This is a genomic window from Mesorhizobium sp. P2_F8 (genome assembly GCF_056403655.1).
Genome location: NZ_JBFUFB010000004.1, coordinates 506,155 through 553,204, shown reverse-complemented (window position 1 = coordinate 553,204; position 47,050 = coordinate 506,155). Strand labels below are relative to the sequence as shown.

At 62.4% G+C, this 47,050-nt stretch carries 52 protein-coding genes and 1 pseudogene (1 of these 53 cut by a window edge); 25 read left to right on the top strand and 28 right to left on the bottom strand.

What is annotated here, in order from left to right:
- On the top strand, positions 1-189 hold a 189-nt coding region (locus tag AC1DZP_RS13490), incomplete at its 5' end, for an ATP-binding protein (protein ID WP_477302916.1).
- Positions 190-333: 144 nt separating this feature from the next.
- Positions 334-477, top strand: coding sequence for a hypothetical protein (locus AC1DZP_RS13485; RefSeq protein WP_477302914.1), 144 nt, complete (start codon positions 334-336; stop codon positions 475-477).
- 41 nt (positions 478-518) lie between these two features.
- Here the strand turns inward: AC1DZP_RS13485 and AC1DZP_RS13480 are convergent, their stop codons facing one another.
- Positions 519-863, bottom strand: coding sequence for a DUF2493 domain-containing protein (locus AC1DZP_RS13480; RefSeq protein ID WP_477302912.1), 345 nt, complete (start codon positions 861-863; stop codon positions 519-521).
- 293 nt (positions 864-1,156) lie between these two features.
- Complete coding sequence (locus tag AC1DZP_RS13475) at positions 1,157-1,408, bottom strand: helix-turn-helix domain-containing protein (RefSeq protein ID WP_477302910.1); 252 nt, start codon at positions 1,406-1,408, stop codon at positions 1,157-1,159.
- Between the two features lie 124 nt (positions 1,409-1,532).
- Here AC1DZP_RS13475 and AC1DZP_RS13470 point away from each other — a divergent pair, with 124 nt between their 5' ends.
- Together AC1DZP_RS13470 and AC1DZP_RS13465 are read left to right on the top strand one after the other, a co-directional pair.
- Positions 1,533-1,739 (top strand): hypothetical protein, encoded by a 207-nt coding sequence (locus AC1DZP_RS13470; RefSeq protein ID WP_477302908.1) that lies wholly within the window; start codon positions 1,533-1,535, stop codon positions 1,737-1,739.
- A gap of 496 nt (positions 1,740-2,235) precedes the next feature.
- A complete protein-coding gene (locus tag AC1DZP_RS13465; RefSeq protein WP_477302906.1) occupies positions 2,236-2,688 on the top strand; it encodes a hypothetical protein in 453 nt (150 codons plus the stop codon).
- 647 nt (positions 2,689-3,335) lie between these two features.
- Here the strand turns inward: AC1DZP_RS13465 and AC1DZP_RS13460 are convergent.
- Positions 3,336-3,539: an NAD-binding protein gene (locus AC1DZP_RS13460; RefSeq protein WP_477302905.1), complete on the bottom strand. Its 204-nt coding sequence runs from the start codon at positions 3,537-3,539 to the stop codon at positions 3,336-3,338.
- Positions 3,526-3,747: a hypothetical protein gene (locus tag AC1DZP_RS13455; protein ID WP_457151012.1), complete on the bottom strand. Its 222-nt coding sequence runs from the start codon at positions 3,745-3,747 to the stop codon at positions 3,526-3,528. The genes AC1DZP_RS13460 and AC1DZP_RS13455 overlap by 14 nt, the downstream gene beginning before the upstream one ends.
- A gap of 206 nt (positions 3,748-3,953) precedes the next feature.
- On the opposite strand from AC1DZP_RS13455, the gene AC1DZP_RS13450 reads away from it, so the two are divergent.
- Together AC1DZP_RS13450 and AC1DZP_RS13445 are read left to right on the top strand one after the other, a co-directional pair.
- Positions 3,954-4,169 carry a hypothetical protein gene (locus AC1DZP_RS13450; protein WP_477224900.1) on the top strand — a complete coding sequence of 72 codons (216 nt, stop codon included), beginning with the start codon at positions 3,954-3,956 and terminating at the stop codon, positions 4,167-4,169.
- 80 nt (positions 4,170-4,249) lie between these two features.
- The gene (locus AC1DZP_RS13445; RefSeq protein WP_457151013.1) at positions 4,250-4,486 is read left to right on the top strand and encodes a hypothetical protein; all 237 of its coding nucleotides are present in this window, start codon (positions 4,250-4,252) and stop codon (positions 4,484-4,486) included.
- Between the two features lie 112 nt (positions 4,487-4,598).
- On the opposite strand, the gene AC1DZP_RS13440 is transcribed toward AC1DZP_RS13445, so the two are convergent.
- Positions 4,599-4,754, bottom strand: coding sequence for an entericidin domain-containing protein (locus AC1DZP_RS13440; protein ID WP_457154839.1), 156 nt, complete (start codon positions 4,752-4,754; stop codon positions 4,599-4,601).
- A 1,016-nt stretch (positions 4,755-5,770) separates the two neighbouring features.
- Positions 5,771-6,574, bottom strand: a complete 804-nt coding sequence (locus tag AC1DZP_RS13435) for a hypothetical protein (protein ID WP_477302903.1) — start codon at positions 6,572-6,574, stop codon at positions 5,771-5,773.
- Between the two features lie 512 nt (positions 6,575-7,086).
- Here AC1DZP_RS13435 and AC1DZP_RS13430 point away from each other — a divergent pair.
- A complete protein-coding gene (locus AC1DZP_RS13430) occupies positions 7,087-7,287 on the top strand; it encodes a hypothetical protein (RefSeq protein ID WP_477224902.1) in 201 nt (66 codons plus the stop codon).
- Between the two features lie 570 nt (positions 7,288-7,857).
- Complete coding sequence (locus AC1DZP_RS13425; protein ID WP_477302901.1) at positions 7,858-8,190, top strand: hypothetical protein; 333 nt, start codon at positions 7,858-7,860, stop codon at positions 8,188-8,190.
- A gap of 479 nt (positions 8,191-8,669) precedes the next feature.
- Here AC1DZP_RS13425 and AC1DZP_RS13420 read toward each other — a convergent pair whose 3' ends face one another.
- Positions 8,670-8,975: a hypothetical protein gene (locus tag AC1DZP_RS13420; RefSeq protein WP_477302899.1), complete on the bottom strand. Its 306-nt coding sequence runs from the start codon at positions 8,973-8,975 to the stop codon at positions 8,670-8,672.
- A 363-nt stretch (positions 8,976-9,338) separates the two neighbouring features.
- Here AC1DZP_RS13420 and AC1DZP_RS13415 point away from each other — a divergent pair, with 363 nt between their 5' ends.
- Together AC1DZP_RS13415 and AC1DZP_RS13410 are read left to right on the top strand one after the other, a co-directional pair.
- Positions 9,339-9,596 carry a hypothetical protein gene (locus AC1DZP_RS13415; protein ID WP_477224904.1) on the top strand — a complete coding sequence of 86 codons (258 nt, stop codon included), beginning with the start codon at positions 9,339-9,341 and terminating at the stop codon, positions 9,594-9,596.
- 219 nt (positions 9,597-9,815) lie between these two features.
- Positions 9,816-10,205 (top strand): hypothetical protein, encoded by a 390-nt coding sequence (locus AC1DZP_RS13410; RefSeq protein WP_477302897.1) that lies wholly within the window; start codon positions 9,816-9,818, stop codon positions 10,203-10,205.
- A gap of 523 nt (positions 10,206-10,728) precedes the next feature.
- Here the strand turns inward: AC1DZP_RS13410 and AC1DZP_RS13405 are convergent.
- The 7 genes from AC1DZP_RS13405 to AC1DZP_RS13375 all read right to left on the bottom strand — a co-directional run bounded on the left by AC1DZP_RS13405 (position 10,729) and on the right by AC1DZP_RS13375 (position 13,330).
- Positions 10,729-10,935, bottom strand: a complete 207-nt coding sequence (locus AC1DZP_RS13405; protein WP_477302895.1) for a hypothetical protein — start codon at positions 10,933-10,935, stop codon at positions 10,729-10,731.
- Positions 10,936-11,070: 135 nt separating this feature from the next.
- A complete protein-coding gene (locus tag AC1DZP_RS13400) occupies positions 11,071-11,277 on the bottom strand; it encodes a hypothetical protein (protein ID WP_477224907.1) in 207 nt (68 codons plus the stop codon).
- Between the two features lie 210 nt (positions 11,278-11,487).
- A complete protein-coding gene (locus AC1DZP_RS13395) occupies positions 11,488-11,691 on the bottom strand; it encodes a hypothetical protein (RefSeq protein WP_477224908.1) in 204 nt (67 codons plus the stop codon).
- Between the two features lie 122 nt (positions 11,692-11,813).
- A complete protein-coding gene (locus AC1DZP_RS13390) occupies positions 11,814-12,104 on the bottom strand; it encodes a hypothetical protein (RefSeq protein ID WP_477224909.1) in 291 nt (96 codons plus the stop codon).
- 25 nt (positions 12,105-12,129) lie between these two features.
- Positions 12,130-12,516, bottom strand: coding sequence for a hypothetical protein (locus AC1DZP_RS13385; RefSeq protein WP_477302893.1), 387 nt, complete (start codon positions 12,514-12,516; stop codon positions 12,130-12,132).
- 80 nt (positions 12,517-12,596) lie between these two features.
- Entirely contained in the window at positions 12,597-13,094 is a 498-nt protein-coding gene (locus AC1DZP_RS13380; protein ID WP_477302891.1) for a thermonuclease family protein, read from the bottom strand.
- Entirely contained in the window at positions 13,091-13,330 is a 240-nt protein-coding gene (locus AC1DZP_RS13375; RefSeq protein WP_477224911.1) for a helix-turn-helix domain-containing protein, read from the bottom strand. The genes AC1DZP_RS13380 and AC1DZP_RS13375 overlap by 4 nt, the downstream gene beginning before the upstream one ends.
- 127 nt (positions 13,331-13,457) lie before the next feature.
- Between AC1DZP_RS13375 and AC1DZP_RS13370 the strand changes: the two genes are divergently transcribed.
- Positions 13,458-14,456, top strand: coding sequence for a pseudouridine synthase family protein (locus AC1DZP_RS13370; protein WP_477224912.1), 999 nt, complete (start codon positions 13,458-13,460; stop codon positions 14,454-14,456).
- 976 nt (positions 14,457-15,432) lie between these two features.
- Here the strand turns inward: AC1DZP_RS13370 and AC1DZP_RS13365 are convergent.
- Positions 15,433-15,672: pseudogene (locus tag AC1DZP_RS13365) on the bottom strand (magnesium chelatase domain-containing protein); the annotation flags it as partial.
- Between the two features lie 387 nt (positions 15,673-16,059).
- The gene (gshB, locus tag AC1DZP_RS13360) at positions 16,060-17,001 is read right to left on the bottom strand and encodes a glutathione synthase (protein WP_477302889.1); all 942 of its coding nucleotides are present in this window, start codon (positions 16,999-17,001) and stop codon (positions 16,060-16,062) included.
- 236 nt (positions 17,002-17,237) lie between these two features.
- Between gshB and AC1DZP_RS13355 the strand changes: the two genes are divergently transcribed.
- The 9 genes from AC1DZP_RS13355 (at position 17,238) to AC1DZP_RS13315 (ending at position 26,999) form a co-directional block, all read left to right on the top strand.
- Positions 17,238-18,524 carry a glycosyltransferase family 2 protein gene (locus AC1DZP_RS13355; RefSeq protein WP_477302887.1) on the top strand — a complete coding sequence of 429 codons (1,287 nt, stop codon included), beginning with the start codon at positions 17,238-17,240 and terminating at the stop codon, positions 18,522-18,524.
- Positions 18,521-18,919 (top strand): GtrA family protein, encoded by a 399-nt coding sequence (locus tag AC1DZP_RS13350; protein WP_477302885.1) that lies wholly within the window; start codon positions 18,521-18,523, stop codon positions 18,917-18,919. Before AC1DZP_RS13355 ends, AC1DZP_RS13350 begins: the two co-directional genes overlap by 4 nt.
- Positions 18,920-19,019: 100 nt before the next feature.
- Positions 19,020-20,846: a GtrA family protein gene (locus AC1DZP_RS13345; protein ID WP_477302883.1), complete on the top strand. Its 1,827-nt coding sequence runs from the start codon at positions 19,020-19,022 to the stop codon at positions 20,844-20,846.
- A gap of 153 nt (positions 20,847-20,999) precedes the next feature.
- The gene (locus AC1DZP_RS13340) at positions 21,000-22,349 is read left to right on the top strand and encodes a putative bifunctional diguanylate cyclase/phosphodiesterase (RefSeq protein ID WP_477302881.1); all 1,350 of its coding nucleotides are present in this window, start codon (positions 21,000-21,002) and stop codon (positions 22,347-22,349) included.
- Positions 22,350-22,565: 216 nt separating this feature from the next.
- Complete coding sequence (locus tag AC1DZP_RS13335) at positions 22,566-23,333, top strand: SDR family NAD(P)-dependent oxidoreductase (RefSeq protein ID WP_477302879.1); 768 nt, start codon at positions 22,566-22,568, stop codon at positions 23,331-23,333.
- Entirely contained in the window at positions 23,330-24,289 is a 960-nt protein-coding gene (locus AC1DZP_RS13330) for a 2-dehydro-3-deoxygalactonokinase (protein ID WP_477302877.1), read from the top strand. The genes AC1DZP_RS13335 and AC1DZP_RS13330 overlap by 4 nt, the downstream gene beginning before the upstream one ends.
- Entirely contained in the window at positions 24,286-24,924 is a 639-nt protein-coding gene (locus AC1DZP_RS13325; RefSeq protein ID WP_477302875.1) for a 2-dehydro-3-deoxy-6-phosphogalactonate aldolase, read from the top strand. The genes AC1DZP_RS13330 and AC1DZP_RS13325 overlap by 4 nt, the downstream gene beginning before the upstream one ends.
- Complete coding sequence (locus AC1DZP_RS13320) at positions 24,924-25,805, top strand: SMP-30/gluconolactonase/LRE family protein (protein ID WP_477302873.1); 882 nt, start codon at positions 24,924-24,926, stop codon at positions 25,803-25,805. Before AC1DZP_RS13325 ends, AC1DZP_RS13320 begins: the two co-directional genes overlap by 1 nt.
- A gap of 120 nt (positions 25,806-25,925) precedes the next feature.
- Entirely contained in the window at positions 25,926-26,999 is a 1,074-nt protein-coding gene (locus AC1DZP_RS13315; RefSeq protein WP_477302871.1) for a D-alanine--D-alanine ligase family protein, read from the top strand.
- 100 nt (positions 27,000-27,099) lie between these two features.
- Here the strand turns inward: AC1DZP_RS13315 and AC1DZP_RS13310 are convergent, their stop codons facing one another.
- The 9 genes from AC1DZP_RS13310 to dnaK form a co-directional block, all read right to left on the bottom strand.
- The gene (locus tag AC1DZP_RS13310) at positions 27,100-27,513 is read right to left on the bottom strand and encodes a GFA family protein (RefSeq protein WP_477302869.1); all 414 of its coding nucleotides are present in this window, start codon (positions 27,511-27,513) and stop codon (positions 27,100-27,102) included.
- A gap of 43 nt (positions 27,514-27,556) precedes the next feature.
- Positions 27,557-28,021, bottom strand: a complete 465-nt coding sequence (locus AC1DZP_RS13305) for an SRPBCC family protein (RefSeq protein ID WP_477302867.1) — start codon at positions 28,019-28,021, stop codon at positions 27,557-27,559.
- A complete protein-coding gene (locus tag AC1DZP_RS13300) occupies positions 28,018-28,338 on the bottom strand; it encodes an ArsR/SmtB family transcription factor (protein WP_477302865.1) in 321 nt (106 codons plus the stop codon). Before AC1DZP_RS13300 ends, AC1DZP_RS13305 begins: the two co-directional genes overlap by 4 nt.
- Positions 28,339-28,636: 298 nt before the next feature.
- Entirely contained in the window at positions 28,637-28,924 is a 288-nt protein-coding gene (locus tag AC1DZP_RS13295; protein WP_457150881.1) for a DUF1330 domain-containing protein, read from the bottom strand.
- An 18-nt stretch (positions 28,925-28,942) separates the two neighbouring features.
- Positions 28,943-29,671 (bottom strand): orotidine-5'-phosphate decarboxylase, encoded by a 729-nt coding sequence (pyrF, locus tag AC1DZP_RS13290; protein ID WP_477302863.1) that lies wholly within the window; start codon positions 29,669-29,671, stop codon positions 28,943-28,945.
- 11 nt (positions 29,672-29,682) lie between these two features.
- Positions 29,683-30,279 (bottom strand): NADPH-dependent FMN reductase, encoded by a 597-nt coding sequence (locus tag AC1DZP_RS13285; RefSeq protein ID WP_457150880.1) that lies wholly within the window; start codon positions 30,277-30,279, stop codon positions 29,683-29,685.
- An 88-nt stretch (positions 30,280-30,367) separates the two neighbouring features.
- Complete coding sequence (pmtA, locus tag AC1DZP_RS13280; RefSeq protein ID WP_477302861.1) at positions 30,368-30,970, bottom strand: phospholipid N-methyltransferase PmtA; 603 nt, start codon at positions 30,968-30,970, stop codon at positions 30,368-30,370.
- 153 nt (positions 30,971-31,123) lie between these two features.
- Entirely contained in the window at positions 31,124-32,254 is a 1,131-nt protein-coding gene (dnaJ, locus tag AC1DZP_RS13275; RefSeq protein WP_184872869.1) for a molecular chaperone DnaJ, read from the bottom strand.
- 202 nt (positions 32,255-32,456) lie between these two features.
- Positions 32,457-34,373, bottom strand: coding sequence for a molecular chaperone DnaK (gene dnaK / locus AC1DZP_RS13270; RefSeq protein WP_095083681.1), 1,917 nt, complete (start codon positions 34,371-34,373; stop codon positions 32,457-32,459).
- Between the two features lie 489 nt (positions 34,374-34,862).
- Between dnaK and AC1DZP_RS13265 the strand changes: the two genes are divergently transcribed.
- The 5 genes from AC1DZP_RS13265 (at position 34,863) to AC1DZP_RS13245 (ending at position 44,382) form a co-directional block, all read left to right on the top strand.
- The gene (locus AC1DZP_RS13265) at positions 34,863-36,821 is read left to right on the top strand and encodes a hypothetical protein (protein WP_477302859.1); all 1,959 of its coding nucleotides are present in this window, start codon (positions 34,863-34,865) and stop codon (positions 36,819-36,821) included.
- A gap of 10 nt (positions 36,822-36,831) precedes the next feature.
- Entirely contained in the window at positions 36,832-40,689 is a 3,858-nt protein-coding gene (locus tag AC1DZP_RS13260) for a DUF7929 domain-containing protein (RefSeq protein ID WP_477302857.1), read from the top strand.
- A 194-nt stretch (positions 40,690-40,883) separates the two neighbouring features.
- Positions 40,884-41,561, top strand: coding sequence for a ribulose-phosphate 3-epimerase (gene rpe, locus AC1DZP_RS13255; protein WP_477302855.1), 678 nt, complete (start codon positions 40,884-40,886; stop codon positions 41,559-41,561).
- Positions 41,562-41,952: 391 nt separating this feature from the next.
- Positions 41,953-42,699 carry a GntR family transcriptional regulator gene (locus tag AC1DZP_RS13250; protein ID WP_477302853.1) on the top strand — a complete coding sequence of 249 codons (747 nt, stop codon included), beginning with the start codon at positions 41,953-41,955 and terminating at the stop codon, positions 42,697-42,699.
- Positions 42,700-42,867: 168 nt separating this feature from the next.
- Positions 42,868-44,382: a malonate--CoA ligase gene (locus AC1DZP_RS13245; RefSeq protein ID WP_477302851.1), complete on the top strand. Its 1,515-nt coding sequence runs from the start codon at positions 42,868-42,870 to the stop codon at positions 44,380-44,382.
- Between the two features lie 24 nt (positions 44,383-44,406).
- On the opposite strand, the gene AC1DZP_RS13240 is transcribed toward AC1DZP_RS13245, so the two are convergent.
- The 3 genes in view from AC1DZP_RS13240 to AC1DZP_RS13230 are tightly spaced (at most 9 nt apart) and all read right to left on the bottom strand, a layout consistent with a single transcriptional unit that may run on beyond the window.
- Positions 44,407-45,519 (bottom strand): NAD(P)/FAD-dependent oxidoreductase, encoded by a 1,113-nt coding sequence (locus AC1DZP_RS13240; protein ID WP_477302849.1) that lies wholly within the window; start codon positions 45,517-45,519, stop codon positions 44,407-44,409.
- Between the two features lie 9 nt (positions 45,520-45,528).
- The gene (gene nagA / locus AC1DZP_RS13235) at positions 45,529-46,704 is read right to left on the bottom strand and encodes an N-acetylglucosamine-6-phosphate deacetylase (RefSeq protein WP_477302847.1); all 1,176 of its coding nucleotides are present in this window, start codon (positions 46,702-46,704) and stop codon (positions 45,529-45,531) included.
- Positions 46,701-47,050, bottom strand: partial view of an SIS domain-containing protein gene (locus AC1DZP_RS13230; RefSeq protein ID WP_477302964.1) — the final stretch only. Its footprint extends 685 nt past the window's final position; 350 of the gene's 1,035 nt are visible here — the last part of the coding sequence; the start codon falls outside the window, past its right edge; its stop codon occupies positions 46,701-46,703. The genes nagA and AC1DZP_RS13230 overlap by 4 nt, the downstream gene beginning before the upstream one ends.

The window sequence follows — 47,050 nt, the reverse complement described above, 5'->3', positions numbered from 1 at the left end:
GAGTGGGCCAGTGTCTTCGGCGATGCCAAGATGACGACCGCGCTTCTCGACCGACTGACCCACCATTGCCACATCCTGGAAACCGGGAACGACAGCTTCCGGTTCAAAAACAGCTCCGCACACGAGCCTAAAAAAGCGAAGGAGAAAGCCAGAACCTTGACCGTCAACACCGAACCGAAACATACATGAGAGGCGGGTCACTTCTCGGTGGAAATGCCGGGTCAGTTCTCGGTGGAAATCAACATCACATATCGCTCCCAGAGCGAAGATCCTCGCTTTCGGTGTCTCTCCAAAGCCCGGAAGTTGCGCCAGCGCCTTGGAGCATCCGCAAACATGCCGCTGCAATTCTTAGACAAGCCGGCCGGAATGCACTGGCGGAAATACAATAGGCTCTACGAAAAGGCAGTGGCTTTGGAGCAGGCGACGCTGCGCGCTTTCTCGGAGATAGCCCTCAAGCTGAATGCCGTCAGTCGTTGAGCAGGAGGTAGCCGGCGTCCGCGGCGGAAGCTTCTTCGAGGTCAGGCCAGCCTGATAACGGTGATTCCGAGCTTCTCGGCGAGGGAACATGTGTACCAGGTTCCGCCGCCGCCCGGGAATCCGCAGACCAGATCGGGCTTACCCTCGCGCACCATTCGTTCGTTGCGGATCAACGCGGCATGTCTGCCTTCGCCCTTCCAGTCGGCAGGAAACACCATCAGTTCAACGCCACTCGCACGCGCCCACTCACCAGCAATGCGATCTACACCCCTCGCGTCGCCCTCGATAACGACCTCGAAATGATGCTGCGCGTGCAGACGATCGAGCTCTGCGTGGATGAAAGCGTGGTCCGTGAAATCTCGACCTCCGCAGACAAGCACCTTCACATGCGCCCCCTTTGCTGGACACGTCGATAGACATATGCCTGTTCTTAATTTCGTTTGTCGATATTCACTTCGGGCAGTTGACGAGGAAGTGTCCTTGAACGCGCACCCAGGGAATTCGCCCCGTAAAGGCCGATGCTCCCCGCCGCGGGTACCGCGCCCTCGATGAGACATGCCAGTTTGCGGGACGGCAGGCCAGCGCGATCAGTCCGCGCCCGCCGTAGGTTCTCATAAATGTTTCTTTCGCGCGGAAGCCAACTGCGCCGTCCATTGAACGGATCCGGAGCCGAGCAATCCTAATCCTTTGGCGGGTCGACGGCCTCAATTTGGCGCATGACTTCATACGGATCGAAGCCGACTGCCTTGGCCAGGTCGAGAAACTCAACCAGGTCCAATCGGCGATCGCCATTTTCAATGTTCGCGATAAACGGTTGATGGCGACCGAGAGCTTTGGCGACAGCTGCCTGCGTCAATCCTGCCTGCTTTCGCTTCTCGCTCAGCAGCTCAGTAAGTCGCCGATGGCGGTCCGAATGCAGGGTTTTGGCCATCCGCTCGTCGAGCAAATTTCGCTTCGACGTTGCGGTAATCCGAATTTCATATTATCCAAAAACCGGATATTGTGTCGACACAAGTTGCTGCGCATTTAATCTTGTTCACTGAGGGACCGAACCGATGACCGGGGGCACGCGCGATCGCATCATCGAGGCGAGCATCATCATCGGCGCCTTTCTGGCGATCTGGGTCTATGCGCAGTTTTCGCCCTACCAGCCTTGCATCCGCGGCCACATGCGCGACCGCGCGTTCCTCGCTGAAGAGGCAGGGTCGCCATACGGAGCGCGCTACCACGCCGAGCACATCTGTGAGTTTCTCGTCGATTAGTGGATACGCTGATGAAAACCTTGGTCCAAGCTCCTGTTGCCGCATTCTTAGCTGTCAGCGCCTCCGGCCAAGCATTTGCGGGGTGTGCCAATTATGTCGATGGCTCACTTGATGGACCGGCACCCCATGCCACCATCTGTTTCGGGGGCAGTTGTGAAGAAACAACCGTCGAGTTTGCGCCAATGTTCATGGGTCCCAAAAGGGCTCCGCAAACGGGTGGAGAGTCTACGTTGACGCCGATCGCAAGCCCGCTGTTGTCCGCGTTTTCCGTCCCGTGCGCGTCGCGAAATCAGACCTTGCCAAAATTACCTGTGAGGGAGACTGCTTCACCCTTCCGAGGTGATACGTGCTCGCTCGAGAGGAGTTTTTATTTCTGGGACTGGAGTCGTCGTTGGGTTGCGGCTTCTTTCGGGGCAGAAGTTCAATCGAACGACACCAGCAAATCCTCGATTCTAGATGAGTGGCCTAGGCGCCGAACAGTGCGACAGTTAAACCAATGCCCCGTATGACACCTCAGCAAAGGATTGTACTGGCTCGAAAGCTCGAAAGCCGGGCTGAAACGGCTGAAGAACTGAGCTCGGAAAAAAGAACAGAGCTGCGCCGCGCGGCGAACAACCTACTCGCGTTGAACGCAATGGAGCAGCGCAGGAACCAGTCAAAGTCCTCGGGTGAAGGACTCGCACGCATGTTCGATCAAGCTGCAGAGCAACGCTGGTCGGAGGACCTACGAGAGGAGCTCGGCCATCGCCATATGATCCACTTGGCCGACGTTTTTGAGGGCTGGGCAATTGACCGGCGCATGACGCCTGAATGGACAGCCAAGTTGACTGGGTGGGCAGAGTCTATGCGGCGGTTGGCAGATGAAGTCGGGTCGGCCTGGGATCCGCCAAGACCAGCGGGTCCAATTTCCCTTGTCGGATTTATTGGTCGTAACCTGATGGACGAGTAAAGTAAGCGGCTCAAATGTTGGACCTTCGGCCTATTCGCGGTGGCAGAGGTTCCGTGGCTGTTTTGCGCCGCACGTCGGTCGTTCCAAAGACTCCTGCCACCTTCCAAAGCTGACATCACTGCCAACGCCACGGGCTTGTCCGCCGAACTAGAAGCGATCAGCGACAACGACCTTGATCGCGGCGCAAGAAATCCCAAGCGGCCTGTTTAGGTCGAGAGTTTCTTTGCGAAATCAGGCAATCGTCTTTGGGCTTTCGCGCTAGTAACCTGTGGAAGTCTGTGACAAATCAATGCATCATGATTCTTGCAAACTACCGGGGGGAATGTGGGCAAGACTGAGGTCAGACTGGCCGATTCAAAACTTGCGGCTCTGCCGATGCCAACACCATGGCCGAACGCAAATGCTCGCCTTCTGGGAGTCGGCGCGGGCCTGCCGGTTAAGCCACTTGATCGCCTTGCCCAGTTCAGCGCAGCAGAGTTTGAGCGCCTAACCCTCGAATGGGCCTCCGATTATCTCGCGACCAAGATCCCCGGGGTCGTTGAAGTGCAGCTGCGGGGCGGTGTCGGGGACAAGGGTCGCGACGTCATCGTCTGGTTCGACCCGTCGGCCACAGTCCCGCGCCGCTGGCGGCTATACCAATGTAAGCACTATGGAGCGGCGCTTGGGGCGGGGACTGCAGCCGACCACCAAATTTCCGGCTCAAGGCCGGCGAGCTTGGCTGTGATCATCGCCTCGCCGATCGCCGCAGCGTGGACCTTCCAGAGCTGGTTGTTGACCAGCTTGGCGACATAGCCGTTCCCGTGCTTGCCGACCTTGCGCACCTCGCCCATTGCTCGATCACTGGGCGACATGCTCGACATCGACATCCTCGCCGCCGACGACATAACCGTCGGGTCGTGGTGTGACGGTTCTGCTTGGGATCTGGCCACATTCTCCCGTCACCGGATCGCCGTGGCAGCAGGCCGGCGGATAGGTCCAGGTGCTATTCGGCCTGTGCGCTAACGCAGAGCCATCCTCCAGCACTGCAGCCGCGGCTACCACGCCTGCCAGTCCCGCCATGTGTCGTGTGCCGACCGCATGCACCGAATGGTCCCCTAACGGCGACCGATGTCGTCAAGTCGATCATACATCCATTCGCGAGCGCTAATAAGGGAAAAAGGCGTGAAACGGTTTGGCTAACACAACCGTTCATCACGGCGCTCTAAAGCACGGAACATTTTAGCATGAGCCGCATTCCATCGGTCAGTTAGCCAAGGGAGGCTTTCTTGACCCAACGACGCGTCGACAAGGAACGGATTGACCGCGCTGATCGCGAATCGAAACTGACGATCGAGGCTGAGCGTCTAGCGAGAGATGCCAAGACGGCGCGACTGCGCGAGCAGCGCCTTTCTGTGGAAGCATCTATCGAAAAGACGGCTCCGGTCAAACGTCGTCAACCGGCAGCCAAGAAGCCAGGTCGGAAGATTATCGAGGTCGACTAGCACGCGTGGGAACCGAACGCTAAGCACGCACGCATTGCTCCAGGATTTTCGAGAGGAAGATTGAAGGCTATATCAGCCGGATGGCAAAGGGCTGGACGTTTCAATCACTGATCGACGCGAAGATGACGGTGACGGCGTTTTGCCATTACGCGCCTTGCAACCATAGCCAGTCGCTCGACCTAGTGAAGCTCCGCGATCGGTTCGGACCGGATGCGCCGGCAATGGCAGATGACCTCGTTCGAAAACTGAAATGCGGCAGGTGTGGCGGCAGGAAAGTCGGCCTGATCTATACGCCGGACAGCAGTCCCGGCGCCTAAAAGGGGAAATCCAAGGGCAATTAGTGAAGCGCGAGCACAACGCGCTTCGGCCTGAAAAAGAAAGGGCCGCCCAATCATGGCGGCCATTCACTTGGGCAGACCACCGCGAGGCTCAGTTCGCGGCGGTGGCAACTCTCTTGCCGGCGTTCTGGGTAGCGTTGACGGTGTTGGCAGCATCCTTGCCGGCGCCACGGATTGTGTTTGCGCAGGCCGATACCAAAAGCGCACTGGCGAGCAGCGCGATGACTGCATATGTGGATGTTTTCATGGACGGTTTATCCCTCTCTCGGTAGACTCGCCCTACAGCAACGAAAGCCGGCTCAGTCTGGTTCCATGGCCAAGCCACAAAGAGGAAAACAGACCAAGCGCGCGAGGTGTTGGCCGTCAAGGAACAGCCGGTTACTGTCCACAGGCTTGGCGCGATATATGAGTTGGCGGCTTCTGATCGGGCCGCTCTTTGCCGAGGCGCGGGAAGAGATAGCCGACAACCGTGTTCGAGAAAAGGGCCTTTGCCATGGCGAAGGAGATCGGCGACAAGGTGAGGATCGAGGAGATCACGCCAAAGCCGAAGAGGCGATAAGGTCGTTACTTCTTCGGCGTCTGAGGTGGCACTAGTGTGACATAAGGTGTCCTCGGCTCCCTTGCCGGGCTCCCGGTAATACGGTGCCGACTCGCCGGGTGGTCCGAGCGATTTGAATTTGAAGCCGGGCCTTGGGAGGATCGATTGGGAACCCCGAAAGGGGAGGATCGAACCCCTTCGGCGTTACTAATCTTCATCGCCATTGTGACGCCTGCATGAAGCCAACCAAGGTGCTAAATATATGCAGATTGACTAAAAATAAGCAGTTCCGTTGATGTCGCCATTGCCAGTGCTTCGCGTCCGAGCTTGATCGTGCTGCAAACATTACCGGGCACACCTCGTTGGCCCGTGCTCTGCCTCCCCCGTCAGGGCGCTGCGGCATTGTCAGGTTCGCAGGGGGGCTGGCCTTTGAAGGCACGAGCAAGGCATCCATACTTGTCGAACGTCTGACCGGTTTCCCTCGCAGCTTTGGCCATACCACAGCCCGAAATGGCCAGGCAGGAGAGCAGAGCAATCGCGGTTCTCTTAGCGAGCATCGATTTCTTCCTCAGTGGCGGGCTACCGTTTTTGCCGCGTCCAGCTCCTTGAAGGCGCCAGAACCGGTAGTCGGCTTCCCGTCCAGCAAAGCGCGCCTCCAAGGCGCAGCAGGCCGCTGCGGTCGGCGCTTCAGGTCCACATTCAACGCCGGAATTCCTTTACTTGCCTCACTGCGGAACGTGCAGCAGGTCACGCAGGTGGATCGGCAAGCTGGGCGAAGCGCCCAATTCGGCGCAACTCGCCTCCCATCGCCCGAGATACTCGCCGATCGGCACACCCGTGCGGCCGGGCCAGCGGTTGAGTGCGCCGAGCGCCTCGACGCACTGCGGCGCGCGGTCGTATGCGGCAAGGATGGTCACAGACATCGCCCGGGCGAACGGATTGAGGGCGGGCATCTCAATCTCGCCGCGATGGTCGGCGAACCACGCCGCGGCGTCGCGCGTCAGCCCCTGGCTGCCGGCGAGCGCGGAATAGCCTCGGATGATGTTCTCGCGGTACGCGGCAATGGCATCGCCGAAAGCGTTGTCGCCGGTGAACGGCGGGTTCTCCTTCCAGTCCTCCGCCAGACGCCCGAGGCCGCGCAGCGAGAATGCTTCAACCATCGCTTCCTCGAGCCACTGGCAGGGCGTTGCCGGCTTGGCATCCGGCTGCCAGCTATTAGCAAACACGTGGCCGAGCTCGTGTCCGAACTGGTAGGTTAGCTTCGACCAATCGCGCTCCCCGATGTCGACAATGATCCAGGCCATGCTGCTGCCGTCGGGATGCAGCCAGACCGCCGGCGTGCCGGAAGTGTGCTCGTCGACACGCAGGCGCGTCGGCTGGCGGTCGGAGAGCAGGCGGACGCCGTCAAGGCATGCATGCCGCATGCGCTCGACGACCTGATCTGCTGCGCCATCCAGCATGCGGCCCCAGTCGCCGGCAAGCTCTATAGGAGCGGTGAGGAGGATTTTTGAAGTTTCCGTCGTCGTCATCGGTTCCTCATCGCACGTTTGTTGATGCGCAACGCCCCGCCGGCGCTCTAAAATGCCGACCGGCGCGCATCATTGCCCGCGCAATCGCAAGCTGCTTTTCCGATGTCGCTGCGTTCACGCTGTATCAGGCCAAGCTGCCGGCCGACCTGCCATCGCTGACTGCATGATCGCCTGGCTGGCCTTCAACCGCCTGCCCCTTCGACTAGAATGCGCGCTTCCCGCATGAGCGATGGCCAATTGTGGGGCCCAAGGAAGGCGATAAGCTCGCGTGCTTGTGCTTCGGTGATGCCTGTCTCTTTGACCAAGCGCTGAACTGCAACGGTTACAGCGCTTAGCGGTACTTCGGTCATGCTAAGGCGCAACGTAGCAAGGGGCTTCTAGTTCCGTAGATAAATGACTCGCTAGCCCACTGTCGGAAGCGTACACTCCCGAAGTCGCCCGCACCTTGCTCGGCAAACGGGCGCTTGGAAGTCAACTCAGGTGCTCCCGCCCAACTAACGCGGGAGGCTCTTGTGGCCCAAGCTTGTCAGCGAGAATCTGAAGCCGTTTCTGCCTTTGATTGCGACGTCATTCGCGAGGCGTTCAAAAAGTTCGTTCTCGAAGAGAACATCCCAGCCGATCAATGGCGCAATCATGCCACGGCTTTGATCCGCGCCTTTACCGGCTTGGAGGAAATCGACTCCGAGATGCTCGAATGGATTGTGCGGAAGTAGCCAGCACTGTGGTTCCTGACTAACAAATTACGAGTGCGTTCCGCGAAGGCGCAATGGAACATTAGAGCATTCTAATAGTTGTTTGGTTGGCAGGGGCAACCAACCTCCCCGGCAAGTCCCCATGATCCCTAAGGGACGGCCCGCCGCTGCCGTGAATGGAGCGGCGGGTTCTTAAAGGTTACGGACTTATGATGGCGAGATGAGCACACGCGGCGTCAACTTCCTGCACAAATGACGGGGAAGGAAGTCGAGTTCATCCCGTGGAACACCACCGGACCGGTGCGGCCTCCTACGGCTGGGTAGCGGCGATCAAAGGCGCGATGACCAATCGGGCGCGTCCGCTTGTAAAAACAGATATATGCCGACCACGATTAGTACCGCCAGCACGATCCAGATCGTGAGCTTCATCTTGTCCATGCCGGGCAGGTAATCAGTATGGGTCCGCGCCGCAATTCAAATGGCCGTGTGCGAATTAAATTGAAAACCTGCCACCGTGAGGCTCGCTGTACCTCATTCGGATGTACCTCATAGGGCCATCTTGCATTCCGCGCCATTTGCACTCCATCAGCAATGTTCCGCTTCTGGGAAACCCTCACGCGCGACGCCGAGCGGTTGGCTTTCGACGAGAAGAAGAAGGCCGGAGACCTAAGGCGCAGACTGGAACTGCACGATGAAGCCAAGGCAAAACTGGAATCCGATCTGGACGACAAGGTCGCCGCGGGTGCCCGCTTAGATACGTATCAGCCCCTTATAGACGATACGCCTCAATGTCCGCGCTGCTGGGTATGGCGAGGAAGGCAGGAGCCCATGGTTGACCACGGCAGACGAGACCAGAATTTGTACAAGTGCCATGAGTGTGGGTACCTCGCGTTCTCGTGTCTTGAAGAGGCCCGCCACCGCTAGGCAGTGGGCTTCATTCCATGAAACCTGCGGTTTGATCACGTTCGGCCCACTAGGTTGACGGGACATTAGTGACTTCTAAATATTCTCGCTTGCGGCAGGCGGTGCCCTCCATCGCTTGCCGAAGATCGGGTGTCCTTCCTGATCGGCCCGCGCCCCCGCAAGCGGCGCGGGCTTTCAGCGGGGGAAAGAGATGCCTGAAAAGCCGGTAACGACCTTCGTCGTGAGCGTGTTCGAGAAGCCGCATTGGCGCACCCTGCTGACCACCAAGGACAAGGCCAAGGCGCTGGCCTGGGCAAGGGAGATCGGCGACAAGGTGCGGGTCGAGGAGATCACGCCGAAGGGTGAAGAGGCACTGACAGCTTTAGCCTGCCAATGCATGCCCTATGGCGATGCCCAGGCCGATAGCAAGGCCGCCAGCAAGCTTGTAGGCCAAGTCGAGGGCAAAGCGCCGGATGGGGCTCCACACGTCCTTCATGGCGTTATCGCACCAGTAGATTGTAGCTCGGTTCCTCACAGTGATAGACGCGGCATTGGCCGTCGCGGGTTGGAACGGCGGCGGACATCGGCATGTCGGGCCAGTCGCACTCATTGCCGAACTGGCGCACATAGCGGTCATATGTGTTGGGGCCGGTGGTCAGCACCACGGCGTGCCGGCTCTGGATCAACTGCTGAAGCTGCTCGCAGCTCATCGTGCGCGTGTCGGGCCGAGCCTCGGCGACACTCGTGGCACAACAAACTGCTATCCCGGCAAGAAAGGCGATCGACGGACTTTTCGTGGCCAACATAACGGAACTCCCGATCATGGTCCGCAGCATCACGCCAAAGCTTCGCTCCCGCAAGGGCGCGCTTGCAACAACGGGGCATGGCTTAAGCCACAGGCAAGCGCCAGGACGCGCGGGGCGCGTCGGCGGTGTAGGAGAGCGGGCGACGAGAAACGCGCGCTGGCGGGCTCTGTAGCACTGAATCAGACCCTCCCGCGCCTAAGGATATCGGCAAGGTGCCCCATAACGGGTCAACAGGTCTGGCACCGCAATTGCATTGACAGACATGGGGTTGGGGTACCCGTCGCTTCGCAAATGAGGCGGCGGGCCTTGCTAAATGAGATTTCCATGAGGGAGCCGTTGGGGAACGGCCAGTGGGGTAGGCCAGTGTTTTTTCCGCAGTTCCTGGTGGGGATGTTCACCACGTCGGCCGTAGTGGCGATCTGGACTTACCTGGCAACGGGTTCGTTCTGGAGGGCGATGGCCTGGACCTTCCTCGCCTTGATCATATTGCAGGTTGGATATCTGCTGTTGGCATATGGCCTTTTCTATCTACGCCCGACGAAGGGCATAGAAGAAAAACCGGAGCCTCCTCAGCCCATTCGTCGCGATGGTGGTGTTTCATCACCAGGCAGCCGACCATGACCGACAAGCCCTCCACAACCTACGTGGTGAATGCTGCAAGGTAAGGCGCCCATGCCGGCCTGGAAACCGACGTTCGATCGACAATGACAAGATAGCGCGCGCCATGTGGGGCATGTGGACTTAAGTCTGATCGAAAAACGCAATGGTCTTACCGATGACGTTGCGTGGAACAGCCTACGTTTACGGATGTTGTTTCTCGGAAAAGTTCGGAGAATTCAGATGGATAGAAGCGTTCGACAGCGCGTTGGAATGACAGAACGGCGGATAGCAATCAAGGAAGGCTATGCAAACAACGAAAGCCCGAAAGTTATAGCCACACGGCTTAACTGTAGCGTGGCTTCTGTTAAGGCTACTGCCAGCCAGTTGGGCATCACCCGCACCCAGAAAGCCGCGGCAGACTTTCGGCGTGGCTTCGCAGTCCCCGCAGATATGCTGGTGTACTACAAGAAACTGTTGGCCAAGCAATTCAGCGCCAAGGAAAGTGGAAAGCTGCTGGGGTTGGTCTCGGAACAGGGTGAAATGAGCGAACGCACAGTGCAAGAGAGTGAATTATTTGATTACCGCCAAGACGCCAATTGCTGTCTGCTAGCTGTTTCGTGGATGCGATGAACGTGCCCGCGCAAGTTGCGCAGATCACAGGCGCGCTCGGGAGATCGCTGGATTTGAAATCGCGGCGAAACCCCGCCGGCCACGAGCAGTCCGCCGCGTGCCCCCACGCGACGGACCTCTGATGGAGCGGCTACACCCCAAAGGAATCAACCGCTTGTAGTTTGTATTGTGAACAGCGGGATCGCGTTAGCCTATGGTTTGATCGCGGAAGCCCAAAGGTGCGGATTGAGGAGATCACGCCGAGGCCGAAGAGGCGCTAGCCCTTCTGCGGGTTCATGAACCATAGGATTGCTGCGGCGGAGATCAGGATAGAAGCAATAATCGGCCGTCCCCGACGCTTACATCAGAGGGAGCAAAAAAGATCCCGTTAAAGCCCGGTGAAGCCCAGGTGCAAAGTCCAACGATCATAAACATCGCCGCGATCGACTTATTCACAATCTACCCCCTCCCAAAAACTGCATCCTCTCCAAAGGATGCAGCGCAAAGCTTCGCCCCCCCCGTAAGGGCGGTCGGCGACAGTCAGCTATTTTATGATTGTCGGGTGAGGCTTGCCACTGTCGCGAAGAGCCTTCGCCAGCTTGTCGAACAGGTGCGGGTTGCCTCTGGCGCTGGCGGCATCTGCGTTCACCGTCGAAAGACCCTGGCCCTCGATGCTCAGATGGATCTCCTTTTCACCGTCGAACCACACGCCGATCTTCGGATATGCAGTCTTCCCGCTACGCTCCGCCATGACTCGTTCCCCTTTTCAACCTCACCCCGGCGCCGCTCGGCGGACAACCCTAGCGCAACAGCAAGTAGGCGCCCATGCCGGCCATCAGGAGGCAAGCGGCCATCCCGATCATATCGCGCTGCCTTTAGCGCCAGATCATTGGACCGTCGGCTTCGGTATGAACTTGGGCGATTGTAGATCGCGGCCCAATTTAGTTGCCTGAGCGGGTCTGAGGATGACCGGGACAACATCGCCTTCGGTCGGGAACAGTAGTAGAACGACGCCTCCGACTGCTTCACTCATGGCCACCTCCCACTTGTCGATGGCAATTGCTTGCTTCTCGCTGTTGATCTCTGCTGCCATTGGATTGCCCCATCTCTTTATTTCCCCAAGGGCAGCATCGCGCAACCTGTGCGCGAAGGCAAGCTTAGGAAGAAGAAGGCCGGCGCCAGAGGGGGAGGTTGCCTGAAAGGCGCCGGCCAAGCGGAAAAGGTCCGCCGCAGCGTTAGATTAGCTGAGTCTTGACGCTGCGTCATGCCGGCAAGTGTCGAGGCGCAATCGCTGCGATGCTCCTTACTCTGCCGACCCATTGTCGGCAAAGGGTGAGGCGCTCGGGACGCACTGCAGCGACCAACCGGCCGGCGCTGGCTGTTTCTGATATTCGGTGATGGCGGTAGAGCATTGTTCACGCGTGTCGAAGGTGCTTGGCAGCACGACCAATCCTCCCTGCGGACCGGCGATTACCAGATACCAGATCAACGCTGTGGTCGAAGCCATGGTAGATTCCTTCTTCCACCCGCTCGGGAGCCGCGATGGGTCGGACGACGCCAATTAGACTTCGGCCGGGTGGCGAAAGCATGGCCGGCGCGCAAGTTGGGTGTAATCGCGGAAGCCTTTGCTCAAGCGCTCCCGTCTGTCTCGCTTTCTTCATCGATCATCCGGACCGGCAGATAAGCGTTCGTTTCCAGCCACTCCCGCAGCACGATCTGAATGAGATCCGACTTACCGATACCCATTTCGGCGGCTATGGAATTGAGCGCATCTTCTGTCGCCGGTTCCAGTGGCACGCCTGCGACGTTCCGGAGCATCAACGCAGCGCGGCGAAGGATGATCTGCAGATCCGCACGCGGTATATCCGCAATGCGGTCGGCGGCACTCTCAAGCTCTTCGGCGATGGATGCTCGGGTCATGATCGAAGCGCCTCCGTATCGCGCGTTACAGAAACCGATGTGCTATCCAGACCAGCACTAGGCCAATGACCGCTGCAAAGATCCCGGTGCTCTCAGCCTTTTTTCGGGGCCTCCCAGGCTTCCGCTTTTCTCCCGACGTCTGCACATCCACCCAGCCATCTAACAGCTTCGTGGTTATTGTCGTCTTTCCAGTCTTGTTGCTGTGTGTGGTCGTCTGACGTTTGCCCTGCTTTGTCGTGGTGGACGATAAGCTCCCGTTCTTGTCGTAATTATAGGTGATGCCGCCCAGCCTCTTTCGCCTGCCGCGACGCCTCATCGTCATTATCTGCCCCTCTCGCTGTCCCATTCCGCAAGCATCGCGCCTCAGCCAGCCGGCAATAGCCAAAGCTGCGAAGAGATATCGCTTGCGCATAGAATTTGTTCCCGCAGCGTGCAGTGAACTGCAAAAGGTTCGCCATCGCAAGGCGGCCAAGAGCTGATTGCGCAAGTAGCTTATTGGACCGTCATCTGCTTGCGCCATTCCCACGGCCTTTCGAACGATCCGTCCCACATACCGCGCTTGGCTGCCTGGGCCTCGTTCTGAGCCTTTGTGTAAAATCCTGCGCTGTATCGCGGCCAATCAAGCGCGTACCCTCGTCTAACCATCCATTCGCCGATGTCGACACCGCCGGCCGTGCAGACGGCAACCATGCGTCTGAATTGGTCCCGATCAACCTCAATGCACGACGTCGGACGATGAGACTTCAGGAAGTCTGCTAGGGCGAGAGACGCCTTCTGCCCGCAGCGGTATTTCTTCCAAGCCGCGTCCAAGCAGAGTTGAGCGCTTTCAGGTGCGTCGATGCCGCTCAAGCGAATTCGCTGCCCGTGCATTTCTATGGTGTCGCCATCAACGACCGACGGAACACCGACCAGCGGAGTCGCGGTTGCGGGGGCGCCGAACAACCCCACGATGAGTGCGCCAAAGAGTGCGCAGGGTGCGTTGGCAGTCACGACTGTTCCCTTAGCTGCACTCCTGGCCGGCCATGGTTCAAGAACTCAATGCCACGGCCCTCCAAGGCTCGTTGCACGGCCTGGACGTTTTGAGCTCTGCCGGCTATCGGACCGGCGCCTGCGGCCTCCATGCTGCGAACGGTGTTGACGTTGACGCCGACAAGTTCTGCAAGGTCCTTCTGCTCGATGCCGACCAAGGCGCGAGCGGCTTTCAACTGATTTCCGGTAGTAAGCATTTTCTATCTCACATTGCCTTTTCTAGTTATCATACCTAGAAACCCATTGACAATGACTTAACTTGGTTTTAGGTTACCGGACATAGTAAACAGGTTTCTATAACTAGAAATGTCCAGAAGGTACCACATGCCGAACACCGCTGTTCGGGCTGCCGCCGAAGGCATGCCCAAAGTCAACCACAGAACCGCTCTCGCCGTCACACCCATTAACGAGGAAGAAACCATGATGACCATCTCGCCAGGATTTCCCCAACTTCGCCGGCTCTTCGGCTCGTTCAACCGCCGCGACTCAGCGACCATCAATGAGCAAGCAAGGCCGGTCACAATCGAAGTAGGGAGTTCAATCATGAACCAGCATGTCAACCGTCGCCATCTTGTTACCAGCACTGCCGCTCTGACCGCATCCATCTGCGGCGGCTCAGTGGTAGGTGTATTGGCTGGAGAAGAGCCGGTTGGTGACCTGGGGGTTGCGGAGCAACTCCTTCAATTGGCCGCCCAGTTCAGGGATGCGGCCAAGGCAATCGACCCCACGATAACGGGCGCCTGGCTTGGGCAGGCTGTCCCTGTCCAGAGTGATGAGGAAGGCGTTTTGAACTCCGTCTACCTGGAGAGGAAACACGATCCATTCGTCAGGAAGGCGGCTCCGCCAGTCCCGTCGCAGGTGGCAATCCTCGAAGCTGCTTTTCATGCCGAGTGGAAAAAGCTTCGCGCCTTAGAGCCGGCGCTAAACGCAGCAGAGCAACGCTATTTTGACATCAAGGGCCGGCGACCTGTCATGGGCGAAATGACAGCGGAGGAAGTCGAACGGATTCGGCGGACGGCTGTCGCTGATCTCGCAGAGCTGCCGCCGAGCCGCGCCAGCGTCGAACATACAGAGGCCATGCGCGCCTATAACAAGGCCGATGCTGCCGCCCGGCGCAAGACAGGCTATGGCAGGCTCGATCGAGAATACTCCAAACAGACCCACCGCACGGGGAACGCAGCTAACGCGCTGCTTCGCTACCCTGCAAAGACGCTGGCCGATCTCGCGGCGAAGGAGCGAGTGCATCGCACGTGGGAATTTGACGGCCAGGACTTCAATTGCATCATGGATGACATTGCTCGGTTGGCTAGCAAGACGATCTGAACAAATGCCCTTCGGACACTTGAGGCCCGCCGCCCACGGCAGCGGGCCTGTGTTTGCCCGACCGGGCCGTCACTCTCAATGGTTATGGGACTGCTGGAATCCGGCCACGTCGTATTGAGATACACTCTTCGGATTGTTTGAGTTCTGCGGTTGCTCGCCCGCGTAGTGTGTCCCCGCATTACAGTCGGGGTTGAAGGCTGAGCCCGGAGCGACAGCGGCGTGGCCAGGGGTAGCACTTCCTGTTGCAGTGGTTCCAATCGCTTGGCTGGGCTGGCCTGGCGACCCGATTACGGTGTGGACATTGCCAGCTAAAGCCGTGCCGGCGGAGGCTACGAGCAAGCCCAGCATTGTCGGAATGAAGGGATGTTTCATGGCTGTTCTCCCAAAGCGTTTCGGTAGGGCGCTCGGATCTTGGGAGCACCCGGCGAACTAGCTTTTGGGACCACCACTCATCCGGAGGATCGCGAACTCGTGATGTCGCTGCCTCACGGTGTCGGGCTTTTTAAGGGCGCTTTGGGAACAAAGAGAGCGGCGATCCGGTTTCAGGGATGGGAGGAAGTGGATATGCAAAACAAAATCAAAGATCGGCCACCGAAGCAGCCCGACCCGAAGCAGACACCTGTCCGTCGTCTAGACAAGGAAGCGTCACCAGAGCCTAAGCATATCGATCCGCCACCGCGCGATGTGCGAGAGGCTCCGGCACCAAATCCAAACGGCGATAAGCATTAACCGCTGGCACCAATCTTGTGGCAAAAAAGTCACGCAGCTTGAATATGCAGGGCTTCAACCGGCGCGAGCTTATTATCCAGCTAGGCGAGGCGTACCGTTGTTTCGCGGGCATAGGGGACACCCGGCACTCCTCCCGAACTAGCGCCCGCTGCCTCTTCCCTGGTGGCGGGCTTTTTCATGGTGAGCATCTGGTGAGTGGGAATCCGCGCGGCTTCAAAAAGCCCGCAAATCAGCGGCCTGTGCCAAAGTAATGGCTGCCCTCCTTGGGCAGGTCGGCCGGGGCCAGATTGACGGTGACCTTCTTCGACGGCATCGACAGGCCAGAGGCATGCAGGGCCGCCTGCACCCGCTCGCGGCTTTCTGCCACCGCCTTGTCGGCCAGGCCGACGATATGCATGTTGACCTTGCCGGGCGCGATCATCACCTGCACGTCGACCGGCACGGCCTCGATGCCCTGGAAAGCGACCGTGCGAACCCGCGCCACCATTTTATGCCCCCGGATAGTGGTTCGCGTATGCCTTGGCGATCAAGGCGCGAGTGAGATCGGACAAGACAACCACAGATTTCGGAGTTAGGCAAGAACATTACAAGAACATGCGGTTGCTTTACGCAAGCTGAAGAAGCTACCGGCAAGCACGCACCGTTCATGAGTCGGCTTCGATCGGAAGCTTGGGTTATTAACTGTCGCGCAACCAACGGGAAACAGCAAGGTCAGTGGGTGGGAAGAAAGCCCATCGCCGGTGTCGATCCGCACTGGGCCATACATCGAATCGATCAAATCAGGAACATTGCAGGAATACCCAGCCCCGCCGGTCGCGCCCGGGTTGTGCCCGGTTGAAAAAGCAGAACATGGTTAAGACAAAATGAAAACGGCCTACTTCCGCTTGTCCTCGACCGCGTCCCAGAACAGGCTAGCGATGTCGGCGCCGCCGAAACGCCTGACCTCGCGCACGCCCGTTGGCGACGTTACGTTGATCTCGGTCATGTAGTCGCCGATGACGTCGATGCCGACGAGGATGAAGCCGCGCGATTTCAGCGCCGGCCCGATGCGGGCGCAGATTTCGCGCTCGCGCGTCGTCAGCTCGGTCTTTTCGGCACGGCCGCCGACGTGCATGTTGGAGCGGGAATCGTGCTCGGCCGGCACCCGGTTGATGGCGCCAACCGGCTCGCCGTCGATCAGGATGATGCGCTTGTCGCCCTTGCGCACATCCTTCAAATAGCGCTGCACGATATAGGGCTCGCGGAACATCTGGCCGAACATTTCGAGCAGCGAGGCAAGGTTGCGGTCGGCCTCCAGCATGTGGAAGATGCCGGCGCCGCCATTGCCGTAGAGCGGCTTGATGATGATGTCGCCGAACTCCTTGCGGAAGGCGGCGACTTCGATCGGATCCTTGGTGATCAGCGTGTCCGGCATCAGGTCGGGAAACTCGGTGACGAAGATCTTTTCCGGGCTGTTGCGCACCCAGGCCGGGTCGTTGACCACCAGCGTCTTTGGGTGGATGCGTTCGAGGATATGCGTGGTGGTGATGTAGTTCATGTCGAAAGGCGGATCCTGGCGCAGCAGCACGACATCCATTTCCTCCAGATCGGTGCGCACCTTCTCGCCCAGCGAATAATGGTTGCCCTTCTCGTCGCGCACCTGCATCTCCTCGATGCGGGCAAACACCTTGCCCTCGCGCAGCGATAGCCGGTCGGGCGTGTAGTGGAACAGCTGATGGCCCCGCCGCTGCGCCTCCAGCGATAGCGCGAAGGACGTGTCGCCGGCGATCGACACGGTGGAGATGTGGTCCATCTGGACGGCGATTTTCAGCTTCATGGCAGGTCTCCGGCGGCTCGGATGGCGACTGTCTTGCCTGTACAGGCTCACTGACCGTCTGCCAATCGCGACATTTTGAAGATTGGCATCAGACAACCGCAAGCCGCCGTGCCGATCGATTGGAGACAAGGCGAGGCTGCGCGTCATCGCTTTCTTAAGCCTTGCCGTGCAACGGTAAGCCCGAATGCGCCCGGCCGAATTGACGCAGCGCCGGGCACTCGATGGAACAACGACCAATGAACGCCGTCACCGCCATCCGCGCCTCCGCAACCAAACAGCTCGAACTCACCATTCTCATGCCGTGCCTCAACGAGGCCGAGACGCTCGCCGTCTGCATCGGCAAGGCGAAGGCCTTCCTCGACAAAGCGGGCATCTCCGGCGAGGTGCTGATCGCGGACAATGGCAGCACCGACGGATCGCAGGCGATTGCCGCGCAGGGAGGCGCCCGTGTCGTCCCGGTGGCCCAGAAAGGCTACGGCGCGGCCCTTCTGGGCGGCATTGCCGCCGCCAAGGGCCGCTTCGTCATCATGGGCGATGCCGACGACAGTTATGATTTCGGCGCGCTGGATGCCTTCGTCGCGCGGCTGCGCGACGGCGCCGACCTGGTCATGGGCAATCGCTTCCAGGGCGGCATCGAGGCCGGCGCCATGCCGCCGCTGCACCGCTACCTCGGCAATCCGGTGCTCAGCTTTGTCGGCCGCCTGTTCTTCCGCATCAAGACCGGTGATTTCCACTGCGGCCTGCGCGGCTTCAATGCCGACAGCATCAGGAAGCTCGACCTGCAGACGACCGGCATGGAATTCGCCAGCGAAATGGTGGTGCGCGGCGCCCTTGCCGGCCTGCGCATCGAGGAAGTGCCGACCACGCTCAAGCCCGACGGCCGCAGCCGGCCGCCGCATCTCAGGACCTGGCGCGACGGCTGGCGACACCTGAAGTTCCTGCTGATCTACAACCCGCGCTGGATGTTCTTCATCCCGGGCACGGTGCTCGCCGGCCTTGGCCTGTTGTTCGCGGCGCTGCTGGTGTTCGGGCCGCTGCGCGTGATCGACAATCTGTCACTCGACCTCAACACATTCGTCGCCGCCTGCTTCATGGTCGTCACCGGCGTGCAGCTCATCACCTTCGGCGCCATTTCGCGATACTATGCCGAGATAACCGGCATCCTGCCGCCAAGCAGCCGTTCCGACTGGCTGACCAGGACCATAAGCACCGATCGGCTCGCCGCCAATGCCGGCATCTGCTTTGCCGGCGGCGTCTTGTTCTTCGGCTATGCCGTGGCGCGCTGGGCGCATCTCGGCTTCGGCCCGCTGGACGATTCCGAGATCCCACGCATCGTCGTGCTGGGCCTGAGCCTGATCGTCATTTCATTGCAGGTCTTCTTCTCGGCCTTCCTGCTCGGAGTCCTGGAAATACCGGTCAAGCGGCTGAAGTCCGGCCGGGCCGGGCAATCCCGGGACCTCCCAGCCAATGAGTTGCCGACCTGTGAATCGCCGGCTAACCAACGGCCGGCGCGCGACGCATGAGCGAGGCCTTGCCGGTCTTTGTGCGGACGCGCCTGTTCCGGTTCCTGACGGTCGGCGTCGGCGCCGCATTGCTGCTGTTCGTCCTGTCGTGGCTCCTGGTGTCGCTGGGCCTTTCGCCCTTCATTGGCAGCGTCGTCGCCTATGCGATCACCTTCGTTGTCGCCTATAGCGCACAGCGTGGCTGGACATTCGGCGGCCAGCACGATCATGCCAGCGCCATGCCGCGCTATCTCGCGCTGCAGGTCGGATGCGCCTTGTTTTCGGGCCTGGTGTCGCATCTGGCGGTCACCCGTTTCGGCATGTCGGCGCTCGCCATGTCGGCGCTGATGACGGTTGCCGCAAGCACGGTGAGCTACATTCTGTCGTCGCTGTGGGTGTTTCCGGCGCGCGATTGATGCCTGGCGCCCAAAAGTGGCGCAAAATCGTCTCGCTTTACGCTTTGTGAAGCGGCCGGCGCTAGCGTGCGCCGATAGACACAGGCTGAAAGCCCCCTCCATGACCACCGCTCATACCGCGATGCTTTCCAAAGACGGGGAACGCGCCTCCTGGCGAGCGGACCTCATGCTGGCGCTGCTTGCCACGCTCGGCTTCCTTGTCGTCAACGCCTGGGCTGGATTCCCGGCGCTGAACAATGCCGGCGGCGACAATGACGATCTGCTGCGGCTGGTCGAAGTGCGCGATCTCTTGGCCGGCCAGGGCTGGTTCGACCTGCATCAATACCGGATGGGCCTGGAAGGCGGCTTCGTCATGCATTGGTCGCGGCTGGTCGATGCGCCTATCGCCGCCATTGTGCTCGCAGTATCGAGCCTGACCGGCAACACCTTGCTGGCCGAGAACGTTGCGCAGGTGGCCTGGCCGGCTCTGCTTTTCGGCCTGACCATGGTCTTCATCATTCGCGCCGCGCGCAGCTTTGCCGGCGATGGCGCGGTGCTGCCCGCCGTCATCGTCGGCGCGGCGGCGCTGTATTTCATCGGCATCTTCGAGCCGGCCGCCCTCGATCATCACAATGTCCAGCTGATGCTGACCGTCGCCAGCCTGAGTTTCCTGATCGAAGCGCCCATGCGCAGGCCGGCGGCGTTGCTTGCCGGCCTGTGCGCCGCGCTGACCCTGGCCGTCGGCATGGAAACCGCTCCCTATGTCGCCGCCATCGGCGTCTGCGTGGCGACGCTGTTTGCCTTTGACGCATCGGGCGAAAGACTGATCGCCAGGGATTTCGGCCTTGGCTTTGCCGCCGTCGCGGCACTCGTCTTCGTCGCCACCGTCCCGCTTTCGGCCTGGGGCCAGACGCAATGCGATGCCTTCTCGACGATGCAGTTCGTCGTCGCGGCTCTTGCCGGAACCGGCCTTGCGGCGATTGCCTCGCTCGAAGCGGCCGGGCGCGGGCAGCGTCGGCTGTCGCTTGCCGTGCTCGGCGTTGCGCTCGGCGCGGTCCTCCTTTTGCTGTTTCCGCAATGTCTGGCCTCGCCCTATGCCGGGCTCGATCCGCGCCTGAAGACGTTGTGGCTCGATCATGTCGACGAGGCGCAGTCGCTGTTCCAGCTTGCCGCCCACAATCCCGCCGAGCTGGCGGCGCGCTATGCCACGCCGCTGGTGGCGCTCGTGCTGATGGCGTTGCGCCCACGTCGTGGCGGCTGGCGGCGCCAGGACAGCCTCGTCGCCACGCTGCTGGTCGTGGCGTTCTTGGTCAGTGTCTGGCAAGTGCGCGGCTCGACATTCTCGATTGTCTTCGCGGTGATCCCGCTGTCGGCCTGGATCGCCAAATGGCGGCAGCGGGCCGAAACCAGCCCGTCGCGCGGCTCGGTGCTGCGGATGGCCGCAGCCTGGCTCCTCTCGGTGAACTCGCTCTGGTCTGGCGCCGCCCAGGTGGCGTCGGCGGCGCTCGCAACCGGTGTAAAAATCACCAGCGACGCCAGTGTCGGCGCGAGCGTCGACCCGTCTTGCCAGGCCAAGGCTTCGTTCGCCACACTCGGTAGGTTGCCCGATACCACCGTGCTTGCCGTCTCCAATATCGGATCGCCGATCCTGGTGTACTCGGGGCATCGCGTGTTCGCCGGGCCCTACCACCGCAACGTCGCGGGAGACCTGCTTGCGCTCGACGCGTTCCTCGGTTCCGATGCGCAAGCCAGGTCGATCATCGGCGATCATCACGTCGGCCTTGTCGCGCTGTGCCGCGGCAACTCGGAAAGCCAGCTTCTGGCCTCCACCGCGCCGGACGGTTTTCTTGCCGGGCTGATGCGCGGCAACGTGCCGGAATGGCTGGAGCCGATCGCCGACACCAAGGGCGCCTCGCTAGAACTCTACCATGTCCGGCCCAGGGGCTGAAAATTGGCCTGAAGCAAGAGCTGTACGCACCTTGCGTCGATCCCTCCGAACATGACGCGCTTTACCCGCGAATAATCGATTTGGGGATACGTTTCCTAAAGGGTTTGCTGCCAATCTGAAGCTAAATTCCGAAGTCACAAAACAGGGATACCGATGCAAACTTCGTTTGGCACCGGTCAGGCAAACAGGGAGAGCACGGATCTGGCGTTCACCGATCCGTTGACCGGGCTTGGCAACCATCGCCGCTTCTTCGACAAGGTCGATCGCCTGATAAGCGACCGTGCCGACGACCCGGCGCCGTTTACCGTCGGCATTCTCGACCTCGACGGCTTCAAGCCGATCAACGATTTGTTCGGCCACAAGGCCGGGGACGATATCCTGATCCAGGTCGCGATGCGGCTGCGCGCCTCGATGGACGGCCATTCCACCGTCTGCCGCATCGGCGCCGACGAATTCGCCTATCTCTACCCGATGGTGTTCAGCGAGGAGGCGGCGGCTGAGAAATCCCGCATGCTGATCGAGATTCTTTCGGCACCCTATGATGTCGGCGAACGCACCGCCAGGCTTTCGGCCTCGGTCGGCTGCTCGCTGTTCTATTCGGGCGACGAGACCACCGAGATCCTCATCAACAAGGCAGAGACTGCGCTCTACCACGCCAAGCGTTCCGGCCGTGGCCGCGTCGTCGTCTACACCCGCGAGATGGAAGAGGCGGCCAAGCGCGTCACCCGCATCGAACAGGCGCTGCGCCGCGCTGTCTCGGCCGGCGAGGTGGAGCCGCATTTCCAGCCCATCGTCGACCTCAACACGCGCCGCACCATCGGTTTCGAGACGTTGGCGCGCTGGACCGATCGCGATCTCGGCTCGGTGCCGCCAACGGTCTTCATTCCCATCGCCGAGGAGCGCGGCATCATCGGCCCGCTGTCGCAGCTGGTGCTGCGCAAGGCGACCGAGGCGGCCAGGAGCTGGCCGAAGGACCTGTTCCTGTCCTTCAACCTGTCGCCCTCGCAGCTCGTCGACCAGAACACCGGCCTGCACATTCTGGCGATACTTGAGCGCACCGGCTTCGATCCGCGCCGGCTGGAGATAGAGATCACCGAGACCGGCCTGATGAACGATCCGGCCTCGGCCGAGAAGATCGTCGAGGATCTGCGCCGCGTCGGCATCCGCGTTTCGCTCGACGATTTCGGCACCGGCCAGTCTTCGCTCGGCCGCCTGCGCGAATTTCATTTCGACAAGCTCAAGATCGACCGCGCCTTCGTCTCTTCCATTCTCGACGACCGCCCGTCCGAACACATCATCCGTGCCATTCTCGCCATGTGCGAGGGGCTCGGCATGGACGTGGTCGCCGAAGGCATCGAGCAGGAGGCGCAGGCCGACCGCCTCGTCCAGTTCGGCTGCGCCGGCGGGCAGGGCTATCTGTTCGGCAAACCGGTCGATGCCGATGCCACGCTTGGCTACCTCCGCGATTCCTTCCGCGGCGCCTTGCGCGCCAACGCGATCTGACCGGCTAGCTCGAAGCGGCCCCGCAATCCCTGTGGGGCAGCTGTGCGTCCGCTGCGGCGCATTGTCGTTTTGTCTGACATAAGCCCGCAATCCGTCGTTTCGCCCTTGCCCGCACGACGTGTCTGGCTAGGATGCGCGCCGGCCTGACAACAGCGCCGCGCGTCCTTCAGGACGCGCAAAGGATACTGTCGGGGTCATGCGCAGGGAGAAAAAAATATGATGCCATCGGCGCATTTTGCCGACCTCGAGGGGGCCTCGGTGCTGATCACCGGCGGCGGCTCCGGAATTGGCGCGGCACTGACCGAGGGTTTTGTGCGCCAGGGCGCCAATGTCGCCTTCATCGACATCGCCGACGGCCCCAGCACTGTCCTTGCCGACCGCATCGAGAAATCTTTCGGCCGCCGGCCGCTGTATCTCAAGACCGACCTGCGCGACGTCGAGGCCTTGCGGACCTCCGCAGCCAGGGCGGCCGACGCGCATGGCGATGTCACCGTGCTGGTCAACAATGCGGCGCTTGACGAGCGCCACGCCGTCGAAGACGTGACGGTGGAATTCTGGGACAACAACCAGGCGATCAATCTCAGGCCGCATTTCTTCACCGCGCAAGCGGTGGCGCCGGGCATGAAGCGGGCCGGCGGCGGCTCGATCATCAACTTCACTTCGACGTCCTACCTGATCAACCACCCCGACATGCCGGCCTACACCGCCGCCAAGGCCGGCATCCTCGGTCTGACCAAGGGGCTGGCCGGCAAGCTTGGCGTCGACGGCATCCGCGTCAACGCCATTGCGCCCGGCTGGGTGATCACCGAGCGGCAGAAGGAGCTTTGGGTGACCGAACAGGCGCTTGCCGCCCATGTCGCCAAGCAGTGCATCAAGCAGGTGATGCAGCCCGACGACATCGTCGGCACGGTGCTGTTCCTCGCCTCGGATGCCTCGCGCATGCTGACCGCGCAGATGCTGATCGTCGATGGAGGTTTCCTGTGAGCCCAGGGTTTGCCGGCAACGCGCCGGCGGTAGCCGTCGTCGACTGGGGCACGACCCGCATGCGGGTCTGGCTGATCGACAAGGGTGGCAAGGTCCTCGCCGAACGCCGTGGCGATGACGGCCTGATCACCGCCCAGCAAAGGGGGTTTTCGACCATTCTCGAAGGGCATCTGGCGGCCATGGCCGCGCCGCAGACGCTCCCTGTCATCATCTGCGGCATGGCCGGCTCTCGCCAGGGCTGGCTCGAGGCGCCCTATGTCACCGTTCCGGCGCCCCTCAGCGCCATCCTGGCGGGTGCGGCACGGGTACCCGGCCAGCACCGCGATGTCCGCATCGTGCCGGGCCTCGCCCAGCGCCAGATCGATGCGCCCGACGTGATGCGTGGCGAGGAAACACAGCTTGCCGGCGCCGGCCTGCCGGCCAAGGGGCGCCACCTGGTCTGCATGCCCGGCACCCATTCGAAATGGGTGCTGGTCGAGGATGGCGCGGTTGCCGGTTTCGGGACTTGGCCGACCGGCGAGCTGTTTTCGGTGCTTGCCACGCACTCGATCCTGCGCCATTCGCTCGGCGAACATCCCAAGCCGGTCACCCCTAGCAATCCATTCTTCCGCAGTTGGTGCGAAACCGCACTGGCCGAGGCCGGCGATGTCACCTCAAGGTTGTTTTCCATCCGTGCCGCGGGCCTGCTGCAGGATCTAAAAGCCGATGATGCCGCCGCTTGCCTGTCCGGCCTTTTGATCGGTGGCGAGATAGCCTCGGCCAGCCGCCGCCATGGCGCCGGCGCCGAACCTGTCGTGCTGGTGGCGTCCGGTGCGCTTTCAGCGCTTTACCAGACCGCACTCGGCCTTGCCGGACTTGAGGTCCGCACCGTCGATGCCGACGAGGCTGTGCGTGCCGGGCTCATCGAAGCGGCACGCGAGAACGGCATGATCGCCAGAACCGGAGCAGCCCGATGAGCCAGACCGCACCTTTCCCAAAGCTCAAGCGCGGCCTGGTCGCCATCCTGCGCGGACTCAAGCCGGTCGAAGCGATCGCGATCGGCCAGGCGCTGTTCGATGCGGGCATCGAGGCGATCGAAGTGCCGCTCAACTCGCCGGAGCCGTTTTCGTCGATCGCCCGGATTGTCGAAGTGCTGCCGAAAACGGCACTGGTCGGCGCCGGCACGGTGCTGACGCCAGCCGATGTCGATGGCTTGCACAAGGCCGGCGGGCGGCTACTGGTCAGCCCCAACATCGATGCCGAAGTGATGGCGCGTGCGATGCATCACGGCATGGTCACCATGCCCGGCGTGTTCACGCCCACCGAAGCCTTCCAGGCGATCCGGCTCGGCGCTTCGGCATTGAAATTCTTCCCGGCGAGCGTGCTCGGCGCCAGCGGCATTTCCGCGATCCGGGCGGTGCTGCCGGCGCAGACATTGGTCGGCGCGGTTGGCGGCGTTTCGGAGAAGGACTTTGCCGGCTACAAGGCGGTGGGGGTGACGGTGTTTGGTCTCGGCTCCAGCCTGTTCAAGCCTGGCATGAGCGTCGACGAGGTGGCTGCGCGCGCGCATGCCGCCGTCGAGGCCTGGGATGCGGTGTTCGGAGAAGCATGATGAGCGAAGCGATCGTTTCGGTTTTTTCCGACCACATCTGCCAGCTCGGCGAAGGGCCAAGCTACGATCCAGTCACCGATGCGCTGTTCTGGTTCGACATCGTCAACGGCCAGCTTCTGGAAAAGCCCGTGGCCGGCGGCGCGCTGAAAATCCACGAGCTTGGCCAGATGGCAAGTGCCATCGCCATCATCGACGACCAGCGCCAGCTGATCGCCACCGAGACCGGGCTTCATGTCCGCGATGTCGCGACCGGCACAATGAGCCTGCACACGCCGATCGAGGCCGACAATCCCGCCACCCGCTCCAACGATTCCCGCGTCCATCCCTGTGGTGCCCTGTGGACCGGCACGATGGGCAAGACGGAGCAAAAGGGCGCCGGCTCCATCTACTGGTTCTTCAAGGGCGAATTGCGCCGCCTGTTTTCGGACATCACAGTCTCCAACTCGATATGCTTTTCGCAAGATGGCGGGCTCGCCTATTACACCGACACCTCGACCGGATTGTTGATGCGCGTCGACTGCGACCCGGCGACCGGCCTGCCCACCGGCGAGCCGAAAGTTTTCGTCGATCACCGCTCGTCCAAGGGTTATGTCGACGGCTCGGTGGTCGATCGTGACGGCGTGCTGTGGAACGCCGTCTGGGGCGGCAAAGTGGTCAAGGCTTATGCTCCTGACGGCACGCTGCTGCGGTCCGTCGCCATGCCGGTGACACAGCCATCCTGTCCGGCCTTTGTCGGCAAGAACGCCGACCGGTTGGCGGTGACATCCGCCTGGAAGGGCAAGGACGAGAAGCAGCGCAAGCTCGATCCGCAGGCGGGCATGACCTTCCTGCTCGACATCCCTGTCAACGGCCGTTTCGAGCCGCGCGTGCTGATCGCCTGATTGAACACGGTCGGCGGTTGCGTTGTCACGTAACCGCCCGACCCGGTCGGTTTCGCGGCAGCCGATTGCGCTTCCCATGCGATGGTAGGCAACGCCATCGCTGGAAAACCATGCAAATCCATGACGAGCCAAACGCCAAGACTGATCCTCGTCCTTGAGCCGGAAAAAGCCTGCTTCGACCGTCTCGTCGCCGACGGCCACGCACCGGAGCGTGCTGCCGAAATCGCCTCCTATCTGGCGCAGTCGACCGATCTCGCCCATGAATTCGATGCGCTTGCCGCTGCTTGCCAGGCGCGCGGCCTGTCGTTCACGCCGGCGGCGCTCGACGATGCCGCAGGCGTGCTCACCGGCGAGCATCCCGGCACGACACTGGTCTGGACGCTGACCGACGGCATCGCCTATTTCCGAGGCGGCGCCGCACCCGCCTTGGCCAGGCTCGGCGGGTTCAAGACGATCGGCGCCGACGATGCGCTGTTCGCGCTCTGCCAGGACAAGTTCCGTTCCGGCGTGGTGCTCGGCGCGCTCGGTCTGCCGGTGCCGCAGGCCGGTCTTGCGCGTGACGGCAAATGGCTGGTGGAGCCGCCTGCGTCGGCCGCCGGCTGGTTCGTCAAGCCCAACCGGCTTGGCGCCAAGATCGGCATATGGGCGGATTCGCGCATCAGCGATCTCGGCCACGCACTGGAGCTTAGCCGGCGTGTGTTTGCGGCCTATCGCGACGATGTCGTCGTCCAGCCCTACGTTGCCGGCCGCAACGTGCGCGCCAGTTTCCTCGGCCTGGTGCCGGGCGCCGGGGTCGAAGCGCTTGGCGTGGCCTTTGTCGATTCAGGCGCAGATTTCCAGACCATGGCGGACAGCCTGGCGCTTTACGGCGACACCGGCGAGGCGGCGAAGGCGGCCGGGCACTATGCCGAACCGGAGCTGGTTGCGGTCGCCGACAGCCAGCCGATCGCCGATGTCAGGGTTCGCGCGATCGCCGAGCGGCTGATGAGCGGGCTCGGTTTGCGCGACGTGTTTTCCATCGACCTTCGCGTCGAGGCCGACGACACGGTCCACCTCATCGAGTTCGAGGTCTGCCCCGGCCTGCCTTGCTTCGATTTCCGCGCCTACTGCCGCCAGCAATGGGATCTCGAGCTTGCCGACGCCATGGCCGAAACCGCGGCCAGCCGGCTGCTCGGCCAAAACCACCATATTTGAACGGCGCGGCAGCGCATCCGGAAATGCTCGGGGCGCCGCCAACAGGCGCAAGCGCCCGCGACGAGCGCCCGACATGACATGACAGCCCGGGGCGAACCCGCTATCCCGGCATTCGCTCGAATTTCTGCAACGCGGGATCGATCGTATCCCATGCATGGCCGCGGATGGCGTATGTGACCACCTGCGGATCGAATTGGCCGGGGTCGTCAAGGCTGGTCGCGTTGACCGCAATCAGGTCCGGCATGGCGACGAATGTCAGGTAGACCGGCGTTCCACAGGTCGGGCAGAAGGCGTGGACCTTTTCGTTGCCGCTGTCACCTCTCACACGCCAGGTGGTCGCCACGCCTGCAATTTTCATGTCGGCGCGCCGGCCGAAGGTCAGATAGGATCCGTGGCCGGTGCCTGCACGCTTCTGGCAGTCGAGACACTGGCAGTGGTTCTGGAAGATGGGCTCGCCGCTGGTTTCATAGCGGATCGCGCCGCATGCACAGCCGCCGATATAGCGCTTGGTCATTGTCGTTCTCCACTGGCCTGGTTCTGCATGATATCGCAGGGCATCAGGCCGATTTCGGCTTGGCGAAAAGGTCGATGCCGCTGCCGGTTTCGAGGAAGGATTTCATGCTGGACAGCACCGCCGGCCACCCCTGGCTGACGCCTTTCGCCATGCCGCTGCCGGCTTCGAGTTCGTCATGGGTGACGGTCAGCCGCACCATGGTGTCGTATTCCTCGATGCCGAACGTCACCCGGCTGTATTGCGTGGGATCGTTGGCCTGCGAAGCGTTCGCCCAGGTGATGACGAGACGGGTCGGCGGCGAGATCTCGACGACCTTGCCGACGAGTTCGACAGTCCGCTCGTCATTGGCGCGGATATGCTCCCATGTCGATCCCGGCTTCCAGTCGGAGACGTTCTCATGGCCCCAGTAGCGTTTCGCAATGTCAGGCCTGGTTATGGCCTCGAAAACTTTTTGCGGCGTCGATTTGATGTAGGTCACGTAGACAAAGCTGGTTGTCTCTCGGGTCATTGGTCCTCTCCTTCGAGTTCTTGCTTCAGATCGTGCAGCAGGCTGAGCCGCTGCCGTTCGAATTTCCGCACCCACCGCTCGTAGACTTCGTGCAGCGGCACGGGGTTGACAAAATGCAGTTTTTCCCGGCCGCGCTTGACCGTGCTCACCAGGTTCGCCGCTTCCAGCAGGTCGATGTGCTGGGTGGCGGATTGCCTTGCCATGTCCAGGTTTTCGCAAAGCTGACTGAGCGTCTGCCCGTTCGTCTCGCAAAGAAGGTCAAGCAGCCTTCTGCGTGTCGGGTCGCCCAGCGCCTTGAAAACCTTGTCAGCGTCCATCCGCCTCACTCGTTGCTTTCGAGGTGTAATATGCAGGTAAATACCTGCATGTCAACTGGCAACCAACCCGGTCGCTTTCACCTTGGGCGAAAGCGACTCTGGCTCGGCAGTAGATTGTTGGATGGGCCGGCCATGTGGCGGTCGTTGTCGAACGGCTCCGCCCGTCGGCCAGGGCATAGTGAAACTGCCTGGCCTTCAGGGCACCATCTTATCGGAGTGCTCGGCTTGGCGGGGCGGAGTCAAGCGAAGAGGACCGTCAGCACTTCGTCTGAGCTCCGTCAGTTCTGGTCGATGGCCCTCAGATACCTTCGACGAGCACAATCTCGCCGTCGGCGACCTTCTGGCGGATGGCGACCGCGCGCTGGTATTCCGGCGAGTGGTAGCAATCGTGCGCCATGGCGAGCGATTCGAACTCGATGATGACGTTGCGTGCGCGTCCGACACCCTCGGCCAACTCATGCGCACCGCCGCGCGCCAGGAATTTCGCGCCGAAGCGGTCGAAGGCCAGTTTCGAGGCGGCGACATACTCCTTGTAGCCTTCGGCATCGCGCACATCGACGCGGGCGATCCAGTATCCCTTGGGCATTCTTCTTCTCCCTGTTGCTTACGCTGAGCGCATTTCGGCGATGATCGCTTCGGCCGCTTCTCGTCTGTTGGCCGACGCGACAATCGGCCGGCCAACGACGAGATGGCTGGCGCCGTTGCGGATCGCCTGTGCCGGCGTCACCACGCGCTTCTGGTCGCCATGGTCGCTACCCGCCGGCCGGATGCCGGGCGTCACCACCGCCATGTCGGGCCCGACGATGCGGCGCACCGCTTCCGCTTCCGCGGCCGAGCAGACGATACCGCCCATGCCGGCATGCAGCGCCTGTTCCGAACGCCGCAGCACCAGCGTGTGCGGGTCATATTCATAGCCGACGTCGATCATGTCCTGCTCGTCCATCGAGGTCAGCACGCTGACCGCCAGCAGGCAAAGGCCGCTACCCCTGGCCGCCTCCACCGCCGCCGCCATCGCCTTTGGATAGGCGTGGATGGTTAGCATGGTCACGCCCATCTTGACGATGTTCTCGACGCCCTTGGCCACCGTGTGGTCGATGTCGAGCAGCTTCATGTCGAGGAAGATCTTTGTTCCGCCGCTGGCCAGTTCCCTGGCAAAGTCGAGCCCGCCGGCAAACGCCAGCTGATAGCCGATCTTGTAGAAGGAAACGACGCCGTCGAGTACGCGCACCGCCTGTTCGGCCTCCTGCACGGTCGGTACGTCGAGGCCGACGATCAGTCTCTCCTGCATGGATTTGGCCTTTATCGATGGGGCCTGGGTGGATTCTGACCGCATGGTGTCGACGATTACGCCTCGATCCGGGTCGACAGCATGCGCGAGGTTTCGATCAGCGTGCGGCATAGGTGCTCCATCGATTTGTACAGTCTTTCGTCGCGGAAATTGCCGCCCTCGTCGAAGGCGCTGCCGCCTTCCGGCACCGAGCATTCCGGCGTCACCACCTCCATCTGGCAACGCACCAGCACGGCGCGCAGATGGTTGATGCAGCGGATCCCGGCAAAGTGCCCGTTGGAGGACGAGCAGAGGCCAGCCACCTTGCCGGCCAGCGGCCTGACCGTCCGGCTGCCATCCCTGCGCACCCGGCTCACCCAGTCGATCGTGTTCTTGAGCAGCGGCGGGATCGAGCCGTTATATTCGGGCGTGGCGATCAGCAGCCCGTCATGGGCGATGACCAGACGGCCAAGTTTCAGGGCATTTACGGGAACGCCCTTTTCCTTTTCCAGATCCTCGTCGAGGATCGGCAGGGGATAGTCGGCGAGCGAGATGCGGGTCACCTCGGCGCCTTGCATGGCGAGCTCCTTTTGCGCCACGTCGGCGGTCTTGCCGCTGTAGGCGCCGCTGCGCACCGAGCCGGCGAAGACGAGGATTTTCGGGATCACTGCCATTGGCCAACCTTGTTCCCGGACAGGTACAGCCAGAGGCCGCTCAAATCAACGCACCTGCCCAACAATCAAAGTCGAAATTCAGGTCGCCCTAATGCGCCTCGCGCCGGTAGATCCACAGCTGCGTCGGCGGGATGTTGCGGAAGATGAAATCGAAATGCTTGACCGTGTAGTCGCCACGGCCGGCCGGGATCGGCGACATCGGCCCGTAGGTCAGCTGCACGATCGGCCGTCCGGGCGGGATGCGGTCGAGCAGGCTTTCGATATAGGCGATGCGCTGGGCCACCGGAAAATTGAGCAGCGGCACGCCGGAAACGACGGAATCGAAGATCATCCCGCTCTTTTCGCCAAGCGTGGCGTTGAGGTCGAAGGCATCGCCCTCGATGACGTTGACGCCGGGATAGAGTTGTCGCAGGTGGCGGACGAAGTCGGTGGAATATTCGACAGCGTAGAGATTTTCGGGCCGCACGCCGAGGGCCAAGATGGCGCGGGTGATGACGCCGGTGCCGGGACCGACCTCGAGCACCGGCAGGCCGGATTTCGGATTGACGATCGAGGCCATCTTGCGGGCGGTGATCGAGCTGGTCGGCACGATCGAGCCGACCGTCTTCGGCTTGTCGATCCAGCCCTTGAAGAATTTGAGCTCGTCGTCGAACTTTTCGGCAAGCGCCTTGCGCAGTCCGGGACGTGTCATGCAAGCTCTCCTCAGCGCTCCCCCCAAATTACTTAACATCTGAGCGGCGCAAGGCAAGGCACGGTCAGACGCATGTCGTGGATAAGATAAGTTTCGTCGCGTCTCAAGATGCGACGCATTTCACGAAATCACGCGGCTTGCCTAGAATTCCCATCAGCGCTCGCCGAAGGATTCGAAGAAATCCTTCATGCGGGTGAAAAAGCCACTCGATTGGGGCGAATTGTCCTGCGAGGAGAGCTGTTCGAACTCCTCCAGCAGCTCGCGCTGGCGGCGAGTGAGGTTCTGCGGCGTCTCGACCGCGGTCTGGATGTAGAGATCGCCGACATTGGGCTGGCGCAGCACCGGCATGCCCTTGCCCTTGAGGCGGAACTGGCGGCCGTTCTGGGTGCCTTCCGGCACCTTCACCTTGGTCTGCGTGCCATCCAGCGTCGTCACCTCGAAGGAGCCGCCAAGTGCGGCCGTCGTCATCGAGATCGGCACCTTGCAGTAGAGATCGGCGCCGTCGCGCTGGAAGAATTCGTGCGGCTTGACCGCCAGGAAAATATAGAGGTCGCCCGACGGCCCACCGCGCAGGCCGGCCTCGCCCTCGTTGGCAAGGCGGATGCGGGTGCCGTCCTCGATGCCGGCAGGGATGTTGACCGACAGCGAACGCTCTTCGGTGACGCGGCCCTGACCAGCGCATTTCGGGCACGGATCCTTGATGGTCTGGCCGCGGCCCTGGCATTGCGGGCAGGTGCGCTCGATGGAGAAAAAGCCTTGCGTGGCGCGCACCTTGCCGTGGCCGTTGCACATCGAGCAGGTGACAGGCTGGGTGCCCGGCTTGGCGCCGCTGCCCGAGCATTCCGAGCAGGAGATCGATGCTGGCACGCGGATCTGCGCGGTCTTTCCCGCGTAGGCTTCCTCCAGCGAGATTTCCATATTGTAGCGCAGGTCGGCGCCGCGCTCGCGTCCGCCCGACGAGCGGCGCTGGCGCCCGCCCATCATGTCGCCGAAAATATCCTCGAAAATGTCGGCGAAGCCGCCGGCACCAAAGCCTTGCGCGCCGCCATTCATGCCACCCTGCTCGAAGGCCGCGTGGCCGAAACGGTCATAGGCCGCCCGCTTCTGCGGGTCCTTCAGCGTCTCGTAGGCTTCGTTGATTTCCTTGAACTTGTGCTCGCAGGAATGATCGCCGGGATTGCGGTCGGGATGGAACTGCATGGCGAGCTTGCGGAAAGCGCTCTTGAGCTCCTTCTCGTCGGCGCCTTTTTGGACACCCAGCGTTTCGTAGAAATCAGCTTTCATTTTTTCCCGCAGTCCGGATGTTCAACGTCTTGATGCATATGTTGCGTCGTTTGCCGGCACGTTGTCTCGATTTAGGAGCGGTGCTGCCCGGATGCTAGGGCCGGCGCGGTTCTGTCCGTGTTTTTCAGCGATTTTTTCCGCCAGGGTTGCAAAAAAGCCCGGCCTGCGCCGGGCTTTTCGCTTTATCCTGCCGTCAAACGGTTCAGGCCGACTTCTTCTTGTCGTCGTCCTCGTCGATTTCCTCGAAATCGGCATCGACCACGTCACTGTCCTTGGCGGCATCCGCCTTGGCGTCGGCTTCCGCCGCTTCCTTCTGCGAAGCCTCGTACATGGCCTGGCCAAGCTTCATCGAAGCCTCGGCAAGCGCCTGCGACTTGGCCTCGATGTCGGCCGCGTCATCGCCTTCGGCCGCGGCCTTCAGCGCCGTGATCGCATCTGCGATCGCCGTGCGTTCGGCTTCCGAGACCTTGTCGCCATATTCCTTCAGCGACTTCTCGGACGAATGCACCAGCGCCTCGGCCTGGTTGCGGGCCTCGACCACGGCACGCCGCTTCTTGTCGCTCTCGGCATTGGCCTCGGCGTCCTTGACCATCTTCTCGATGTCGGCGTCCGAAAGGCCACCCGATGCCTGGATGCGGATCTGGTGCTCCTTGCCCGTGCCCTTGTCCTTCGCCGAAACGTTGACGATGCCGTTGGCGTCGATGTCGAAGGTGACCTCGATCTGCGGCACGCCGCGCGGCGCCGGCGGGATGCCGACCAGGTCGAACTGGCCAAGCGCCTTGTTGTCGGCGGCCATTTCACGCTCGCCCTGGAAGACGCGGATGGTCACGGCGGACTGGCTGTCCTCGGCCGTCGAGAACACCTGGCTCTTCTTGGTCGGGATCGTCGTGTTGCGCTCGATCAGCCGCGTGAACACGCCACCCAGCGTCTCGATGCCGAGCGACAGCGGCGTCACGTCGAGCAGCAGCACGTCCTTGACGTCGCCCTGCAGCACGCCGGCCTGGATGGCGGCGCCGAGAGCGACGACCTCATCCGGGTTGACGCCCTTGTGCGGCTCTTTGCCGAAGAACTGCTTCACGATCTCCTGGATCTTGGGCATGCGGGTCATGCCGCCGACCAGGACGACTTCGTCGATTTCGCCAGCCTTCAGGCCGGCATCCTTGAGCGCCGCCTTGCAAGGGTCGATGGTGCGCTGGACGAGGTCGTCGACCAGCTGCTCGAACTTGGCGCGCGTCAGCTTCAGCGTCAGGTGCTTCGGCCCGGTCGCATCGGCGGTGATGAAGGGCAAGTTGATCTCGGTCTGCGTCGTCGACGACAGCTCGATCTTGGCCTTTTCAGCCGCCTCCTTGAGGCGCTGCAGGGCCAGCTTGTCGTTCTTCAGGTCGATGCCCTGTTCCTTCTTGAACTCGGCCGCCAGATACTCGACCAGACGCATGTCGAAATCCTCGCCGCCGAGGAAGGTGTCGCCATTGGTCGACTTCACCTCGAACACGCCGTCGCCGATCTCGAGCACCGAAATGTCGAACGTGCCGCCGCCAAGGTCATAGACGGCAATGGTCTTGCCATCCTTCTTGTCGAGGCCGTAGGCGAGCGCGGCCGCGGTCGGCTCGTTGATGATGCGCAGCACTTCCAGCCCGGCGATCTTGCCGGCGTCCTTGGTTGCCTGGCGCTGGGCGTCGTTGAAATAGGCCGGAACGGTGATGACCGCCTTCTCGACCTTCTCGCCGAGATAGGCTTCCGCCGTTTCCTTCATCTTCTGCAGGATCATGGCCGAGATCTGGCTGGGCGACTGCTTCTTGTCGCCGGCCTCGACCCAGGCATCGCCATTGTCGCCCTTGACGATCTTGTAGGGGACAAGCTTCTTGTCCTTCTCCGTCACCGGATCGTCATAGCGGCGGCCGATCAGGCGCTTGACCGCGAAGATGGTGTTTTCAGGATTGGTGACCGCCTGGCGCTTGGCCGGCTGGCCGACGAGACGTTCGCCGTCGCCGCTGAAGGCGACGATGGAAGGCGTCGTGCGCGCGCCTTCCGCATTCTCGATCACCTTCGGCTCTTTGCCATCCATGATGGCGATACAGGAGTTGGTGGTGCCGAGATCGATACCGATTACTTTTGCCATTTTTCTAGTCTCTCCGCTAAGCAGGCTCTCAGGACCCGTACAGGCGTTCCGACGAAAGCCCCTGTTCACAAGAAATTCCGTTCCGGCAACCGGCATTCCGGCGCCGAACGGCTTGGCGCGTATATAAGAACAGGCAGCATCGCGCGCAAGCATTCTGCGCAAGGCTTCCATGAACCTTTCCACCTCAGCCCGCGACTGATGTCCAGGTGCCGCATTGTGCGGCCCGGAAAGGAAGCCCCCATGACCATTAACCCAGAGGCTCTGAGGTCTCCGGGAACAACAGAAGCTCGGCGCGACCACCGCCTTCGGGACGAGGTCGACGCGCTGGGCTTCCGGTTGATTCCGTTGACCCTGCGTAAGAGCAGGCGTATCGTCAAGATGAGGAAAGCAGACAATTCGATCAGGGAAGAACGTGCCGGACCACCGCGCCTTGCCCTGGTTTGCGCGGTAACGCCGGATGTTTCTCCCGTGGCTAACGGGGGTAGCTTCATGTCTCGCGTCCGCGGCACGTTCGTGTCTTCTCTCAACAGCGGCCTGCGCCGCGCCATGCATCCGGGCGGATTGCTTGTGCTGGCACTCACTGCCGGGCTTTGGCTGGGTGACGCAGCACGGGCGCAGGACACCCAGATCATCTATCCCGGCTCGATGGCGGTAACCGGATTTTCCGGAACTATCATTCCCAATTTCGACGAGGGCCTGCCGCCCGGCGTCGATCCGGTCGACGAAACCTTCATCGACACCACGCGCGCCACCTTGCGCGTGTTCGACGTCTCGCATCTCGGCGGGCCGGCCGCCGGCCAGCTCGTCTCCATGCCGCCGCCCTTCGAGGTGACGGCCGAACAGATCGGCCAGGTGTTCGGCCTCACCTATGATGACGGCGTGCGCAACGGAGTTCCGTCGGGCGTTCCCAATCTCTATGCCGGCGCCACCTCGCTGCACGGCATCCGCATCGTCACCCCGGATGCCGATAGCGATGGAAGGCCGGAGCGGCAGCGCCGCGGCGCGGCCGGCGCCACCTTCATGGATGGCCAGTTCGGCACTGAAAACGGCGGCGGGCCGGGCACCATCTGGAAGATCGACGGCATCACCGGCCAGGTCTCCAAATTTGCCGACATCGACACCAACAGCGGTCCCGGCATCGGCAACCTCACCTTCGATCCCATCCACCGCCAGTTCTTCGCTTCCGACCTCGACACCGGCCTGATCCATCGCATCGACGCCGAAGGCAGGCTGATCGACAGCTTCGACCACGGCGTTGCTGGGCGTCCGGCGCATGGGTTGGCTCCGGTCGCCGACGATGGTTCGGTGATGGACATACAGGGCGCGGCCTTCGACAGCGAAGACCCCGACAGCTGGGGCTACACGCAAGACGAGCGCCGCGTCTGGGGCGTCTCCTATCATGGCGGCCGGCTCTATTATTCGGTCGGCGAAAAGTCGGAAATCTGGTCGGTGGGCATTGCCCGCGACGGCACTTTTGCCGGCGACCCGCGCTGGGAACTGACGGTCAAGGCCGACAAGGATTACGCGGTCACCGACATCGCCTTCGACAACAGCGGCTTCATGTACCTGGCGCAGCGCGGCCCGGTCGAAAACCGCTATGATTACAGTCAGTTCGCCGATTCCGGCAAGGGCGAGGTCATCCGCTACTGGCGCGAGAATCCGGACGATCCGGCGACGGAATCGGTCTGGGTCGAAGTGCCGCAGGAATATGCGGTAGGCTTCCCGCAAGGCAACCGCCAGTCGGCCGGCGGTCTCGACCTGCAATATGGCTATGATGCCGACGGCAATCTCGACACCTCGGTCTGCACGCAGACGCTGGTCAACACCGGCGACAAGCTGCGCGACAATCCGGCGCTCGCCGAGCAGCTCGCCGCCGGCGGGCCGCTGGCCGTGCACGGCGTGCAGGTCACGCCCAAGGACCTGGTCAAGCCGGCCAACGTGCCGCCCTTCGGCTCCTGGTTCGTCGATTTCGACGGCTATTTCGAAGATCCCGAAGTGGAAGGCCATGTCGGCGACGTCGCGGTCTGGCATCCCTGTGAAGGTCGCGCCGGCTATTATGAAGAAATCCCGGGCGGCTATCTGCCCCCCTTCTACCCGCCGGACTTCCCACCGCCCGGCAATCTGCCTCCCTGTCTCGATGTCGAGGACGTCCAGTACTACTGCACGCCTTCCGGCCTCGAGGCCGATCTCTATCTCCATGACCATGCCGGCTTCGGCGGCGATTCGATCAAGGCCCAGTCCAGGACGCCAGGCGTCGGGGTGACTTCCCCCATGTCGCATGCGCCCGGCACGCCATACACGATCGGCATCACCGGCCACTATCCGGGCGACACAGTCGATGTTGGGCTCTGCTTCTACAGGAAGTCCGACAAGGACAAGGGTGGCTACTACCCTTGCTGCAAGATGACTTTGCCGCTCAGAACCCCAGCCGTCAGCTGCGAACGTTGAGGAGGGGAAGATGAAAAATCTCGCACTTTCCCCGCTCGCAACGAGCAACCAGTCAAAGCAGTCAACCGTCTTGGAGACGATCATGAAACCCCTGTCACTCGCCAGGCGCGGCGCGCGCTGGCTGATGGCGGCCGGTATCGCGGTCGCCACCCTGACCCCGGTGCAAGGCTTCGCCGAAGAGGTCTACACCGTCATTACGGAGCCCAGACTCGACCTCGACAATCCGCGCGTCATCAATCCGGAACCGGGCCGGGTCGTGCCTTTCTTCACCAAGAAGGGCACCCAGAGAGGCTGCGACTATGTCGTCTATTCCCTGAGCTTCGGCCTGCGCGGCGACCCGCAGGGTTTTGCCGACCCTGGCTTCGCGGCCAGACTGAAAAAGGCCCGGCTCGACTTCAAGGACCAGCTTCCGCACGGCCTTGAGATCGTCAACGTCAATGTGTCCGGCGACGGCACGGATGCGGCCGGCGGACCACTGCCGGGTGCAACGATCAGCACATCGGCAAATCCCAACGACACGGCGACGGTTTCCGATTTCCGGATTTCCGCCTCCGATCTCGACGGCGTCGGCGCTCCCAACGAGCGCGTCATCACCTTCCAGATCACGGCCAAGATCGACCATGCGGCGTTTCCTTCGCCGACCATCGTCGACAACCAGGGCATGATCAAGGTGACGCCGGAAGCCGGCACGGGGATCATCATCCCGTCGCAGGATCCGAGCAAGCCCGACGACGGCGACATCAAGACCGGCGAAAAGACCTCGATCAAGATCGATGTCACCAAGTGCAATCCGCCACCGCCGCCTCCCGGCAAGGAATGCTTCAAGGTGGAGCGCGGCACGGTTGATTGCGTGCCCGGTGGCGGCGCCTTCATCTACCACATGCCGGTCGGCCCGGAGATGGGCGGCAAATGGGTGCAGGTGTCGACGACAACACCCGGCATCACCATCATCCCCGACACCCAGCTGGTGCCGGCGGGCGGCGGCGTGCTCAACTGGAAGATCGTTGGCGCGTCACCCGGCGATGTCATCCACCTCATCGTCACCGGCATCGAAACCTATGCCGGCCCGGAGGAAGGCTGGGGCCTGTGCTGCACGCAGACCATCGACATCGTCATCCCGCGCGACCAGAGATGCCCGCCCAAGGACAAGGAGCCGGACCTCAAGGTTGAAAAGCGTGCCGAAGTCCAGCGTTGCACGATGGGCGGCGGCTGCGACTTCACCATTAGGGTGACCAATGTCGGCACCGGTGCCTATCACGGCAAGATCGTGCTCGACGAGGTGACGCTGCCGGCCGGCTCGACGCTCGATTCGGGGCCCAATCCGCCCTGGGTCTGCGTACCCGGCACCACCCCGATGACGTGCACCTATCCGGTGACCACGCTCAATCCGGGAGCCTTCGTCGACCTCAAGCTCGGCTTCAAGCCGGCTGGCGGCTGGCAAGGCAGCGTGCTGCGCAACTGCGCCACCTACGATTATTCGGCCAGCGGCAAGCCGCTGTTCGGCAGCCAGTCGAACGATCGCGGCTGCGCCTCGATCCCGATCTGCCGGCGTGGCGACCGTGATCGCAACTGCCAGCCACCGGTCGAAAAGAAGGTCGACCTGATCCTGAAGAAGCGTGCCCGCACCAAGGTCTGCACGGCCGACGGCATCTGCACCTTCGTGATCGACATCATCAACAACGGCACCTTCACCTACAATGGGCCGCTGACGGTGATAGACAGCTATCCAGGCGGCGCGCCCGCCTCCTCGACCTTCGGCCCGACCCCGCCATGGACATGCGGCCCGACCGGCCCCGGCCAGTTCCGCTGCGACAATGCGGGCATCTCGCTCGCACCGGGCGCCTCGACACCGATCTTCGTCAAGGCGGTCATGCCGGCCGGCTATCAGTCCGATACGGTGGAGAACTGCGCAGAGGTGAAGGCCATCCCTGGTGAAACCGACCTCACCAACAACAAGGCCTGCGCCAAGGAACGCATCCGTCATCCCAATGGCGGCAAGCCAGCCTTGCGCATCACCAAGGTGTGCAATGGCTCGCTGGCCGGTGCCGCAGTCGTCTCTTGCCGCATCACCGTCGTCAATGCCGGTACGGCTGCCCCCACCGGGCCGGTGCGGGTCAACGACGCCGCCACGCTGGTGGCGGGCGGCGCGCCCGTCCAGATCCAGACCGTCACCCCCGACGGCGCTGAATGGGCGTGCGGACCGGTTCCGGCCAATACGCTGTCGTGCCAGATTCCCGGTGCCGTCATGACACCTGGAACCAGCCGCCACTTCGACGTGACGGTTTCGGCGAACGGCGAGTTTGAGAACTGCGCGCGGGGTTCGTATGGTCCGGCCCCCGGCGACGACATTGTCTATCCGATCGGCCAGGCCTGTGCCAAGGGCGGCGGCTCTTCGACCATCCGCGTCGAAAAGACCGGCGACCGCGAATGCAAGCTCGGCCAGCCCTGCTCGTTCGAGATCACCATCACGAACGATGGGACGAGCCCCTTCTCCGGTCCGGTTCGCATCGGTGATGCGATCGGCGTCGAAGGTCTCGGCAGGCTGGACGGCGTTGCGATCACCTCGATCGATCCGCCTTTCGGCTGCTCGCCGGAACCGGCGACCTTGCCACTGTCCTGCATTGCCAACCTGACGCTCGGCGCCGGGGAGAGCCAGGTGCACCAAGTCACCGTGGTCATTCCCGACGACGGCCGCCTGGCCAATCTGCAGGGCAATGTCAGCGGCCAGAACTGCGTCGGCGTCCTGTCTCCCGACACCCGGGTGCAAGGCGGCGACATGCTCCCCGGCGACCAGGCCAATGTCCCGGGCGATCGTGGCAAGGCCTATGCGTGCCATCCCTTCACCATCACACATGAGGTGAAGAACGAGTGCTCGCCAGGTTTCGTCATGAACGACGCCGGCAGGTGTGTCTGCCCGCAAGGCACCACCTTCCGTAACGGCCAGTGCTCGCCCGACGGTGGCGTCATCGTCGAGCCAAAGCCGCGGCCCTGCGTGCTGCTCGAAGGCCAGATCCGCACCCAGGACGGACGTTGCGTCTGCCCACGCGGAACCGGGCTTCAAAACGGGAAGTGCGTCAAGACCGACAAGCCTGAGCAGTGCACGATCCGCGGTCAGGTCCACAATTCGGACGGCGATTGCGTCTGCCCGAAGGGTACGGAAGTCAGGGGCAATGCCTGCCGTCCGATCCGGCCGAAGCCTGAGCAGTGCACCATCCGTGGCCAGGTCCACAATGCCGATGGCGATTGTGTCTGCCCGAAGGGTACGGAAGTCAGGGGCAATGCCTGCCGTCCGATCCGGCCGCAGCCCGAGCAGTGCACCATCCGTGGCCAGGTCCACAATGCCGATGGCGATTGTGTCTGCCCGAAAGGTACGGAAGTCCGGGCCAATGCCTGCCGACCGATCCGGCCGCAGCCCGAGCAATGCACCATCCGTGGCCAGGTCCACGACGCCAACGGCAATTGTGTCTGCCCGAGGGGTACCGAGGTGCAAGGCAATGCCTGCCGGCGCAAACAGCCGCCGGTGGAGCAGTGCGACATACGCGGCCAGGTCCACAACAAGCGCGGCGAGTGTGTCTGTCCGCGCGGGACCGAGGTGATCGACGGCGTATGCCGCAGGTCCAGGCCGCAGGTGGAGGAGTGCGCACCGGGCTCGCAGATGATCAATGGCCAGTGCCAGCCGATCATCAGGCGGCACTGCCCGGAAGGCACGATTGGGCGCTATCCAAACTGCAGGCCGATCCGTGGCCAATTGGAACCAGGCCTGCTGAATCCGAACGTCCTGCAGCAGCTGCTTCCGCGGCGCAGGACGCAAACTGACCAGCAACAGCAGGGCGATCCGGCTGGAAACATCCAGAACTTGAAGCCGTAACCGTCCGCGCGACACAACCAGAAACCCGCCGGAGCAATCCGGCGGGTTTTGTTTGGACCGGGGGCACCGGCAGCCGACATCGGCGGCACGTAGCCTGTGCAGCCAGCCGCCTGTGCACTCGACAAGTCACCTGCGGCGCATTAGGCAGTCGATTGAGTGGCCGGATGAGAAGGGCGCTCGGAAAGGCCGCGCCCATGAGCAAAAAAACCTTGATTGCACCCTCGGTGCTGGCATCGGATTTTTCCAGGCTCGGCGATGAAGTCGAAGCGGTGGTGGCTGCCGGCGCCGACTGGATTCACCTTGATGTCATGGACGGACATTTCGTCCCCAACATCACCTTTGGCCCGCCGGTGATCAAGGCGATCCGCAACCGTACCAAGGCCTTCTTCGACTGCCATCTGATGATCGCGCCGGCCGACCCCTATCTGGCCGCCTTCGCCGACGCTGGCTGCGACGGCATGACGGTGCATGCCGAGGCCGGGCCGCATCTCGACCGCTCGCTGCAGACCATCAGGAACCTTGGCAAGAAGGCCGGCGTGTCGCTCAATCCGGCAACACCGGAAAGTGCGGTCGAATATGTGCTCGACCGGCTCGATCTGATCCTGATCATGACCGTTAATCCGGGCTTCGGCGGCCAGGCTTTCATTCCGGCGATCGTCGACAAGGTGAAGCGGGTCAAGGCGCTGATCGGCAGCCGGCCGATCCGCATCGAGATCGACGGCGGTGTGTCAGCCGAAACCGCGCCTCTGGTCACTGCCGCCGGCGCCGACGTGTTGGTGGCAGGCGCCGCGATCTTCAAGGGCGGCAGCGTCGACGCCTACCGGCAAAACATCCAGGCGATCAGGACGGCAGCCGACAAGGCAGCCGGCTGATCCACGACGCCAATCCTGTCTTCAAGTCCAATTGGCCGCCAACGGCTCTCATGCCCAGCAGGGTCCGTCAGAATCTGATTCGCGAAGCATCGAGCCTGGACGAGACGCCTGATTCGGTCCGTCTTTTGCGCGCGGCAGAAAAGCCGATCGCGCGTGCTCACAAGAACAGATGATCCTGCGTGCATACAAAACACGTTAAGTTTCCGAAGGTTGTAGAAATACGCGACTTTGCATCGCTGAACGGCAAAATGCCGTATATTTCTTCGTGCTTAAGTACAATAGCGTGATCTTCTGCTTGAGCCTCCGAGGCCAGACGCGATATGGTACGTGTACGAAGGGGGATGCTTCGGACTCGAATTGCCCAAACATAATTTGGGGACAAGGAGTCGCTTTGACATACGGAGCTGCCAATCTGAACGACGACGGCGCAGGGCCCAAGAGCACGCTTGCCAGCACGGTCTATCACCAATTGCGGGATGACCTTCTCGGTGGAGTTCTTGAAGCCGAGAGCAAGCTGCGGGTCGAATGGGTGGTTTCCAAATATGGAGCCGGCGCTTCCCCTGTCCGCGAGGCTCTCAATCGCCTCGCCTCGGAAGGACTTCTCGGCAGGCACGACCAGCGCGGCTTCTTCATTATGCCGGTCAGCGCGGCGGAGCTCGAAGAGCTGACGCGCACCCGTTGCTGGCTTGAGGAGCGGGCGCTTCGCGAATCGATCGCCCACCGCACCGCCGAATGGGAAGAACAACTCGTACTGGCGCTGCATCGCCTGGGGCGTGCATCACGTCTTTCGCCACAGGATCTCTCGTCGCTCAATCCGGATTGGGAGAAGTTGCACCGCGTGTTTCATCGGGTCCTGATTTCGGCCTGCCGGTCGCAATGGCTGGTGGGATTCTGCGAGCAGCTTTCCGATCACGCCTACCGCTACCGGCAAATGGCGAGTGACAGCGAAAGCGCCCAGCGCGACGATTTCGGCGAGCATCGCCGGATCGCCGAATGTGCGCTGGACGGCAATGCCGACGGCGCCGTCGAAGCACTGATCAATCACTACCAGCTGACCGCTGCCATGTGCATGGAACGCATCAGGCAAAGTGAGCCTCTGAAGTCGGTCGCCGGCAAGGCGGCACGCGCCCGGCGATAGCGTCGGCTCCGGCAGTCTTTTGCAGCCATCCCTGCAGCCCATAGGCGCCACGGGCAGACACGTGTCCGCGGGTCTTGACGACGCGGCCAAGAACCGCGAACTCTTCGCCGCCCATGCATGCCAAAGCATGCCCGGCGCCGCCGTCTCTACTATCCCCGGGAAGACTTCATGAGCAACGATCTGTTCGACGCGTTCCGTTCCCGGATGCCGGCGCCCGATCGCCTGTTGATGGAAACCGATGATGGCCGCTCGCTGACCTATGGCGATATGCTGGCGCGGTCGGCGCAGCTCGCGCATGCGCTCTTGCAACTGGATGTCGAGCCCGGCGATCGCGTCGCCGTGCAGGTCGAGAAGAGTCCCGAAGCTGTCCTGCTCTATCTCGCCTGCCTGCGTGCCGGCGCCGTCTTCCTGCCACTCAACACCGCCTACACACTGGCCGAGCTGGAGTACTTCTTCGGCGACGCAGCACCACGCCTGGTCGTCTGCGATCCGGCCAGGGCGGCCGACATCGGCGCACTGGCGGAAAAATCGGGCGCCGTCACCATCACGCTCGGCCGCAATGGCGAGGGATCGCTGACGGATCAGGCCTCGCGATTGCCGGCGGACTTCCACGACGTGGTGCGGGCCAAGGACGATCTCGCGGCGATCCTCTACACCTCGGGAACGACGGGCCGCTCGAAGGGCGCCATGCTCAGCCACGAGAACMTTGCTTCGAACGCGCGGGTGCTGGTCGACCACTGGCGCTTCACGGCCGACGACGTGTTGATCCACGCGCTGCCGATCTTCCACACCCATGGTCTGTTCGTTGCCACCAACGTCGTCCTGATGGCCGGCGCCTCGATGCTGTTCGAGCAGAAATTCGACCCGGCCCGCATCGTCTCGCTTTTGCCGCGAGCCACTGCTCTGATGGGCGTACCGACCTTCTACGTGCGCCTGCTGCAGCAGGACGGGCTGGACCGTCAGGCGGCGAAAAGTATCCGCCTGTTCATTTCCGGTTCGGCGCCGCTGCTGGCCGAGACGCACAAGGCCTGGCGTGAGCGAACCGGCCACGCGATCCTCGAACGCTACGGCATGACCGAGACCAACATGAACACCTCGAACCCCTATGACGGCGAGCGGCGTGCCGGCACGGTCGGTTTTCCCTTGCCGGGTGTGGCGCTTCGCATTGCCGATCCCGACACTGGCAGGCCGCTCGCTCAGGGCGAGGTCGGCATGATCGAGGTCAAGGGCCCGAACGTCTTCGGCGGCTATTGGCGCATGCCGGAAAAGACCAAGGCGGAATTCCGCGCCGACGGCTTCTTCATCACCGGCGATCTCGGCATCGTCGACGCCGACGGCTACGTCCACATCGTCGGCCGCGGCAAGGATCTGATCATTTCCGGCGGCTACAACATCTATCCGAAAGAGCTCGAAAGCGAGATCGACGCGCTTGACGGCGTGAGCGAAAGCGCTGTTATCGGCGTTGCCCATCCCGATTTCGGCGAAGGCGTCACCGCTGTCGTCGTGCGGTCGCCGGCTTCGAACATCACCGGAGCCGAAATTCTCGGCGCCATCGCGGAACGCGTCGCAAAATACAAGCACCCGAAGCAGGTGATCTTCGTCGACGAATTGCCGCGCAACACCATGGGCAAGGTGCAGAAGAACCTGCTGCGCGATACCTACAGGGGTCTCTACACATCTTAAGGCTGGACGTGCGCAGGCAGCTCGTCAGCCGCGGTACAGCAGCTCGACTACATGCTCGGCGATCGCCAGGCTTGCCGTCAGGCCGGGGCTCTCGATGCCGAACAGACTGACGATCGGCCCTGTGCCATGGTCGGCCGGACCCTGGATCATAAAGTCGGCCGCAGGCTGGCCCGGGCCGGACAGTTTTGGCCGGACGCCGGCATAGGCCGGCTGCAAGGCGCCGTCGGCAAGATCGGGCCAATAGCGCCTGATCTCGCCGTAGAAGGCCGCACCACGAGCAGGGTCGACCGTGTAATCCACGCTGTCGATCCATTCGACATCCGGACCGAAGCGCGCGCCGCCGCCCAGATCGAGGGTGAGATGGACGCCGAGGCCGCCATTAACCGGCACCGGATAGATCAGCCGCGAGAAGGGTGACCGGCCCGAGAGTGAAAAATAGTTGCCGCGCGCCAGCCATCGCGGTGGAACAAGGCGTTGCGGAAAACCTTCGATGCGGCCGGCGAGAGCCTGCGCATCGAGGCCCGCGGCGTTGACGAAGGCGCCAGCCTTCAGCGCGAAGCCCTCGCCATCGGCATCGCGGGTATCGATCCGGATCCCATCGGCTTCGATCGCCGCTCCGGTAACGGACGTGAGCAGGGCGAAGGATGCACCGGCGGCCTCGGCGTCGCCGCGCAGCGACAGCATCAGTGCCTGGCTGTCGATGATGCCGGTCGATGGCGAGAGCAACGCGCCGGCGCATTGCAGCGCGGGTTCGAGGCTCTCGGCTTGTGCCTGCGTCAAGATTTCGAGATCGCCAACCCCGCAGCTCTGCGCGTTGGCCCTGATCGCGTCCAGCCTTTCCAACTGGCCCGGTTCGACGGCGACGATCAGCTTGCCGGTGCGCGCATGGGCAACATTGTGCTCGCGGCAATAGGCATAGAGCCGCTCGCGGCCTTCGACGCAGAGCCGGGCTTTCAGGCTTCCCGGCGCATAGTAGAGCCCTGCATGGATGACTTCGGAATTGCGCGAACTTGTGCCGGTGCCGATCGCGCCGGCCTGCTCGACCACCAGCACCTCGCGGCCCGACAGGGCGAGCGCCCTGGCGATGGCGAGCCCGACGACACCTGCTCCTGCAATGACGCAATCGATGTCATGCATGGCCTGATATCACCCAGCGCTGTTGGAGCCCGCAAAAACCTTCCCGCCGCCGATCCAGACGCCTCTGATGTCGAGATCGTCCGACAGCGCAACGATATCGGCTGCCGTGCCGTTGGCAAAGCGCCCGAGCCGGTGCGACTGGCCGATCGCTTGCGCGGGATAGAGCGAAGCCATGCGCAAGGCCTCGGAAAGCTCGACCCCGACGACGCGGTGGATGAACCGAACGGCCGAGATCATGTCGAGATCGGCACCCGCAAGCGTTCCGTCTGCAAGCCGCAGGCTGCCATCCCTGCGGTAGATGGTGCGGCCGTTGAGCGTGAACGAGGTCATGTCGGTGCCGATCGGCGCCATGGCGTCGGTGACCAGCACGATTTTGGCCGGTCCCTGCTTGGCGCGCAACGCGATCTTGATGGTGGCGGGATCGACATGGATGCCGTCGGCGATGAGGCCGGCCGACAGGGAGCCGATATCGATGGCGGCGCCAGCCAGCCCGGGCTCGCGGTTGCCGATCTGGCTCATGGCGTTGAACAGATGCGTGACCATCGAGGCGCCGGCCGCGGCAAAGGTGCTGGCCGTGGCGTAGCCGGTGTCGGAATGGCCGAGGCTGACGATGACGCCGGCCCTGGTCAGCGCCGAGACCCGAGCCGGTTCGACGGATTCCGGTGCGATGGTGGTCAAAAGAACCGGCAGTTTCTGCCGCGCCGCGATCAGCTTCGCCTGGTCAGCGTCCAGCATCGGCCGGATCAGCGCTGGATCATGCGCGCCCTTGCGGGCGATCGACAGATGCGGGCCTTCGAGATGCAGGCCGAGGAAACCCGGCAGCTTGCGCAGCGTCGCGGCTTCGCCGGCGGCGACGGCGGCGGCGGTGATGTCGGGCGTATCGGTGATCAGCGTCACAAGCAACGCCGTCGTGCCGAAGGGCGCATGCGCCCGGCAGATGGTATCGAGCGAGGCGACATCAGGGTGGTCGTTGAGCATGACGCCGCCGCCGCCATTGACCTGCAGGTCGACGAAGCCGGGCGCCAGCATGCCGCCGCCGGTCTCGACGATGCGGATATCGGAGGCAATGGCGCCGGCGGGCAGGATGGCCTCGACGAGGCCGTCGCGGACGACGAGTGCTGCGCCGTCGTGCCAGTCGTCGCCGTCGAAAATGCGGGCGCCAGTCAGGGCGAAACGGTCGCTCATACGGTCTCCGTCACCTTGCGAAGATTGCGCGGCGTGTCCGGATCGAGGCCGCGATGGCGGGCAAACGCCTCGACGAACATGTAGAAGGAGACGATCAGCGTCAGCGGATCGGTCAGCGGATGGCCCGTGGCGACATGCGGCAGGCGCACGGCGCGCTGGGCAAGTGCGGAGGTGACGAACACCGGCGCACCCTTGGCCGCCAGGCTGTCGGCGGCCTCGGCAACGGAAGGCTCCGATGCGTCACGCGCGGCCAGCGCCAGCACCGGAAAGTCCGGGCCGATCAGCGCCAGCGGGCCATGCATGACTTCGGCCGCACTGTAGGCCTCGGCATGCATGCCGCAGGTCT

Bases quoted from the DNA above. Each gene is read 5' to 3' on its own strand.
- AC1DZP_RS13485 (WP_477302914.1), top strand. From the start codon at position 334: ATGCCGCTGCAATTCTTAGACAAGCCGGCCGGAATGCACTGGCGGAAA.
- AC1DZP_RS13475 (WP_477302910.1), bottom strand. From the start codon at position 1,408: ATGGCCAAAACCCTGCATTCGGACCGCCATCGGCGACTTACTGAGCTG.
- AC1DZP_RS13470 (WP_477302908.1), top strand. From the start codon at position 1,533: ATGACCGGGGGCACGCGCGATCGCATCATCGAGGCGAGCATCATCATC.
- AC1DZP_RS13465 (WP_477302906.1), top strand. From the start codon at position 2,236: ATGCCCCGTATGACACCTCAGCAAAGGATTGTACTGGCTCGAAAGCTC.
- AC1DZP_RS13460 (WP_477302905.1), bottom strand. From the start codon at position 3,539: ATGTCGCCCAGTGATCGAGCAATGGGCGAGGTGCGCAAGGTCGGCAAG.
- AC1DZP_RS13455 (WP_457151012.1), bottom strand. From the start codon at position 3,747: ATGGCGGGACTGGCAGGCGTGGTAGCCGCGGCTGCAGTGCTGGAGGAT.
- AC1DZP_RS13445 (WP_457151013.1), top strand. From the start codon at position 4,250: ATGGCAAAGGGCTGGACGTTTCAATCACTGATCGACGCGAAGATGACG.
- AC1DZP_RS13440 (WP_457154839.1), bottom strand. From the start codon at position 4,754: ATGAAAACATCCACATATGCAGTCATCGCGCTGCTCGCCAGTGCGCTT.
- AC1DZP_RS13435 (WP_477302903.1), bottom strand. From the start codon at position 6,574: ATGACGACGACGGAAACTTCAAAAATCCTCCTCACCGCTCCTATAGAG.
- AC1DZP_RS13425 (WP_477302901.1), top strand. From the start codon at position 7,858: ATGTTCCGCTTCTGGGAAACCCTCACGCGCGACGCCGAGCGGTTGGCT.
- AC1DZP_RS13420 (WP_477302899.1), bottom strand. From the start codon at position 8,975: ATGTTGGCCACGAAAAGTCCGTCGATCGCCTTTCTTGCCGGGATAGCA.
- AC1DZP_RS13410 (WP_477302897.1), top strand. From the start codon at position 9,816: ATGGATAGAAGCGTTCGACAGCGCGTTGGAATGACAGAACGGCGGATA.
- AC1DZP_RS13405 (WP_477302895.1), bottom strand. From the start codon at position 10,935: ATGGCGGAGCGTAGCGGGAAGACTGCATATCCGAAGATCGGCGTGTGG.
- AC1DZP_RS13400 (WP_477224907.1), bottom strand. From the start codon at position 11,277: ATGGCAGCAGAGATCAACAGCGAGAAGCAAGCAATTGCCATCGACAAG.
- AC1DZP_RS13395 (WP_477224908.1), bottom strand. From the start codon at position 11,691: ATGGCTTCGACCACAGCGTTGATCTGGTATCTGGTAATCGCCGGTCCG.
- AC1DZP_RS13390 (WP_477224909.1), bottom strand. From the start codon at position 12,104: ATGACCCGAGCATCCATCGCCGAAGAGCTTGAGAGTGCCGCCGACCGC.
- AC1DZP_RS13385 (WP_477302893.1), bottom strand. From the start codon at position 12,516: ATGCGCAAGCGATATCTCTTCGCAGCTTTGGCTATTGCCGGCTGGCTG.
- AC1DZP_RS13375 (WP_477224911.1), bottom strand. From the start codon at position 13,330: ATGCTTACTACCGGAAATCAGTTGAAAGCCGCTCGCGCCTTGGTCGGC.
- AC1DZP_RS13370 (WP_477224912.1), top strand. From the start codon at position 13,458: ATGCCGAACACCGCTGTTCGGGCTGCCGCCGAAGGCATGCCCAAAGTC.
- gshB (WP_477302889.1), bottom strand. From the start codon at position 17,001: ATGAAGCTGAAAATCGCCGTCCAGATGGACCACATCTCCACCGTGTCG.
- AC1DZP_RS13355 (WP_477302887.1), top strand. From the start codon at position 17,238: ATGAACGCCGTCACCGCCATCCGCGCCTCCGCAACCAAACAGCTCGAA.
- AC1DZP_RS13350 (WP_477302885.1), top strand. From the start codon at position 18,521: ATGAGCGAGGCCTTGCCGGTCTTTGTGCGGACGCGCCTGTTCCGGTTC.
- AC1DZP_RS13345 (WP_477302883.1), top strand. From the start codon at position 19,020: ATGACCACCGCTCATACCGCGATGCTTTCCAAAGACGGGGAACGCGCC.
- AC1DZP_RS13340 (WP_477302881.1), top strand. From the start codon at position 21,000: ATGCAAACTTCGTTTGGCACCGGTCAGGCAAACAGGGAGAGCACGGAT.
- AC1DZP_RS13335 (WP_477302879.1), top strand. From the start codon at position 22,566: ATGATGCCATCGGCGCATTTTGCCGACCTCGAGGGGGCCTCGGTGCTG.
- AC1DZP_RS13325 (WP_477302875.1), top strand. From the start codon at position 24,286: ATGAGCCAGACCGCACCTTTCCCAAAGCTCAAGCGCGGCCTGGTCGCC.
- AC1DZP_RS13320 (WP_477302873.1), top strand. From the start codon at position 24,924: ATGAGCGAAGCGATCGTTTCGGTTTTTTCCGACCACATCTGCCAGCTC.
- AC1DZP_RS13315 (WP_477302871.1), top strand. From the start codon at position 25,926: ATGACGAGCCAAACGCCAAGACTGATCCTCGTCCTTGAGCCGGAAAAA.
- AC1DZP_RS13310 (WP_477302869.1), bottom strand. From the start codon at position 27,513: ATGACCAAGCGCTATATCGGCGGCTGTGCATGCGGCGCGATCCGCTAT.
- AC1DZP_RS13305 (WP_477302867.1), bottom strand. From the start codon at position 28,021: ATGACCCGAGAGACAACCAGCTTTGTCTACGTGACCTACATCAAATCG.
- AC1DZP_RS13300 (WP_477302865.1), bottom strand. From the start codon at position 28,338: ATGGACGCTGACAAGGTTTTCAAGGCGCTGGGCGACCCGACACGCAGA.
- AC1DZP_RS13295 (WP_457150881.1), bottom strand. From the start codon at position 28,924: ATGCCCAAGGGATACTGGATCGCCCGCGTCGATGTGCGCGATGCCGAA.
- pyrF (WP_477302863.1), bottom strand. From the start codon at position 29,671: ATGCGGTCAGAATCCACCCAGGCCCCATCGATAAAGGCCAAATCCATG.
- AC1DZP_RS13285 (WP_457150880.1), bottom strand. From the start codon at position 30,279: ATGGCAGTGATCCCGAAAATCCTCGTCTTCGCCGGCTCGGTGCGCAGC.
- pmtA (WP_477302861.1), bottom strand. From the start codon at position 30,970: ATGACACGTCCCGGACTGCGCAAGGCGCTTGCCGAAAAGTTCGACGAC.
- dnaJ (WP_184872869.1), bottom strand. From the start codon at position 32,254: ATGAAAGCTGATTTCTACGAAACGCTGGGTGTCCAAAAAGGCGCCGAC.
- dnaK (WP_095083681.1), bottom strand. From the start codon at position 34,373: ATGGCAAAAGTAATCGGTATCGATCTCGGCACCACCAACTCCTGTATC.
- AC1DZP_RS13265 (WP_477302859.1), top strand. From the start codon at position 34,863: ATGTCTCGCGTCCGCGGCACGTTCGTGTCTTCTCTCAACAGCGGCCTG.
- AC1DZP_RS13260 (WP_477302857.1), top strand. From the start codon at position 36,832: ATGAAAAATCTCGCACTTTCCCCGCTCGCAACGAGCAACCAGTCAAAG.
- rpe (WP_477302855.1), top strand. From the start codon at position 40,884: ATGAGCAAAAAAACCTTGATTGCACCCTCGGTGCTGGCATCGGATTTT.
- AC1DZP_RS13240 (WP_477302849.1), bottom strand. From the start codon at position 45,519: ATGCATGACATCGATTGCGTCATTGCAGGAGCAGGTGTCGTCGGGCTC.
- nagA (WP_477302847.1), bottom strand. From the start codon at position 46,704: ATGAGCGACCGTTTCGCCCTGACTGGCGCCCGCATTTTCGACGGCGAC.